This window comes from Saccharibacter sp. EH611, from assembly GCF_009834765.1.
In the GTDB taxonomy this organism is placed as follows: domain Bacteria; phylum Pseudomonadota; class Alphaproteobacteria; order Acetobacterales; family Acetobacteraceae; genus Saccharibacter.
In genome coordinates, this window is record NZ_WVHP01000022.1 from 172,357 (window position 1) to 230,027 (window position 57,671).

40 protein-coding genes (1 of these 40 running past the window's edge) are annotated in these 57,671 nt (G+C 53.0%); 18 read left to right on the forward strand and 22 right to left on the reverse strand.

The annotated features are described in order from the left end of the window. The 10 genes from GS535_RS08015 to GS535_RS08060 form a co-directional block, all read left to right on the forward strand. Nucleotides 1-183 carry the 3' end of a creatininase family protein gene (locus tag GS535_RS08015; RefSeq protein ID WP_160799190.1) on the forward strand. It extends 726 nt beyond the left edge of the window, so the window shows 183 of its 909 coding nt (coding positions 727-909); the start codon falls outside the window, past its left edge; its stop codon occupies nucleotides 181-183. Continuing rightward, entirely contained in the window at nucleotides 180-1,385 is a 1,206-nt protein-coding gene (locus tag GS535_RS08020; protein ID WP_160791871.1) for a YncE family protein, read from the forward strand. The genes GS535_RS08015 and GS535_RS08020 overlap by 4 nt, the downstream gene beginning before the upstream one ends. Before the next feature lie 129 nt (nucleotides 1,386-1,514). After that, on the forward strand, nucleotides 1,515-3,653 hold the full coding sequence (locus GS535_RS08025) for a protein-disulfide reductase DsbD (RefSeq protein ID WP_255428542.1): 2,139 nt from the start codon (nucleotides 1,515-1,517) through the stop codon (nucleotides 3,651-3,653). A 26-nt stretch (nucleotides 3,654-3,679) separates the two neighbouring features. Continuing rightward, nucleotides 3,680-4,636, forward strand: coding sequence for a glycosyltransferase family 4 protein (locus GS535_RS08030; protein WP_160791872.1), 957 nt, complete (start codon nucleotides 3,680-3,682; stop codon nucleotides 4,634-4,636). Between the two features lie 140 nt (nucleotides 4,637-4,776). Further along, complete coding sequence (locus GS535_RS11300) at nucleotides 4,777-6,261, forward strand: class I adenylate-forming enzyme family protein (RefSeq protein WP_160791873.1); 1,485 nt, start codon at nucleotides 4,777-4,779, stop codon at nucleotides 6,259-6,261. 52 nt (nucleotides 6,262-6,313) lie between these two features. Next, nucleotides 6,314-12,745: a type I polyketide synthase gene (locus GS535_RS08040; protein WP_160791874.1), complete on the forward strand. Its 6,432-nt coding sequence runs from the start codon at nucleotides 6,314-6,316 to the stop codon at nucleotides 12,743-12,745. Further along, complete coding sequence (locus GS535_RS08045; protein WP_160791875.1) at nucleotides 12,745-14,550, forward strand: AMP-binding protein; 1,806 nt, start codon at nucleotides 12,745-12,747, stop codon at nucleotides 14,548-14,550. Before GS535_RS08040 ends, GS535_RS08045 begins: the two co-directional genes overlap by 1 nt. A gap of 61 nt (nucleotides 14,551-14,611) precedes the next feature. Next, entirely contained in the window at nucleotides 14,612-15,781 is a 1,170-nt protein-coding gene (locus GS535_RS08050) for an autotransporter strand-loop-strand O-heptosyltransferase (protein WP_160791876.1), read from the forward strand. Further along, the gene (locus GS535_RS08055) at nucleotides 15,774-17,246 is read left to right on the forward strand and encodes an autotransporter strand-loop-strand O-heptosyltransferase (protein WP_160791877.1); all 1,473 of its coding nucleotides are present in this window, start codon (nucleotides 15,774-15,776) and stop codon (nucleotides 17,244-17,246) included. The genes GS535_RS08050 and GS535_RS08055 overlap by 8 nt, the downstream gene beginning before the upstream one ends. A gap of 135 nt (nucleotides 17,247-17,381) precedes the next feature. Next, entirely contained in the window at nucleotides 17,382-18,332 is a 951-nt protein-coding gene (locus GS535_RS08060) for a rhodanese-related sulfurtransferase (protein WP_202401596.1), read from the forward strand. Nucleotides 18,333-18,522: 190 nt separating this feature from the next. On the opposite strand, the gene GS535_RS08065 is transcribed toward GS535_RS08060, so the two are convergent. From GS535_RS08065 to uvrA, 4 genes are all read right to left on the reverse strand, one after another. Beyond that, nucleotides 18,523-20,556, reverse strand: coding sequence for a TonB-dependent siderophore receptor (locus GS535_RS08065; protein ID WP_202401597.1), 2,034 nt, complete (start codon nucleotides 20,554-20,556; stop codon nucleotides 18,523-18,525). 249 nt (nucleotides 20,557-20,805) lie between these two features. Beyond that, on the reverse strand, nucleotides 20,806-21,234 hold the full coding sequence (locus GS535_RS08070) for a DUF2946 family protein (RefSeq protein WP_160791879.1): 429 nt from the start codon (nucleotides 21,232-21,234) through the stop codon (nucleotides 20,806-20,808). 9 nt (nucleotides 21,235-21,243) lie between these two features. Further along, entirely contained in the window at nucleotides 21,244-21,585 is a 342-nt protein-coding gene (locus tag GS535_RS08075; protein ID WP_160799191.1) for a multidrug efflux SMR transporter, read from the reverse strand. Then, on the reverse strand, nucleotides 21,582-24,578 hold the full coding sequence (gene uvrA, locus GS535_RS08080; protein WP_160791880.1) for an excinuclease ABC subunit UvrA: 2,997 nt from the start codon (nucleotides 24,576-24,578) through the stop codon (nucleotides 21,582-21,584). The genes GS535_RS08075 and uvrA overlap by 4 nt, the downstream gene beginning before the upstream one ends. A gap of 80 nt (nucleotides 24,579-24,658) precedes the next feature. Between uvrA and ssb the strand changes: the two genes are divergently transcribed. Both ssb and GS535_RS08090 read left to right on the forward strand, forming a co-directional pair. After that, nucleotides 24,659-25,183, forward strand: coding sequence for a single-stranded DNA-binding protein (gene ssb / locus GS535_RS08085; protein ID WP_160791881.1), 525 nt, complete (start codon nucleotides 24,659-24,661; stop codon nucleotides 25,181-25,183). An 18-nt stretch (nucleotides 25,184-25,201) separates the two neighbouring features. Continuing rightward, a complete protein-coding gene (locus tag GS535_RS08090; protein WP_160791882.1) occupies nucleotides 25,202-25,831 on the forward strand; it encodes a hypothetical protein in 630 nt (209 codons plus the stop codon). 252 nt (nucleotides 25,832-26,083) lie between these two features. On the opposite strand, the gene GS535_RS08095 is transcribed toward GS535_RS08090, so the two are convergent. Continuing rightward, a complete protein-coding gene (locus tag GS535_RS08095) occupies nucleotides 26,084-26,788 on the reverse strand; it encodes a pirin family protein (protein WP_160791883.1) in 705 nt (234 codons plus the stop codon). Between the two features lie 106 nt (nucleotides 26,789-26,894). On the opposite strand from GS535_RS08095, the gene GS535_RS08100 reads away from it, so the two are divergent. Then, on the forward strand, nucleotides 26,895-27,818 hold the full coding sequence (locus GS535_RS08100; RefSeq protein ID WP_370518150.1) for a LysR substrate-binding domain-containing protein: 924 nt from the start codon (nucleotides 26,895-26,897) through the stop codon (nucleotides 27,816-27,818). Here the strand turns inward: GS535_RS08100 and GS535_RS08105 are convergent. After that, nucleotides 27,815-28,492, reverse strand: a complete 678-nt coding sequence (locus tag GS535_RS08105) for a DUF421 domain-containing protein (RefSeq protein ID WP_237442247.1) — start codon at nucleotides 28,490-28,492, stop codon at nucleotides 27,815-27,817. The two genes, GS535_RS08100 and GS535_RS08105, sit on opposite strands and share 4 nt — an antisense overlap. A 308-nt stretch (nucleotides 28,493-28,800) precedes the next feature. On the opposite strand from GS535_RS08105, the gene GS535_RS08110 reads away from it, so the two are divergent. Both GS535_RS08110 and GS535_RS08115 read left to right on the forward strand, forming a co-directional pair. Then, complete coding sequence (locus GS535_RS08110; protein WP_160791964.1) at nucleotides 28,801-29,466, forward strand: HAD family phosphatase; 666 nt, start codon at nucleotides 28,801-28,803, stop codon at nucleotides 29,464-29,466. A 100-nt stretch (nucleotides 29,467-29,566) separates the two neighbouring features. Beyond that, entirely contained in the window at nucleotides 29,567-31,030 is a 1,464-nt protein-coding gene (locus GS535_RS08115; RefSeq protein ID WP_160791884.1) for a mannitol dehydrogenase family protein, read from the forward strand. 68 nt (nucleotides 31,031-31,098) lie between these two features. On the opposite strand, the gene GS535_RS08120 is transcribed toward GS535_RS08115, so the two are convergent. Further along, nucleotides 31,099-32,418 carry an esterase family protein gene (locus GS535_RS08120; RefSeq protein WP_160791885.1) on the reverse strand — a complete coding sequence of 440 codons (1,320 nt, stop codon included), beginning with the start codon at nucleotides 32,416-32,418 and terminating at the stop codon, nucleotides 31,099-31,101. Nucleotides 32,419-32,560: 142 nt separating this feature from the next. Between GS535_RS08120 and GS535_RS08125 the strand changes: the two genes are divergently transcribed. From GS535_RS08125 to GS535_RS08135, 3 genes are all read left to right on the forward strand, one after another. Further along, nucleotides 32,561-33,157 carry a TetR/AcrR family transcriptional regulator gene (locus GS535_RS08125; RefSeq protein ID WP_160791886.1) on the forward strand — a complete coding sequence of 199 codons (597 nt, stop codon included), beginning with the start codon at nucleotides 32,561-32,563 and terminating at the stop codon, nucleotides 33,155-33,157. Nucleotides 33,158-33,242: 85 nt separating this feature from the next. Beyond that, a complete protein-coding gene (locus GS535_RS08130; RefSeq protein ID WP_160791887.1) occupies nucleotides 33,243-34,400 on the forward strand; it encodes an iron-containing alcohol dehydrogenase in 1,158 nt (385 codons plus the stop codon). 78 nt (nucleotides 34,401-34,478) lie between these two features. Further along, nucleotides 34,479-35,867 carry an NAD-dependent succinate-semialdehyde dehydrogenase gene (locus tag GS535_RS08135; protein WP_160791888.1) on the forward strand — a complete coding sequence of 463 codons (1,389 nt, stop codon included), beginning with the start codon at nucleotides 34,479-34,481 and terminating at the stop codon, nucleotides 35,865-35,867. A gap of 78 nt (nucleotides 35,868-35,945) precedes the next feature. On the opposite strand, the gene GS535_RS08140 is transcribed toward GS535_RS08135, so the two are convergent. The 15 genes from GS535_RS08140 to GS535_RS08210 all read right to left on the reverse strand — a co-directional run bounded on the left by GS535_RS08140 (nucleotide 35,946) and on the right by GS535_RS08210 (nucleotide 57,640). Next, on the reverse strand, nucleotides 35,946-38,336 hold the full coding sequence (locus GS535_RS08140) for a TonB-dependent receptor (protein WP_160791889.1): 2,391 nt from the start codon (nucleotides 38,334-38,336) through the stop codon (nucleotides 35,946-35,948). 167 nt (nucleotides 38,337-38,503) lie between these two features. Then, the gene (locus GS535_RS08145) at nucleotides 38,504-39,943 is read right to left on the reverse strand and encodes a glycosyltransferase family 39 protein (protein WP_160791890.1); all 1,440 of its coding nucleotides are present in this window, start codon (nucleotides 39,941-39,943) and stop codon (nucleotides 38,504-38,506) included. 34 nt (nucleotides 39,944-39,977) lie between these two features. Further along, nucleotides 39,978-40,469 carry a GNAT family N-acetyltransferase gene (locus GS535_RS08150; protein ID WP_160791891.1) on the reverse strand — a complete coding sequence of 164 codons (492 nt, stop codon included), beginning with the start codon at nucleotides 40,467-40,469 and terminating at the stop codon, nucleotides 39,978-39,980. Nucleotides 40,470-40,590: 121 nt separating this feature from the next. Beyond that, on the reverse strand, nucleotides 40,591-42,216 hold the full coding sequence (locus GS535_RS08155; RefSeq protein ID WP_160791892.1) for an efflux transporter outer membrane subunit: 1,626 nt from the start codon (nucleotides 42,214-42,216) through the stop codon (nucleotides 40,591-40,593). 3 nt (nucleotides 42,217-42,219) lie between these two features. Next, complete coding sequence (locus GS535_RS08160; protein ID WP_160791893.1) at nucleotides 42,220-43,419, reverse strand: efflux RND transporter periplasmic adaptor subunit; 1,200 nt, start codon at nucleotides 43,417-43,419, stop codon at nucleotides 42,220-42,222. Beyond that, nucleotides 43,419-46,592, reverse strand: coding sequence for an efflux RND transporter permease subunit (locus GS535_RS08165; RefSeq protein ID WP_160791894.1), 3,174 nt, complete (start codon nucleotides 46,590-46,592; stop codon nucleotides 43,419-43,421). Before GS535_RS08165 ends, GS535_RS08160 begins: the two co-directional genes overlap by 1 nt. A 159-nt stretch (nucleotides 46,593-46,751) precedes the next feature. Then, nucleotides 46,752-48,056 carry a cytochrome c gene (locus GS535_RS08170; protein ID WP_160791965.1) on the reverse strand — a complete coding sequence of 435 codons (1,305 nt, stop codon included), beginning with the start codon at nucleotides 48,054-48,056 and terminating at the stop codon, nucleotides 46,752-46,754. Next, complete coding sequence (locus GS535_RS08175) at nucleotides 48,056-49,852, reverse strand: GMC family oxidoreductase (RefSeq protein WP_160791966.1); 1,797 nt, start codon at nucleotides 49,850-49,852, stop codon at nucleotides 48,056-48,058. Before GS535_RS08175 ends, GS535_RS08170 begins: the two co-directional genes overlap by 1 nt. 1 nt (nucleotide 49,853) lies before the next feature. Further along, complete coding sequence (locus GS535_RS08180; protein ID WP_237442248.1) at nucleotides 49,854-50,582, reverse strand: gluconate 2-dehydrogenase subunit 3 family protein; 729 nt, start codon at nucleotides 50,580-50,582, stop codon at nucleotides 49,854-49,856. A 127-nt stretch (nucleotides 50,583-50,709) separates the two neighbouring features. Then, nucleotides 50,710-51,486 (reverse strand): hypothetical protein, encoded by a 777-nt coding sequence (locus GS535_RS08185; RefSeq protein WP_160791895.1) that lies wholly within the window; start codon nucleotides 51,484-51,486, stop codon nucleotides 50,710-50,712. After that, entirely contained in the window at nucleotides 51,483-52,649 is a 1,167-nt protein-coding gene (locus GS535_RS11040) for a hypothetical protein (protein WP_202401579.1), read from the reverse strand. Before GS535_RS11040 ends, GS535_RS08185 begins: the two co-directional genes overlap by 4 nt. Beyond that, complete coding sequence (locus tag GS535_RS08195) at nucleotides 52,646-53,602, reverse strand: Hsp33 family molecular chaperone HslO (RefSeq protein WP_237442249.1); 957 nt, start codon at nucleotides 53,600-53,602, stop codon at nucleotides 52,646-52,648. Before GS535_RS08195 ends, GS535_RS11040 begins: the two co-directional genes overlap by 4 nt. A 113-nt stretch (nucleotides 53,603-53,715) precedes the next feature. Then, complete coding sequence (gene argF / locus GS535_RS08200) at nucleotides 53,716-54,669, reverse strand: ornithine carbamoyltransferase (protein ID WP_160791896.1); 954 nt, start codon at nucleotides 54,667-54,669, stop codon at nucleotides 53,716-53,718. Then, the gene (locus tag GS535_RS08205) at nucleotides 54,666-55,856 is read right to left on the reverse strand and encodes an aspartate aminotransferase family protein (RefSeq protein ID WP_160791897.1); all 1,191 of its coding nucleotides are present in this window, start codon (nucleotides 55,854-55,856) and stop codon (nucleotides 54,666-54,668) included. Before GS535_RS08205 ends, argF begins: the two co-directional genes overlap by 4 nt. Nucleotides 55,857-56,041: 185 nt before the next feature. After that, nucleotides 56,042-57,640: a D-aminopeptidase gene (locus GS535_RS08210; protein WP_160791898.1), complete on the reverse strand. Its 1,599-nt coding sequence runs from the start codon at nucleotides 57,638-57,640 to the stop codon at nucleotides 56,042-56,044. Nucleotides 57,641-57,671 lie beyond the last annotated feature (31 nt).

Here is a 57,671-nt window from a genome sequence, read left to right on the forward strand (position 1 = left end):
GCGGTTGACCCCTCCCTTGTGCGGCAAGAGGCGTTACGCCACGCTGCACAACCACATTCTGCCGATGGGGTTTATGGTGGCGACCCGCGGCAGGCAACGGCTGAGCTTGGTCGGCTTGGGACTGATCTGCAAGTGCAGGCCGCTGTTGAGGCCATCTCTTCATTTAACAGGAGTCATCTATGAGGCTGAAAACGTCTCTTCTTGCAGCCTGCGCGCTGTTTGGCGTGGGGCATGCTCAAGCACAACAAAGCACGGCTCCCACCGTGGCAGGTCAGGTGCCTGCCACCGCACAACCGGCCGCGACGACCGTGCAGACAATCCCCGGAATGCCCCCGGTGATTGATCCAGCCAATATTTATAGTGAAGCCAGCGGGCCTGACAAAATGTCTCCAGCCGTTGCTGGGCAGTTGAACCGTGTTTATGTGCCCAATTTACGTGGCAATAGTGTTTCCGTCATCGATCCAAGCACATTTAAGGTGGTGGATACGTTCCCGGTTGGGCGTTCCCCTCAGCATGTCGTGCCATCATGGGACTTGAAAACGCTGTGGACGACCAATAACAGCGAAGAGCGTACGGATGGATCGCTCACGCCGATCGACCCGATGACGGGTAAGCCGGGTAAGGCGGTTCCCGTGGATGACCCCTACAATATGTATTTCACCCCCGATGGGCAGAATGCCATTGTGGTGGCAGAAGCGCATCATCGGCTCGATTTCCGCGACCCACATACCATGGCGCTCAAAGGCTCTGTGGAAGCGCCTCGTTGCGCCGGGATCAACCATGCGGCCTTCTCTGCGGATGGGCGTTATGCGCTCTTTACCTGTGAGTTTGGTCGGTATCTCGCCAAGGTTGATACGGTCAATCGTCAGCTTTTAGGGATGTTGAAGCTCTCTAAAGGGGGGATGCCACAAGATGTGCTGGCGGCTCCGAATGGGCATAAATTCTATGTTGCCGATATGCATGCTGATGGCGTGTTTATCATTGACGGCGACCAGTTTAAGGAAACAGGCTTTATCCCAACGGGACTTGGGACGCATGGGCTTTATCCAAGCCGTGATGCGAAGCTGCTTTATGTCGCTAACCGTGGTTCTCACATGATTCATGGCCCACGTCATAGCAAAGGTAGCGTGGCCGTTGTGGATATGGCGACGGACAAAGTCCTCAAAACATGGCCGATCCCCGGTGGTGGAAGCCCAGATATGGGCAATGTCAGTGCGGATGGTTCCATGCTGTGGCTTTCTGGGCGTTTTGATGACGAAGTGTACGCGATCAATACGCAAACAGGGGCGGTTAAGAAAATTCGTGTTGGGTATGAACCCCATGGTCTGACGGTTTGGCCACAACCGGGCCGGTATAGCATTGGTCATACGGGGATTATGCACTAATCTTTCTGTTAGTTTTGTCATGCGTTTTGGAATGCCCGTTCATCATTTTGATGAGCGGGCATTTTTGTCTGTGGTGAAGTTTTGTATGCTGTTTTGTAACGTAATATTAAGCGACAGAATGGAATCTTTATGGGGATGCCGCGTTTTATCATCGTGATGATGGCATTAGTGGCCATTGTACTAGGGGGTGAGCATGGTAACGCGGCAGAAAGTACCGCTCATATCACCGCTCATAGTCGTGCGAGTTTAATCACAGACCATGACACAATCGGCCCTGATGGGACGATCAAGGTTGGGCTTCATCTGCAACTGCAGCCGGGTTGGCATACCTACTGGGTTAACCCCGGAGATGCGGGCGATGCGCCGCATATGAGTGTTGAGGCGAGTGGGGGCGCTCGAGGGGAAAGCCATCTTTTCCAATGGCCGGTGCCAGAGCGGATTAATGAAGGCGGCTTGATGGCCTATGCCTATACAGGTTCTGTGGTGCTGTCTCAGACGCTTCATGTGGTTGGTTCTTCCGGGTCTTCTGTTACCCTAAAGGCAACGGCGGACTGGTTGGTGTGCGCGGATGTCTGTGTGCCAGAAAATGGGGAGTTTACCCTCACTCTTCCGCGTAGTGCCTCAGCTTCTAATGAGGAAAGCGCAGAAGCGTCACTCTTTCATGCGGCTGAAGCGTCTTTGCCTCAAACGTCTCCTTTCCAAACGACGCTCCTTCCTGATGGGGTTCTCCAAATGGAAGGCGCCGGGCTTTCTCCAGAGATGGTCAAAGATGCGTGGTTTCTGCCTCTTCAAGGGGGGATGATCCGTCAAACAGCTCCGCAAAATTTGACCGTCACAAAGGGCCGTGTGTCGTTGAGCTTGTTGCCGGACGCCAGCCAGCGTGCCCCATTATGGCAAGTCCCGCTTTCAGGTGTGGTGGTGCTGGAGGATAAAGCGGGGGAGCGCTCCGCGATGCAGGTTCTTGCCCAGCCTGTCACGCCTGTTGCGTCTCCAATGCCGCCGCCGTTCACGGCACCGGGGATTGCAAAAGTGCTGCTTTTTGCTCTTCTGGGAGGGGTGATCTTAAATTTGATGCCCTGCGTGTTCCCGGTATTAGCGATGAAAGCGCTCTCTCTAGCGCGTATGGGCGGCGCTGGACGGCGTGAGCAGGTTGAGAGTGCTGTTTTCTATGCGTGCGGTGTGGTGGTGAGCTTTGGTGCTCTTGGTGCTGTCATGATCGCGTTGCGTTCTGTGGGGTCGGTTGCGGGATGGGGCTTTCAGTTCCAGTCATCTGGTTTTGTGGTGGCGGTATGTTGGCTTCTTTTCGTTCTTGCGCTCAATTTGCTGGGCGTCTTCCAAGTGACGACAGGGAAATTAGCGGGAACATTAGACCAGATGGGCCGCACACAAGGGCGCAGTGGTGATGTTCTCACAGGGTTCCTAGCTGTTTTGGTCGCGACACCCTGCACAGCTCCTTTTATGGGGGTAGCCATTGCCGGAGCGCTCGCCGGGCCTGTTCTGCTCGGTATGGCTGTGTTTCTTGCGATGGGGCTTGGCTTGGCGGCCCCTTATGTGCTGATCGCAACGGTGCCGGGTCTCGCATCACGCTTGCCGCGGCCGGGTGCGTGGATGGAAGTGCTCAAACAGTTTCTTGCGTTCCCTCTCTTAGCAAGCTGCGTATGGTTGCTGTGGGTGGTGAGTGTCCAGCATGGGTCGAGCTTTGTGCTCGTGACAGCCGGAGGAGCGGTGCTTCTGGCGTTGGGCTGTTGGCTTTACGGGCTTGGGCAGCGTCGTGCCATGCGCGATGGCGGCGCGTTTGAGACGAGTATGGCGTATGGTTTGGCCGTGCTGTGTGGCATATTAAGCTGCGTCGGGTTGGGCATGGCGCTGTCATCTGACCAGACGGGGCCTTCACCGGAGATAGCCCGGAAGCAGAGCGGTGCTGTAGAGCCTTTTTCAGAAAGCCGGCTCGCGGCCTTACGCGCTGAAGGCACACCTGTTTTGGTGGATATGACAGCGTCTTGGTGCATTACCTGTATGGTGAATGAGCGCGTTGCCCTTGAGGCGCCGTCTGTGCGGGCTTTGTTTGATCAGCACCATATCGTGACATTACGTGGGGACTGGACGAATCGTGACGAGGCCATTTCGGCTTATCTGAAAAAACATGGGCGCGACGGCGTGCCGTTTTATCTTTATTACCCACCGCACCAGGACGGTACGATGTTGCCTCAAATCTTAACGCCCCATGGGGTGATCAACACGATTACGGGTTCTGTCGATCATCCGTAAAGAATACAAAAAGGGGGGGGTGTTCAATGGGACGGATTGTCTTTCTTAATTGCTTTCCGAAAGATCAGTTCTCAGGAGGCATTAAAACCACCTATCATCATGCAGCGCGCCTAAAAGCGCAGGGGTTTGATGTGCATGTCTTGCAGCCTGAAGGGCCGCCGACGCGCCTTAAAGAGACGAATGCGCAAGAGTTAGTGTGTCAGGATGTGGCTTTAGATGGTGGTGATGTTGCGGTTTTTCCAGAAACATTGAGCGGATGGTTTGGTGATGTGATCCGCGCGCCTTTACCCGCTAAGAAGGTTATTTTCTGCCAAAATCCCTATTACTTTTTTTGGTACTGTCATTCTAAAGAAGAGCTCGAGCAATGGGGGGTTGAGCGCATTATTGTACCAAGCCAATGGGCGAAGCGAAGCGTGCAGTCTGTTTTGGGGATTGATGCTGTTGATGTGGTGCAACCCTCTATTGACCCAGCACTTTTTGCGGCAGGCGAAAAGAAGCCCCGCATCGTTTCAGCAGGATGGAAATGGGATGGAGAGAACCATCTGCCACCTTATGACCGGCTCATTCGTAAGATGTTGCGGCGGAAATATCCTGCTCTCACCTCTGTCCCTTGGTTTGCTTTGGGAGATGTTTCTGAGCAGGTTGTGGCGGATACGATGGGGCAATCAACGGTTTGTCTGTCTCTTGGGCGCTTGGAGGCGCTGGGCATGACAGCCTTAGAAGCGATGTCAGCAGAATGCTGCGTTGTGGGCTTTCATGGGAGCGGCGGCGAGGACTATGCGACCGCCCATAATGGATTTTGGCATTCTCCAGAAGACCTTGAGGGGGTGGTTGATTCACTAGCCTTGGCCCTTGAGATGACTGAAAACGGGGGGATAGTGTGGCAAAAAATGCGACAGCATGGTGTGGCCACAGCACGCCGTTATCATCCAGACGTGACAGAAAAAGCTCTCTATAAAGTCTATAGTGCTCTCTTTTCTTGAAGAAAGTTGATAGACTTCCTTAATGAGAAGAAGGACTTACGCGAAAGCGAGGGACGAGATGTGCGAGATAACGGGCCGATAGGGTGATTTTATCAGTGCATTTAATGTTTAGAGAAACAGCTATTATGTGAGGAGAAGGCGTGCTCGATCGTTTCGTGCTCCATAACGCCCGTCGTTGTGGGGATGTCGTGGCATTAGGTGGACTTGTCCGCCAGTGCCGGTTTGACCAGCTTGAAGCGTCGGTTAGTCGTTTAGCACGTGCTTTAGAGGGGTTGCGGGAGCTCGCGCCGCGGTTGGTTGCGGTGCAATGTGTCGATAGTTGGCGCCATTGGATGCTCCTTCTTGTGCTGAGTCGTCTTGGTGTGGCGTCTGTTTCTCTTCCCGATGCTGATGTGCCTCAGGAAATGCTGGCTGTTTTGTCGCCTGACCTGATTATTCTTCATAATGGGGATCTTCCCGCTCAAGAAGGGCGTCTCTCTCTTGATGATGGCTGGTTTCGTGCTGTGCTTGATGGCGTGGACGATGACCATTCTGAGGATTATTACCCGCCCGTCCCTGTGGCGTCGGATGCGTTATGCCGCGTTGCCGTCGCGATGGGAACAGATCGTGATATGCATGTTCTTGGCTTTAGTTACGCTGATGTTGAGGCCTCTTTGTTGCGGCTGGTTTATCAGGACATGGGCGAGGCCTTGGCTCTTATGGCCTCTGATGGGCAAAAGCCACATTTGCTATGCACCATTAGCCCTGTGTCGATGAGTGGCTTTCTCATGGTGGGGGCTGCACTGGTGGCGGGCACGACGGTGCGTATCGCGAGTGAGCAAACCATGGGGGCAGAGGTTGCGCAGGGACATGCGTTGTTTGTCGTGCTGACCCCTGTGCATTTAGACTATCTATTACGGTCTTTACCGCCGGGGATGAAGCGCGCCTCTCACCTACATTTAACGGTTGTGGGAGCAGCTTTGTCGCCGTTGTTATTGGAGCGTACACAAAGTCGTCTCACTCCTCATATCTCCGTAGCGTACGGGATTGATGAGTGCGGTGTGCTCTCTAGCATAGATGCTACGAAGCGAGAGGGGCCCCAAAGTGTTGGGCGTGTGCTCCCTTGGGCCGGGGTGCAAATTGTTGACGCAGAGGAGAACCCTCTACCCGAAGGGGAGAAAGGGGTGATTCGTGTACGTGCGACGGGGGCTGTTACGGAGTATCTGAATGAACCGGATGTGACGCAAAAGCGTTTTCGTGACGGATGGTTTTATCCGGGCGATCGCGGATTTATCTCAACGATTGGGGAGCTCCATCTTTGTGGTCGGGTGGATGATCTCGTTGCCATTGGTGGTGGGAAGTTTGACCTTCACCTGATTGACCAGATGGTCAAAGAAGAAAGCGTTGTGCAAGATGCGGCTTCTTTTGTGCGGTGGGGTAAGGATGGCCAGCAGGCCCTCTATTGCGCTCTGATCACCACAGGGGAGCTTGATGGAGAAGCATTGTCAAAGAGATTGCGTCAGCGCTATAGCGCCCTTCCTCCCGTTACGGTCATTTGGGTACGTGAGCTGCCTTATACAGAAGTTGGGCAGGTGGATCGGGAGCGGCTCGCACAGTCGCTTTCCGTTCATTTAGAACGCCAATAAATGGATTTAGATACGTTATAAAACACGGTATTGACGTCAAGAAAGGTCGGTCATGGGTCAGAAGCGTTACGGTGATATTGCCATTATCGGCATGGGATGCGAGCTTCCCGCTGGGTTAAGCACGCCTGATGCTTTGTGGACTTTTCTTGAAGAGCAACGGGATGCAGCGGTTGAAATTCCTAAAGATCGCTGGAGCTTGGCGCATTTTTATGACCCTGTTGAGCAAACGCCGGGCAAAACGTCTATGCGGTGGGGGAATTTCCTCGATCAAGCATCCTATCATTTTGAACCGCTTTTCTTTGGCATTTCCCCGCGTGAAGGCACGGTGATGGACTTTCAACAGCGTTTGCTGTTGGGGGTGACATGGCACATGCTGGAAGATGCGTCTTTAGTTCCGTCAGACCTTAATGGTAGCCGGACTGGGGTGTTTATTGGCGGCTTTACGCAAGACCATTTGGTTCATTGTGGCAGTCCGTTTATGCGGACGCAAATCCGCGATCAGTTTGCCGCTGTCTCCGCTCCGATGACGATGCTGGCTGCACGTATTGCGCATGTTTATGGCTTTGAAGGGCCGACTTTGGCCATGGATACGGCCTGTTCGTCCTCTTTAGTCGCGCTGCATCAGGCCTGTAATAGCTTACGTCTTCATGAATGCGACCTCGCCCTTGCGGGAGGGGTGAATTTTATGTCGTCCCCGCAAACGGCCATGCTCATGACCAAAGGGCACTTTTTAGCCAAGGACGGGCGTTCCAAGACGTTTGATGCCTCTGCCGATGGCTATGGCCGTGGTGAAGGCTGTGTGATGCTGGCGCTCAAACGCCTTGATGATGCGCTGCGTGATGGCGATGATGTGCGTGGTGTCATCTGCGGTTCAGGGGTGAACCAGGATGGCCGCACTCCGGTGATGACCATGCCGGATGCTGATGCACAAGAGAAGCTGATTCGTGACGTGCTGTCCCGCGCTGATGTATCTCCTCAAGAGGTGGCGTATGTGGAAGCACACGGGACGGGCACCCCTGTAGGAGATCCGATTGAGACCAAGGCGATTTCCCGCGCTGTGGCGCAGTATCAGCCCGCAGACCGCTCCCTTGTTGTCGGGGCCGTGAAGGCAAATTTGGGCCATACAGAAGCGGTTGCGGGGGCGTTGGGTGTTCTTAAAGCGGCTTTATGTTTGCAGCATCGCCGTGTGCCAGCTCAAGCAAATTTGACGGAACTGAACCCGGCTATCCCTTTTGATGAGTATCGGCTGTCTATCCCGCAGCATCAGTCTGTTTCGTTGCCAGAAGAAGGGCCGCTCTATGCTGTGGTGAATTCTTTTGGGTATGGCGGGACGAATGCTGTGGCCTTGCTGCGCGCGCCAACAGAGGCAGAGCGTACGTCTGCAGCGCGTAAGGTGGGGCCCAAAAACAGACTGAAGGGCGTGCGGCCTGCTGGCTTTATGAAGCGGATTCCACTGCTTATTTCTGCCTTTTCCCAAAAGTCGCTTCAAGCGATGGCGGGACGTTATGCTGATCTGTTGGAAGATAAACCGCAGATTGACTGGGAGGCCTTGTGCTTCTCGGCTGTGCGGTATCGCGGGCGTTTCCTCCATCGTGGGCTTGTGTTGCCGCGTGTGGGGGAAGATGCGCGTCAAGAGGCCTTACAGGCGCTTCGCGCTTTAGAAGCAGGCAAGAAACATCCCGCTTTAGTTGCAGAAGACGCTGTGACGGATCAGCCAGTCAGCCCAGCTTTTGTGTTCTCCGGAATGGGTACGCAATGGTGGGGGATGGGGCGCTTTATCCTGAACAAAGCTCCAGCGGCGGTGAAAGCACTGGCGCAAGACTGCGATGCGTTGTTTGCGCAAAAAGCGGGCTGGTCTATCCTTGGAGAGTTGCGCAAGCCTGAAAAACAGTCCCGTATTCATGATACACGGATTGCTCAACCGGCGATCTTCTTAGTTCAGATTTGCCTTGCTCAACTTTTCGTGCAGCATGGTGTTCGCCCTGGCTCTGTTGTTGGGCATAGTGTGGGGGAAGTCGCAGCGGCTTATGTGAGCGGTGCACTCAGCCTGAAGGATGCGATTGAGGTTGTTTATTATCGCAGTCAGCTGCAGGCGCGCTTAGAAGACCGTGGGACGATGTTGGCTGTGGGGTTGAGTGAAGACGATCTTCAAACAGCTCTTACCCCTTATGCAGAGACGGTGTCGATTGCCGCGGTGAATGCACCAAAATCCTGCACACTCGCTGGTGAGCGTGCAGCGCTCGAGAAGCTGGCTTCTGCGTGGGAAGAGGAAGGCGTGTTTGTTCGTTTCCTCAAGGTGGACGTGCCGTATCATAGCCCGCAAATGGCCGAGATTGAGCAGGACATGCTCCGTGCTTTGGCTGATCTGGACGACCAAGCGCCAACCACCCCGCTCTATTCCACCGTTACAGGAAAGCGTTGGGAGGAGGGAGCACGCCATGATGCGACCTACTGGTATCACAATGCGCGTCAGCCCGTGCGGTTTGCTGATGTGGTTCAGCACATGCTGGAAGACGAACAGACTGTTTTCCTTGAGTTAGGTTCTCAGCCTGTTTTGGGAGCATTCATTAAACAGGTGGCGGCGGAGAGCCGCCATAATGTCGCGATTATCCCGACCTTGCGGCGTAATAAAGAGGTTGCTGATACCTTAACGCAAGCGCTGGTGCGATTGTCTTTGGCTGGGGCGGAGCCAGACTGGCGCTATATTATGCGCCCCGGGCGTGTTGATCTGCCTCTTTATTCCTGGTGTGTTGAAGAGAATCTCTGGCTTGAGACAGAAGCGGCCCGACGAGACCGGTTGGATTTGTATGTACATCCCGTATTGGGCACGCCTTCTTTACTGACGGATCATCCCTCCTGGCGGGCGGACATGACGACGGTTCTTATGCCGTGGTTGCCTGACCATCGCATTGATGGTGTGACGCTCTTTCCTGCTGCGGGTTATATTGAGGCTGCCCTAGCGGCTCATCACCAGCTTGAGTCCAAAGAGCCTGCCGTGCTGGAAGACCTGAGCCTTGATGCCCCTCTTGTGCTGCAAGAAGGCCAAGCCCCTGTCGTGATGTGGTCGTTTGACCCAGCGTCGCGTGAGCTTACATTCTCTAGTGAAACGGTCGCGTGGAATGGTGATTGGCAGCAGCATGGGCGCGTTACCGTTCTACAGGCCGCGCCTTGGGGGCAAGCAGCTGTTCATATCCCATCGCTTTACAAAGAGACTACCGCTTTTGAGGGGAAGGCGGTGTATGATGAGTTCGTACAGCATGGGCTAGAATATGGCCCATCTTTCCGTACATTAACCCGGCTTCATCGTGGGGAAGGGTTTGCTGTTGGGGAAGTTGCGCTCAACGAGAAAGAGGCCCAAGCTGTAGATGATTATTGGCTGCATCCAGCTCTGTTAGATGGAGCGATGCACACGATGATTGGTGCCTTCCCACTTGATGGGGACATGGGTGTGTTTGTGCCCACACAGCTGCATCGGCTGAGTTATTGGGGCGTAAAAACATCAAAACTGGTCGTCAAAGTGACGCCAACCTTACGAACTGAGGAAAAAGTAGAGGCTGACTTGCGCCTTTATACCCCTGAGGGTGCGCCCGTTGCGGAGCTCTTGGGGTTAACATGCCGTCGTTTGGCACGGGCAGGGCATGATGAAGCGAGCCGTGTGGGGCGTTACCTCTACTCACCGAGTTGGGTGGCGACAGACCAGCAAATGCTGATGAGTGAACCGATGAGCGTCGCTCTTTTGGGCGATGGGAACAGACTAGCGTCGCGTTTGGAGACGTATCTCCAAGAGAATGGTGTTGAGGTGTCAGCCTATCCAGAGATGCAGCTTGATGACCTTCAGCCTTTGTTAGGCAATAGTAAGGCCTTGTCTGAGGTGCGGTCTGTTGTGTGGATGCTGCCGGCTGAGATGTCGGAGGATGATGTTCTTCCGCTTATCGATACAGCGCGTCAGCTGGTGAATATGATCCCTGTACAGGTTCAAGAAGGGCGTCTTCCATTCGTGGTGGTCACGCGTGGGGCTTATTACCTTGACGGGCAGGAGCAGCCTGTTGAACCAGCACAGCGCGCGTTAGCTGGGTTTTTCCGTGCGGTTCAAAGTGAACGGACAGACCTTGGCGTTCGTTGCGTGGACGTTCCCGCTGACGTCCCAGAAACGATGATGGAAGAGCTCGCCGCTGAAGTCGTGTTAGAAGATACGTCGGAGGATACGGTTGCGTTGCGGCCTGAACAACGGGCTGTGCAGCGTCTGATGACACCGGCTCTGAACCCAGAGCCCGACCCTGTGTCCCTGGAAAGCCTTGAAGGGGGCGGCACAGATAGGCTGGGTATTCGTCTGACCTCTGGACGTTCTGGTGTGTTGGAAGGGCTGACGTGGCAGGCTTATGAAGTGCCTAAGCCTGGGAAGGGTCAAATCACGCTCCGTACCATTTCAGCGAGTTTGAACTTTAAAGACGTGCTTAAAGCGATGTCTTTACTGCCAGAAAGCGTCGTGGAAGGCACATATAACGGTCATCATTTGGGGATGGAGGCTGTTTCTGAAGTTGTGGCCGTTGGCGATGATGTCGAGGGTTACCAGGTCGGTGATCGCGTGCTCGTCGTGTATCCTGACAGCTTTGCATCGCATCGTGTGGTGGATGCGGATGTGAGTATGATGGTTCTTAGAGATGAGGCGTTGGATTATTCACCACATTCGCTGGCTGGTGTGCCTCTTGTTTTCGTCACGGCGTATTATTGTTTGGTCCGTTTGGCGCGTTTGGCTAAGGGTGAAACAGTCCTCATTCATGCGGGAGCAGGTGGGGTTGGTCAGGCTGCGATTCAGATTGCGCATTATCTTGGAGCAACGGTTTACGCGACGGCAGGGAGCCCAGAAAAACGCGCCTATTTGCGTGAGCAGGGCTGCGCTGGTGTATGGGATTCGCGCACATTAGAATTTGTTGATGGTGTGCGTGAGGTGACCGGCGGACGTGGGGTTGATGTCGTACTGAACTCGCTCCCGGGTGAAGCGATGACCCATAGTCTTTCGTTGTTGACGCGGTTGGGGCGGTTTGTCGAGATCGGTAAGCGCGATATTGTTGAACATCGTCGGTTGGATCTTACCCCCTTCAACGAGAACTTGTCTTTCTTCTCGTTTGATATGGATCGTTTGATGCCTGATCCACGATTGAACGAGATGTTAGGGGAGGTTCTGGCTTTAGCCCGTCAGCATAAGTTGCATTTCATTGATACGACGGTTTATCCGGCTGCAGAAGCGGCTGAGGCATTCCGTTTTCTCGCCTCCTCCAAACATATCGGGAAAGTGATCCTTTCTTTTGAAGATATGAGTAACGTGAAAGCGCGTCCTCCTAAGAAGCCGCTTCCCCGGGTGCGTTCAGATGCTTCTTATCTTGTGACAGGTGGCTTCGGAGGTTTGGGTTTAAAAACTGCTGAGGAACTTGTGCGTCAAGGCGCAGGTGCGGTGCATTTGATTGGTCGCAACCTCCCGAGTACGTCTGAGGCGAAAGAGGCCCTCAAAGCCCTGAGTGACGCCGCAAAATCGGTCGGCTGTGCCGTGGTGCCTCACAAGACAGACGTTACAGAGCCAAAGAAGATAAACGACCTCATCGCGTCTTTGCGGACGGCGGAAAAACCGTTGCGTGGCGTGTTCCATACGGCTGGTGTCGTTGATGACGTGATGCTTCCTAATCTGACGGTTGAGAATGTGGCCGGTGTTTTGAAGCCGAAGGTACAAGGGAGTTCCGTGCTGGATAAGGCCTGCCGCGGCATGGCGTTGGATTATTTTGTGCTTTATTCATCCTTTACGACGGAAATTGGTAATTTGGGGCAAAGCGCTTATATCGCCGCGAACTCTTATCTTAACGCTCTTGCTGAGCGCCGTCGTCAGCGTGGAGAGGTTGCGCTTGCGGTTGGATGGGGAGCGATTGGTGATGTCGGTATGCTCCAGCGGAATAATTCAGCCGTACGTTTCTTTGATACGGTGGGTGTGACGCCAATGAGTGCCAAGCAATCGCTCGAGATGCTTCCAGATGTGCTTAAGACGGGCCGCCCCTATGTTTCTGTTGTGGATATTGACCTCTTCAAAGCGTTTAATTCGCTCAATTGGTTAGATCATTTGGCACGTTTTGCGACGGTGCGGCAGGAGATCCGTAAAGACGGGTTATCGGATACACTGCAAGCGTTGTTTGCCATGCCCGAAGCGGAACGTCTGGGCTACGTGCTTGTGAAGCTTAAAGAGAAGCTTGGTTCTGTCTTACAGATTGATCCCGAAAGTATCAGCGACAATGCACGCCTTTCTGAGCTCGGGATTGATTCGCTGGCGGGTGTTGAGTTGCAAATGGCCATTCGTTCTGAGTTTGGTGTGGACGTGTCGCTGGTATTATTGGCGCGGAATGAAACGATTATTGAGATGTCGCGCTCTTTGTTACGTCAGGCATCACAGGTGAAGAACGGGCAAACCGCCCTTCCTAAAACGGAGGAAGAGACACCCTGATGGCGGTTCTGGATGATTATCAGTACAGCTATTGTGAGGATGGTCGGCTGCTTTTGGACTGGCACGTCTCAACGCTTGATGAGCTGTTGAGTTTCCGGGCTCTTGAGCGGCCTGACCAAAAGCAGTTCGCTGTTTTGGGCGATGGCGAGAACGTTACGGCGGAGATGACGTTCAAAGAAGCTCATGATTGGGCTTGTTTGGTTGCGGGATTGTTGACGCGCTTTGTGCCTGAACGGTCACGGGTGTTGCTGTGCTTTGATAATGGCATGGAGGCGATCGCGGGCTTCTTTGGTTGCGCCTACGCCAATATGGTGCCGGTTTCTGGTGTGTATCCGTCCTCTGTTGGTAGTCGAGACCGGCTGTTCGATATTTTGGATGATTCCCAAGCCGTTGCGGTGATTGGATTGCGGCAAACCTTGATGGATTTTCGTCGTCACGCAGAAGGACGGGGGAAAGGCGTGAAATGGATCCCTATTGAAGGGGCGCAAAAGGCAACACCGCTGCATCGTCATCATGCAACTGGGATGGATGATGTCGCCCTTGTGCAATATACGTCTGGCTCTGTTGGGCGGCCACGCGGGGTGTGTATTACCCATCGCAATTTAGGCGCTAACCTATCGCGTTTGTTAGAGCGTACGGGATTTTACGATGGTGGCTTAGGGTTGAGCTGGTTGCCCCTATCTCATGATATGGGCTTGATGATTGGCCTGTTGATTGGTGTTGTGGTCGGTGGGCCCTGTTGGCTGATGTTGCCTCAGCATTTCATTGAGAAGCCGCAGCGCTGGGTGGAGGCGATTGATCGTTACCGTGTTGGTTTCTCAGCAGGGCCCAACTTTGCTTATGAGCTCTGTGCTCATCATGTGTCTGATGAACAGGCGCGACGGCTTGATTTATCCTGTTGGCGACGTTCTGTCATCGGTGCGGAGATGATCGAAGAAGATTCCGTTGCGACGTTTTTTAAACGGTTTGAGCCGTCAAACCTCGCAAAGACGGTGCTGCGCCCTGGCTATGGGATGGCGGAAACAACCTTGATGATTGCCAGCGGGGGGCGACAAGGGCATGAGGTCGTTTCTTTCGGTCGTTTTTCACGTTCCGCGCTTGCTTGCAAACATGTTGAGGTACCACAGCATGAGGATGATGTTCGCGTGTTGGCGAGCTGTGGCAAGGTGATTGAAGACCACGCTATTCTTGTGGTTGATCCTGAAAGTGAAAATGTCCTCCCTGAGGGATTTGTCGGTGAGCTGTGGCTAAGCGGGCCTTCTATTACCCCTGGTTACCTTAACCGTGATGATGAAAACCGAGAGCGTTTTGGTTTTATCCATGATGGGAAACGTTTTTTCCGTAGTCGTGACATGGGGTTCTTCCATCAGGGTGAGCTTTATGTCACGGGACGGATGGAGAATCAGATCATGTTTGAAGGGCGGGTGTTTGATCCCGATGATTTAGCGCATGTGGTTCGTGTCGCTTGCCCAGTTTTTAAAGGGCGGAGTCTTGCTGTTTTCCGCCAGAATGATGATTTATGTGTTCTCGGAGAGATTGCCGCCTCTGTGTCTTGTGCTCAGCGAGAGGCCTTGGCATGGACAATGGGACGAGCCCTTGCGCGGGTATGCCCGGTTGTAAAGTCTATGCGGATTGTCTTGGTACGACCGGGGGGGATTTGCCGCACACCAAGTGGTAAGATACGTCTCTCAGCAACGCGCATAGCGTTGGAGGAAGGAGGCCTTCCTGTGCTAGATGACCGGCAGTTTGGAGAAGAGAGGCTTAAAACGGTTGAAGTCATCAATCGGCCTGAAATGCGGCTGTAGGACGAGTATTGGCTTGGAGATAGGTAAGAACCATGAATGTGAAAGCGCGTAGGCGGGGCTGATGAGTGACGTAGTAATTCTGACACAAGAAGGGCCGGAAGGCATCCGCTATGACTTTGTGGATGGTTGCCGTGTATGGGTGCCAGAAGGCGGTCATTGGCGTATCCGCTTGCGTGATAGAGCGGCTGATACGGTGGTGTATCAGCATGAGTTTACGTCAACAGGCATGGTTCAAAGCTCGAAGCGCTATTATATTCCATTCGAGATCAAAGTATGGAAAGACGATAAGCTCGTTTTCACCCATAATTGTGACCTTAAAGAGCGTGATGTGCTCATCACGATGCATTTGGGCGGATTAGGGGATCATCTTGCATGGATGGGGCATGCCGTTGCTTTTGCTCAGCAGCATCAATGCCGCCTTACGTGCCGTGTGCAAGAAGCGCTTATTCCGCTTTTTGAGAAGACATATCCCGATATTCACTTTGTTGCAGATGTCGATGATGAGGCGATGAAGCGTTATTATGCGCATTATCGCGTTTTAGTGTTTTTTGACGATAAAGAGCATAATTTCCAACCCATTGATTATCGTCAATCTGGCTTGATCCATATGGGGGCTGATACGTTGGGGCTCCCTTATGCGGAGCGCCGACCGCGTGTTATGATTGATCCAGGTGGACGCCCTATAAAAGAGCGCTATGTGTGTATTGGTTCGCAAGCGTCAGGATTGAGTAAATATTGGAACAATCCTGTGGGCTGGTATCAGGTGGTGCGTTTTTTGAAAGAGCACGGCTATCGTGTGATCTGCATTGACCGGTCTCGGGTTGGTGGAACGGAAGAAGCGCTGCGCATGATCCCTCATGGTGTGGAGGATGAAACCGGCGATCGGCCTTTGAGTGAGCGGGCACGTTGGCTCAAACATGCTGATTTCTTTGTTGGCTTATCATCCGGATTGTCATGGCTCGCATGGGCGGTAGAAACACCTGTGGTGATGATTAGCGGTTATACACAGCCTTATAATGAGTTTTACACGCCGTACCGGATTATTAACCGTCATGTCTGCAATAGTTGTGGAAATGATGTGACGAAGCGTCTCCATCCAGAGGATCCACTCTTTTGTCCGTACCATAAGGGAACAGACCGTATTTTTGAATGTACCCAAGCTATTTCTGCACAGCATGTAATGTCTGTTATTGAGACGATCCCAGGGTTTGGAGTGCAGCGTGATGACTGATAAAAATGATAAAAGCCGCATTCTTAATGATATTGTGACCCTTAAAGGGCCATCTTCAGCGCCAGAGAAGCGTTCGTTAGTGTCGGGCTTTGAACCGTCATCATCAGCGTCTTCTTCGTCTTCTCGTCCGTCATCATCGGTTTATCTGGATGGGCGCTCTCCTTCTGCTCAACCATCGTCCTCGGCATCGTCGCACACGTCTTCTGACGATAAAAAGGCTGGGGCTGGGATCATGAAGGGAATGCCCTTTCCCGATCCGGTTTTGGTGCCGACCCAAGAGGGGGCACATGGGCTCCGGTTTGATTTTAATATCGGCATTCGGGCGATTTTGCCGCCAGGGAAATGGACAATCCGTTTTCGAGACCTTGATACCTATACCGTTCTTTATCAAACGGAGGGTGATGCTCTTCAGGTCTTATCGCGCAAACGGCATTTTATTAATGCACGGATTGAGCTGGAAAAAGACGGCGAAATCGTTTGGGCCCATGATTATGACGCAGCGGGGAAAGATGTGGCTGTCGTTATGCCGGGGGGAACGTTAGGGGATTCTCTAGGCTGGTTCCCTTACGCGGTGCGTTTTGCGAAGAAGCATCAATGTCGCCTGACAGTGATGTTATCAGAACCGTTAAAGAAGCTGTTAGAGCCTGTCTATCCAGATATTCGGTTTGTCTTAGCGGATGAATTTGACGCTATTCGGGAGACCCTCTACGCGACCTATTATTTGGGTCTTTTCTTTGATGATGAGGAAAATAGTTGGCAACCGGCTGATTTCCGCTATGTTGGGCTTCATCGAACGGCTGGTTATATTTTAGGTGTTGATCCAACAGAAGAGCCGCCACGTGTTGATATTGAGGATGAGGACACACGCCCGATAGAAGAGCCTTATGTGGTGGTCGCTGTGCAAGCCTCCTGTGGCTGTAAAATGTGGAACAATCCGACAGGATGGATGGACACCGTCCAGCATCTTAAAGCAAAAGGCTATCGGGTTATTTGCATTGACCGTGACCCCGCTGTTGCCAGTTCGATCCATTGGAACGTGATTCCTAATGGGGTCGAGGACGAAACAGGCAATCGTCCCCTAAAGGAACGCGCACGTTGGCTTAAACATGCGGATTTCTTTGTTGGTTTGTCGTCAGGTCTTTCTTGGTTGGCGTGGTCTGTGGGAACGCCAGTCGTGTTGATTAGTGGCTTTACTCATCCAAGCAATGAATTTCACACGCCGTATCGTGTCTTCTCAACGCACGGATGTAATAGTTGTTGGCATGATGTGCGCACGCCCTTCAAACATAATGATTACATGTTTTGCCCGCGCCATAAGGGCACGCCACGTTTCTTTGAGTGTACCCGTATTATTAGTGCGGACTACGTAAACGCGACGATTGACCGTGTTTGCCAGGATTATGCTGTGCCGAAATTGGGAAAAAAGCGTAAGAATAAGAAACGTGCTCGGTCTAAAAAAGCGTGATGGTTCTTTCATGGAGAGTTTTGCTCTATCCATAGCCGCATTCTCCCCATGAAGGAGAGACTGTGATAAAGAAGAACACAGTAAAAAGGTGGCCTTTGGACATGTGAGAGAGGCCATAACTTGGGAGATACCATGATGTCTGAAACTGATCTGCCCATTTGCGTTGCGGCCTTGTATCATTTCACACGATTTAGCGACCATGAAGCGCTGCGCGAGCCATTGTTACAGTGCTGTCGGGAGGCAGGCATTAAAGGGAGCCTTCTTTTGGCTGCAGAAGGGATTAACGGCACGATTGCGGGGTCCGATGAGGGGATTGACCGTGTTCTTGCCTATATTAACCAGTTGCCTGGCTGTGAGGGGTTTGTTTTCAAAAAATCCCGTGCGAAAGACATGCCGTTCCTGCGCATGAAGGTGAAGCTCAAGCGTGAAATTGTCACGATGGGCCAACCCAATATCGACCCGTTGTCCTGTGTCGGGCGCTATGTAAAACCTCAAGATTGGAATGCGTTAATCTCTGACCCGGATACGGTCGTGATGGATACGCGTAATGATTACGAAGTCGCCATCGGTACGTTCCGCGGCGCGGTGGATCCAGACTTGAAAACATTCCGTGAATTTCCCCAATGGTTTCGGAATTGGCGGCGTGAGATTGAAGCGCAAGGACGCACGCCTAAGGTAGCGATGTTCTGCACAGGAGGGATTCGCTGCGAGAAATCGACCGCTTTTGCGCGTGAGGAAGGGATTGATGAGGTGTACCATCTTCAGGGTGGTATTTTGAAATATCTTGAGGAAATCCCAGAAGAAGAAAGCCTATGGGACGGAGAGTGCTTCGTCTTTGACCAACGCGTTTCGGTGGGGCATGGGCTGAAATTGGGCCATTATGACCTCTGCCACGCCTGCCGTTGCCCCATTGATGACGAGGATAAAGCCTCTCCTCAGTATGAAGAGGGGGTGAGCTGCCCTCATTGTTATGGGAAGCGCACGGACGCCCAGCGTCAGCGCTATCGGGAGCGGCAACGCCAAGCTAAGCTAGCTGAAAAACGTGGCAAGGCCCATCTTGGGGAAAAGGCAGAAACCCAAGTCTAAAGCTGCCGCTTGAGGCACGAGAAGAAACGGCCATGCAGTGTGAATGCTGCATGGCCGTTTGTATGTGGGGCTCGTTTATAAGGCTGTGTATCTCGGCCGCACAAGGTGTCTTGGAGGTGGGGTGAGTGATGCCCAGCGGGTATTGATGACTACGCCCCACTGACATCACGTCTCTTGTTCCGTATGGCGTTTAGAAATTTTCACGCAAGGTCAGATTGACCGAGCGCCCCATTCCCAGCACCGGGGAGGGCAGCGCGCCATTTGATGGCAGCGATGACAATTCCCGCCCACTGAGGGGCAGGAAATAGCGCTGGTTCAGCAGGTTCTCCAAGCTCAGATCAAGGCGGACAAAACGCCAATGATAACCCATGCCGAGCCCCAGCAGGGCGTAACCCGGTGTTTTGGGCTCATTACGGACCCAGTCTACCGTGTGTTTGGCTTTCACAAGGGTGAGCTCGACACGTCCCGACCAAGGGCCACGCGTTTCATGCAGGCTGATGGTCCCGTTGAGGGGCATCTGCTGATACAGGCCGGAATGGGTGACATTATCTTGCCCACGCACCCAGTTGAGCGTTGTGCTGAGATGGCCCATTCCCCAACGATGGCTGTCCCATAGAAGCGTATGAGCAGCGGCATTAATGCCGTAGCTCTGAGCGTTATGGTTCGCGAATTGAAGTAGGTTAAACCCGTGTGAGAGTCCTTTAAGACGCACCACATTAATATAATGCTGCGTATAGGTGTAAAAAGGCTGGATCATCACGTCCCATACTGCGCGCTGGGTGTCATGGACATGCACGGTAAAGCTGGCGGTGTTCGCAATTTCAGGGCGGAGATTGAGTGAACCGACATAGCCGTTCCCATCGCCAAACCAGCCAATCATTTTGGCGGTCATCCCGCCTTGGCTCCAGCCATAGCGTTCATAAAGGTTGGGGGAGCGTGTTTTACGTCCGTAGCCACCTTCTAGGCTGATCTGGTCGGTTGGGTTCCAACGTGCGAGGGCGGTGATGTCGAGGTTGCTGTCTGTGCGGCCACGATGGGCGGCATTGAAGGCATGGGCATTTTTGGCGTCGCCCATGCTCATCATACCCATACCCCCCATCATACCCGACATGCCCATCATGCCGCTCATTCCTCCCCAACTATAGGGGCTAACCGGGCCTGTATTCATCATAATGACATCACTGCGGGCCCCGAGTTCGGTGGAAAAACGGGGTGTCCATTGTGCATTCCACTGGAAGAAATGCCCCAGATGATTGCGAGAGCCCCCATTGAGATTATGGAAGGTACCGGGGCCCATCATCATGCTGTCCATAACGGGGGGCCACCAATCATTGAGCCCGTTATGCTCGAACTCACTGCCCACTTTGAGACGATGCCGGTTGGTAAGGGGGATGGTGGCGGTGATGGCATACCCAGCCATACGCCCGTCACTATTCATGGGCATACCGGTGGTGGCGCTGTGCCCGCCTTTATCGGCGAGCATATTCATCGCGTGGGTGGTGCGTTTCCAGAACCCACGCGTTTCAAGCTCTCCCCAATGGAAATGGCCGGTATATTTGCCATTTACGAAGGTTGAACGGTTATTGGTCTCATCCATATAGCTATTGGGAAACCCCTCATAAGGCACATCTTGCTGGCCAAAGGTGAGGCTAAATTGATGGTTGCGGTGCTTAAAGCCGGCCGTTACGGCGTGATTATAGCTGAGATAACGGGTGGAGAGGACGCGCCCGCCACGGCCGCCTGCGCTATAATCGCTGGCATGGTTATAGGAGGCTTCATAACGCAGGCTGAAACTGTCATTAGCGACGGTGAGAGAGCCCGAAGCCCCTGAGCCCCCACCATTACTGCGCCAGTCCTGCCGTCCATTTCCTGTGACGAGGATATTCCCCTTTTGAGCAAATTGCGGGGCCTTGCGTTCAACGGAAATGGTTCCGCCTGTGCTATCACCACCCATACTGACTGAAGTAATGCCTGCAATGGCGCTACTGGTCGCAACGGCATCTGGGTCAATTTGCGAAAAGGCGGGGTTCATATGGTTCGGGCAGTCAGAGCCCAGCCGCATGCCGTCAACGAAGGTTGCAACACGGTCATCGGCCATGCCGTTGAGCACGGGGAGAGAGGCTGTGCCCCCCGTCGCGTAAGAGCTAAATCCGGGCGTGTCTTTGAAGAGCGAGAGTGTGTCAGCACTTTGTTGGAAAGAGTGCCGACTGCCCACAACCGTCATTTTTTCCGTTGGGGCAGGAGAGGCGGATGGCGGAGAAGGCACAGGCGTGGTTTGAGCGGAGGCAGCGTAAAAAGGCGCGCAGGTGAGTACCGTACAAACGAGCAGAGAGGCCGGGAACATAGGGGTTCGCGGCCTATACGCAGAGCAGCGCGTAAAGGGAGCAGTAGAGGACACGAGATGTTATCCTGAAAGAGGTCACGACAAAACGCCCTCATCGCCAAGAGAGGCGTGGGCGTTACGAGAACAGATTCAGGCAGGCAGTGGCGGCGCGCGGCTTGGGGGGCGGTCGCGTGTGAGGCGTGGCGGCGCTTGCGATGGCGGGGTGCAGCGCCATAAAGCCCGCATGAGGGCACTCGTCCCTAAGAAGAATGCCAGCGCATTGAGCGCAAAGAGGATATGCCCCAAGAGCGGGCATAATGGGCAGTCCCCATCATGCTGATGGTGGGAGGCTGGATGGTGATGATGGTGTGCTGGCGCGCAGTGCGGTGCCTCTATGGAGGCCGATGGAGGGGCAATATCAATGGAGGTCAGGCGGTAGAGCGTTGCGCGTGGGCTTTCGCCGCTATACGCGAAGGATTGAAGCCCGAGTTGCCCCACGAGAGCAAGGAGCAGGACGATGACCAGCCCCCATCGTCGTTTGGAGTGAGGGGGCAAGAAGGGGCGTTCTATCAGTGCCATAAGTGCGGATCAGCCTTTAACCCCACCAAACAGGCTTGCCAGAATGGTGCCAAGCACAATCAGGGCGATCCCTCCATAGGCGGGGGGGGGAAAGGACTGTCGAAAGACGACCACGCCGATTGCCACAATGCACACACTGCCAAAGCCACACCAAACGGCATAAGCGATGCCAAGGGGGATATGGCGTAGTGCACAAGACAGGCAGTAAAATGCCCCAGCATACAACGCGAGAGAGCCGATGGTGGGCAGTATCCTGCGGAAGCCATCGCTGAGGTTCAGCAGGCTTGTTGCGCCTACTTCCAGCACGATGGCGACAAAGAGAAAGGCCCAAGAAAGGGTGGCTGCACTCATGAATGTTTGTCTTTCTTTCCGCTCTTTTTCGCGGTGGTTTTTTTCTTAGTCTTTTTAGGTTTGTCTTTAGAGCCCTTGGGGCGTTCTGCTTCGCTTGCAAGCGAAGGACGGGCAAGCATATCGGCGAGGAACTGGCCTGTGTAGCTGTTCTTACAGGCCGCGATCTCTTCAGGGGTGCCTGTGGCGATAATCTGCCCACCGCCAGCTCCTCCTTCAGGGCCGACATCAATCACCCAATCAGCTGTTTTGATGAGGTCGAGATTATGCTCAATCACCAACACGGTGTTGCCTTGATCAACGAGGGCATGCAGCACTTCGAGGAGCTTCTTAACGTCTTCGGTATGAAGCCCCGTGGTGGGTTCATCCAGAATATAGAGCGTGCGGCCTGTTGCACGCCGGGCGAGCTCTTTAGCGAGCTTCACACGCTGGGCTTCCCCGCCGGAAAGAGTTGTGGCTTGCTGGCCGAGGGCGACATAGCCCAGCCCAACACGTTGGAGAATAGACAGGCGTTCAGCAATACGCGGCACCGCTTGGAAGAAAGGAAGGGCTTCATCCACCGTCATGGCTAGTACATCGGCGATGGATTTCCCCCGGAAGGTAATGTCCAATGTCTCACGGTTATAGCGTGCGCCTTTGCAGGTGTCGCAGGTGACGAAAACATCGGGGAGGAAGTGCATCTCAATTTTCAGCACGCCATCCCCTTGGCAAGCCTCGCACCGTCCGCCCTTCACATTGAAGCTGAAGCGTCCCGGCTTATAACCACGTGCTTTGGCTTCAGGCAGTTCAGAAAACCAATCTCGGATCGGGGCGAAGAGATCGGTATAGGTCGCAGGGTTAGAGCGAGGGGTGCGTCCAATGGGGGACTGGTCGATTTCGATAATTTTATCGAGCTGATCGACCCCTTCAAGGCGGCTATAAGGCAGTGGCACGGCGCCCGTTTTCATCACCTGACGCGAGAGTGCTTTATAGAATGTGTCGGTAATGAGGGTTGATTTCCCACTCCCTGACACTCCCGTCACAGCGGTAAACGTGCCCAGCGGCACTTTGACGGAGACATTCTTCAGATTATGGCCGCGTGCGCCTTTCACGCCGACCCATCGTTTGCTGCTGCGTCGCTGAGCCGGGACGGGAATGCCACGCTTACCGGCGAGCCATGCGCCGGTAATACTGTTAGGATTTCGCGCGACGTCTTCAGGGGTGCCATACGCCATGACATGGCCGCCTTGTGTGCCGGCACCTGGGCCCATATCCACCAGATAGTCCGCTTGGCGGATAGCGTCTTCATCATGCTCGACCACTAGCACCGTGTTCCCGAGATTACGCAGCCGCTCTAGCATCGCGAGTAGACGGGCATTATCGCGCTGATGCAACCCAATAGAGGGCTCATCAAGCACGTAGAGCACGCCGGTCAGGCCCGACCCAATTTGGGAAGCGAGGCGAATGCGCTGGCTCTCCCCACCCGAGAGCGTGCCGGAGCTGCGTGAGAGGGTGAGATAGTCGAGGCCGACGCGGTCGAGAAAATGCAGGCGCTCGACAATTTCACGCAAAATACGGCGGGCGATTTCTGCCTTTTGTGGCGTGAGCTTTTCTTCTACGCCGCTAAACCATGCAAGAGCTTCTGTAATCGTAAGATCAGACGCCTGAGCAATGGTGGCATCATTGACTTTGACGCAGAGCGCTTCAGGGCGCAAACGAGCCCCGTGGCACGCGGGGCATGGCATAGCCGACTGATAACGGCCCAAGGCTTCGCGGACATAAACGCTATGGCTTTGGGCAAGGCGGCGTTGAAGATGGCTGATGACCCCTTCAAAGGGACGGTTGACCGTATGGGTGCGGTTGTTTTCGTCTAAATAGGGGATTTTGACCGGCTCGGCACTGCCATTGAGGAGAAAGTCATGGGTGCTGCTTTTGAGTTTTTCCCACGGCGTATCGAGGTCTTCCCCACAATGGCGAGCAAGGGCGGCGAGGGTTTGTTCAAAAAGAGGGTCTTGCTCGTCACGCCACGGGGCAATCGCACCATCACGGAGCGTGCGGCTCTCATCGGGGATGATGAGGTTGGGGTCAAAATGCGTCTCTGTCCCAAGCCCGTCACAGGTCGGGCACGCGCCCATAGGGGCGTTGAAGGAGAAGAGGCGCGGTTCAATCGTCTCTAAAATAAAGCCCGACACAGGGCAGGAATAGCGGGATGAAAAGGCCGCTTTGAGAGGTTTGCGTTCTTCCCCAGAGCGCAGCACTTCTTCAACAGAGGCGAGGCCGTCGGAGAGGGTGAGCGCTGTTTCAAAACTATCGGCAAGACGTGTTTCGATGCCTTCTTTCAGCACGATACGATCCACGACTACATCGACATTGTGGCGGGTTTTGCGGTTAATCTTCGGTGTGTCGGTAATGTCGTACAATGTGCCGTCGATGCGCACACGGGCAAAGCCACGTCGTGTCAGCTCTGCCAGTTCTTTTGCGCAATCCCCTTTACGGTCGCGAATAACAGGGGCCAGCAGCATCAGCCGTGTGCCAGAAGGCATGGCCATGACACGATCGACCATTTGGCTCACACTTTGGGCTTCAATCGGCAGACCGGTCGCGGGGGAGTAGGGTGTTCCGGCGCGTGCCCAAAGCAAACGCATATAGTCGTGAATTTCAGTAATCGTCCCGACCGTTGAACGCGGATTTTTGGACGTTGTTTTCTGTTCGATGGAAATTGCTGGGGACAGACCTTCAATCGAATCGACATCCGGCTTGCCCATGAGTTCGAGAAACTGACGCGCATAGGCTGACAGGCTCTCGACATAACGGCGCTGGCCTTCCGCATAAATCGTGTCGAACGCGAGGGACGATTTCCCCGAGCCAGAAAGCCCCGTAATGACGGTAAGCTGGTCGCGTGGAATCGTCACATTCACCTGCTGAAGGTTGTGGGTGCGGGCGCCACGAACCCGGATAGCGTTTGGATTAAGGGTATCAGGAGAGTGTTTCACGCGATTATGTCCACCGTTCAGCATAACGACGGTAGATCATACGCGCTGAGAGCGCTAGGATCACCCCGATAATGCAATCTTTTTGAAAAATGGAAGCAAAGCGGATGGCAGGAAGCGTCAATAAGGTCATTTTGGTGGGGAATTTGGGCCGTGATCCAGAGGTGCGCAACACGCAGTCAGGGGCAAAAATTGTCAATCTGACGGTGGCCACCAGTGATACATGGACAGACCGTGCCACAGGTGAACGTCGTGAGCGCACTGAATGGCATCGTGTCGTTATTTTTAATGAGCGCACAGCTGATGTGGCCGAACGTTTTCTTCGTAAAGGCCGCAAGATCTATCTTGAAGGTGAACTTCAGACCCGTAAATGGACCGACCAGCAGGGGATGGAACGGTACACGACAGAGGTCGTGATTAGCCGTTTCCGTGGCGATCTGGTGCTACTTGATAGCCAACGCAGCGGTGGCGACAGCTTTGGCGGTGGCCCGTCTCAGGGAGGCTATAACGATCAGCAAGCTCCTGCCCGCAATAATACTGGGGGTTCTAGCGCGCCGCAGCGTTCATCTGGTGGTGGCGGTGGTTGGGATGCCCCGGCCGATAACAGCCTTGATGACGAAATTCCGTTCTGATGTGAGGCATTATTAACGATGCCTGTATTGATGCGTCAGGCAAGGCTGGTGGTTGGCCTTGCTTTGATGGCGGCGTTGGCGGCTTGTGCTACAGCGCCGCCAACCCATCCTAATGATCTGTGCGCCATCTATCACGAAAAACGGGGCTGGTATCATGCGGCGATGCGGCAGGAAGCCAAGTGGAATATTCCGTCTTCTGTGCCGATGGCGATCATGCACCAAGAATCCAGCTTTCGGAGCAATGTCCATACACGACGGACGCATATTTTCTGGGTGATCCCGTGGGGCTATATCACGACGGCCTATGGCTATGCGCAGGCCAAGACCGATGTATGGCATGATTATGAGCGTCGCGCTGGTGTGAGTGGAAGCCGCGATAATTTTGCGGATGCGCTCAATTTTATGAATTGGTACATCACCAACACACGGCAGATTGATCACGTCCCCGTAACCGATGCGACCCGCCAATATCTCGCCTATCATGATGGTTGGGGCGGCTATCGTCGTCGTACCTATGCGTCCAAGGCGTGGCTCATTAATGTCGCTGATAAAGTGGGGACGCGGGCACGTCTGTATCAGCATCAGTTTGACCGCTGTAAAGACGACTTAAAAGATGGATTCTGGGAGCGTTTTTGGAGTTGGCTCTAAGAGCTTTACTGCGTGAAAAAGAATAGAGGCTCTTTTGCGGGGGTATGGGCTGCGATGGATGACTTTCCCGCCTATTGAGCGTCCATTGTTGCGACTTATGTCCTTTCGCTGAGCATGAAGCGAAGGAGAAGGCGGCTCTCTCGTTCGTATGGTGCCAGAAGAAGGTGGTTATTTCTTCTTCTGGCTGTCCGCTCGTAGCGTAGCCGTTGCTACGTCGATCTAAGGCTTAACAGTTTTCCCATTTAAACATGGTCAGCTGGCTGTCTCGACCATGACAAGTTCAGCATCATCGTGAGCCGTGATGGTCAGTGTTTCTTCATTTTCAATGGCCACACCATCGCGTGTGTTGGCGCGGTGGCCGTTGACATCAATGGTGCCTGTGGACGGCACAAGATAGGCCTTGTGCTGTGGGTTAAGGCTGTAGGTCAGGCTTTGTCCAGCGCGAAGGGTGCTGCCTAAGACGCGGCCGGGCGTATGAATGGGCAGAGCCGTGTCTTTATCTTCTGGGAAACCAGAAGCGAGCGCGACAAACTGCCCTTCACGACTTTTTTTAGGGAAAGGCCGTTGTCCCCAAGAAGGCTTATGACCTTGCTGGTCGGGGATCATCCAAATCTGGAAGATGAGCGTGTCTTCGTCCTCAAGGTTATATTCGCTATGGGCAATGCCTGTGCCGGCAGACATGACTTGCACGTCTCCAGCCTCTGTGCGGCCTTCATTGCCGACCGTATCGCGATGGGTAATCGCCCCTTTGCGCACGTAGGTGACAATTTCCATGTCGGCATGAGGATGGGTAGGAAAGCCTGTCTGTGGAGCGATGAGGTCGTCATTCCAAACACGGAGCCGTCCCCAATGCAGGCGTGCAGGATCGTAATAATTGGCAAAAGAGAAATGATGGTGGGCATTAAGCCAACCATGGTTAGCGTGGCCTAACGACGTAAACGGGCGGATCTCAATCATTGGGGGTCTCCCTCACATTATAGGAAAAGATGTTGAAGAAGACGTAGTGCCAGAAGCGTTGCTGTGCCATATCCAGAAGTGAACCTTAGTTTTTCAGGAATGTACTGTGACGTTACTGCCTGATTTTGAAGCTTGGGCCATTATGGCGCAGGTGGCTGAAGACCGCTCTTTTACGCGTGCTGCAGAGCATCTCTCTGTGTCTCGTCCTACGGTGTCGCGTGCTGTGGCACGGTTGGAGGAGACGCTTAATATTGCGCTTTTTCAACGCACATCGCGTCAGCTTTCTCTTACAGCCGCGGGAGAGGCCGTGCTTGAGCATGCACGGCGCGTGCTCAGTGAAGGGCGCGCAGCGGAAGCGGCGTTGCAGGAAACGGCAGGCCCGCCACATGGGCGCATTCGCATCTCGATGCCTGTGACCTTTGGCATCCAGCATGTGGCACCCTTTCTGCCACTTTTTATGAAGCAATATCCTGAGATAACGCTCGATATAGACTTCAGTGATCGCGCCGTGGATGTGGTCGCCGATGGGTATGATGTAGCACTGCGTGTTTCGGCTATGGCGGATTCGTCTTTGCGGGCGCGGCGTATTGCCACCATTCCATGCTGCCTTGTGGCAAGCCCAGAGTGGATTGCGCAGTATGGGGAGAACGTACACACGCCGCGGGATATAGAGGCCTATATGAGTGTGCTGTATGGGGCCGGGAACGTGAGGCCATCGCGGCTTACCCTCTATCGTGGGGAAGAGGAGGCCGTCACGATCACACCTCGTAACTTACGCCTTGTCAGTAATAATGCAGAGGCTTTCTTGCCGCTGTTGGAGAGTGGCGGTGGTGTGGGGGTGATGCCCTCTTTTATGATCCACCACGCCCTAGAGCAGAAGCGCCTTGGAATTATTCTTCCCCAATGGCAGGCATCGCCGACGGCATTGCATATTTTAACACCACCAAATGCGCGACGGCCAATGCGCGTCTCGGTGTTTGTGGAATGGTTGGCGCGGCAGATGAAGAAAAACTGCCTTACGAAGATCTAATGCTTGTTGAGGGCTGCACGCGTTGGGCGAATAGTGCCATCTTTGCAGATATATTTAAAATGCCCTTTGTGAAACTCACCAAGAAAGACGTCATCAACGTCTTCAATCCCGTGGGCTTTCATGTCGTTAATCAGATCGTCCCGGCTGTGCTCGGTATCTTCAAGGTCGTCTTCACGGATGACGCCTTGATAGCAGACGATGACGGAGGGCAGTTTGTCTTTATCGCAGATGGCGGTTACGGAGCCATTAGGCTCGATCTGCGCAAACTGAATTTCATCAAATGAATAAATGCCCTGAAGATTGATTTGTGAAGAAATATTAATCATGTCGATTTTATTATTTTTATTAAGGATATTTTCCATAATAAAACGACCGTTTTTGATGATCGGAATCTGGCGGCCAATGGTCACATTGCGGAAGAGATTGAATTTTCGGCAGAAGACGTTTAGCGTAAGGAGGATGGAAATACCGATAAGGAGTGCGAGCACATATTTATAAAATGGGATTGCCGTGGTGTAGATGACGCCGCCGACGAGCCCGCCCAAGATGAAATTGCCCACAAGATCAATGGCATTCATTTGGGAAAATTGGCTGCGTCCTGAGACATTGAGGTAGGTGATAATGAAGGCAAAGCCTGTTACAAGCTTGATCACCATCCAGACGTAGAACATCATCGTCATTTTCTCCATCAATGAATGGAGAGCCTACTATCGGTTGGTCGATAAAGCCCCCGATCCATTTTTTTGCCGTACTCCGCCTATATCTTGCGGGGTTCTCAATGAGCTCCAAGGTATAGGAAACGTTGTGAAGATTTCAAGAACGACGCTCTTTTGTCTTCTTGATAGGCTTCCCAAAAGACGTAAAAAACACATCTAGCTGCCTCAGATAAAGGTAAGAAGGAGAGCGTACTATGAGTGAACACGTTAACTTCCCAATCCCTGCAGATGCGCCGCTTGCTGTTCAGCCTAAGGGTGAACTTCGTATGGTGCTTTTCGACTGCGATGGCGTTTTGGTGGGTGGTGAGCATTTTTCAACCGCTCTTATGTCCGAAGATGCCCGTAGTCATGGGTGGGATATCTCCGATGAAGAAGGTAATAAGCTTTTCGGTGGTGGTGAACTCGCAAAAATTGGCGAAATGATCGCTGAGAAGACGGGTGACAAGCTCCCTGCTGACTGGGATATGATCATGCAAAAGCGCATCGTTGATATGATGCGTTCCAAAGCGCCTGCTATTGACGGGGCCGAGCGCATGGTGCGTGCAGTGAAAGAAGAGCTTAAGCTGCCAGTCCGCGTGGGGTCGAACTCCTCTATGGCGGAGATGGAAGCGAAATTCTCCTGCACAGGGCTTGATAAGCTTTTACCTGTGGATCGTATTCATTCAGGCCGTGATCTGAATATGCCGAAGCCACGCCCAGATATTTATCTGTATGGGGCCAAGCAAGAGGGCATCCCACCAGAGAACTGCATCGTTATTGAAGATTCCGATGCAGGTGTGGAAGCAGCACGTCGTGCGGGTATGGCCTGTGTGCTGCTGCGTGACCTTGATAAGCCTGCGCCGTCATGGCCGGGTCTGTTCCGTATTCAACATCTTGATGAGCTTGTGCCCTTGCTCAAGAAGATTATTGCCGCTCAACAGGCAGCGCATTAATGTCAGTGCTGTTTCCGGTGCTCTCTTAAACAGGGGGAGAGCACCGGTGGTGTTGGCTATTCCCTATATCTCGCCTGTCTGACTGTTATGAGGTGATGCTGTGCTGACTTACGACACTCTTACGTCTCTTCCTGCTGATGTTGCAGGGCCATCCTATGCGCTTGATGCCGTTACGCCGGGGATCATCCATTTCGGTGTGGGAAACTTCTTTCGTGCGCATTTAGCGTATTATATTGATCGTGCTTTAGCATTACCAGATTCCCAACAATGGGGAATTGTTGGCGTTGGGCTACGTGCTGGGGAGAAGTCTGAGAAGAAAGCGAAAAATTTCTTGGCACAGCATGGGCTGTACTCTCTGACAGAAACAGCAACAGATGGGACACGCCGGACCCGCGTTATGGGTGCGTTACGTGACTATCTTCTGGCACCGCATGAGCCGGAAAAGGTGTTGGATCTTCTTGCTGCTCCAACCACGAAGATCGCTTCTCTGACCATTACAGAGGGTGGGTATAATATTGATGAGACAACGGGTCAGTTCCGCCTGTCTTTCCCACCTGTGAAAGAGGATTTAGCAGACCCAACGCATCCTAAAACGGTGTTTGGTTTTATTGTTGAAGGGCTGCGTCGTCGTCGTGATGCTGGTCATGGTGGGTTGACGATCCTGTCCTGTGATAATTTGCGTCAAAATGGTGAAGTATCGCGTAAGGCATTCTTGGGTTATGCGCGTGCTGTTGATAGCGAGCTGGCGGCTTGGATTGAACAGAACGTCACGTTCCCCAATGCGATGGTTGATCGTATTACGCCAAGCGTCTCTGTTGAAACGGCAGCGACGCTCAACCAGCAAAGCGGCCTTGATGATCTTGAGCCTTTGTTGGCGGAAGATTTCACGCAATGGGTGGTGGAAGATAAATTTGCAGCAGGGCGCCCCGCTCTGGAAAAAGTCGGCGTGCAGTTTTCTGATGCCGTGGCGGATTATGAACATGCGAAGATCCGTATGCTCAACGCGTCTCATTTGATTATCAGTGCAGCGGGAATGTTGCAGAACGTGCCGTTGGTTGATCAGGTGCTGGCTGAACCAAAGGTGCGTCAGTTTGTGGATGAGGTGCTTGATCGTGACGTGATCCCGACCTTGCATGCCCCTGAAGGGGTTGATCTGCGTGAGTATAAGCAGACCATCCTTAATCGCTTTGCTAATCCGGCGTTAGCGGATCAAGTGGCGCGCATTGCGGCTGATTCGACCTCTAAAGCACAAGTGTTCTGGACGGAAACGGTGCGGAGCGTGCTGAGCCGCGACCATGACCATACGCGTGTTGCCTATTTCCTTGCTTTACAGCTGGAGCTCATGCGGGGTCGTCGTGAAGATGGTCAGTCTTTTGACTTACCAGAGCCTGTCTTGACGGACGAGCAACGCAACATTGCGCGTTCGGACGATTATCGGGCTTCGTTGGCTCTTCCGGGCTTTGACAGCTGGCGTGACCTGCTCACAGAAAAAGTGGAGGATGATATTGTTGCCTTCCGTCAAGAGATCCGTGAGAAGGGTGTGCTGAAAAGCTTGCCGCTCTAAGGGATTGCGCTTTTTATAGCTGTGGAAAAGGGGCTCTTTAGGGAGCCCCTTTTTGTGAGAAGTGGTCTTCAGTGATGGCTAGGTGCCCAAAGCCATTCTAGGGCTTCTGGTAAGGTTTGTTCGATTGTAGGGCCATCCACATGGTTGGCGTTGCGTGAGAGAACGAACTGATAGTCGTAGTGTTTATTGTGAAAAACGCGCGCCATATTTTCCCCAGCGAGTACCCAATCATGCATCCCATCGGGAAGGGCACGGACGGGGTAGAAGAGGTCTTGATCGCCCATTTCATACCATACGCGCAGCGGTTTCCGGTCGGTGTTAGGGGCTAAAGCCGCACCGCTTTGCGGTGGCTGTGCGTGAGGAGCGCCAGCCCAAGGGGAGTGAAGCTGCCATGCGCCACCGGGAAGGGATGGGTCATGAGGCCATTGTTGATTGACGAGCGTTGGCGAGTAAGCAAGCACGCGATGGTAGAGGTTAGGGCGGAACCAGGCCATCGCGAAAGCGGCCGCTCCGCTGGAGCTGAAGCCCATGGTGGCGCGGTCATCGGGGTTATGGCTGAGGGCGATATGGCCGTGTTTTTCGACGCGTGGAAGCACCTCATGCTCAACCCAGTCGGCATAAGCGCCCGAGAACGTATCATATTCGCGTCCACGCTCACTGCCTTGCGCATCGCCTCCGCCGGAGCCAACGCCAATAATGACCATGGGAGGGAGGCGATGTTGGCTGATGAGCACATCAACCAAAGCGAAAAGATCGCGTCCCGGATAGATCCCATTTTCCCCACCATCACCAAAGATCAGAAACGGAACCGGTTTCCCACGAGGAAGATTGTGAGGGATGTATAGATCGACGGGACGTGTCCAGTCTGTCGAACCTGTATGGGGGAGGATGAGGTGAGACGGGTCGCCCGGTTGGCTGTAAGGCTCACTTCCGCTTCCTTGTGGGCAAGCGAGTGGGTCTGTGCGGGTGATACCGGGGCTATAGCCGTGACTTTCTTGTGAGGAAAGCGTGAAGGAAACAATGCGCCCATGGGGTGTGGTTTGGGCCGTATCCCAAATGTGTGGTGGCGTATGGGTGGGCCCTAAAACAAAATTGCCGATGCGATTTGCCGGGGGAAGTTGCTCATCGGGAAGGTCGGTTGCTTTGGGATAGAGCGGATTATGGGGGTCACGTTGGGGCATCATGGGCGTGGCAACATTGAGCCCGGTTGTATCAATAAAAAATGGAGCCTGTGGGGAGGTTGTATTGGGGGTAGGGGGCGTGAGTGTTTGCAGGGGCAGACAATCAGGAGCAGGAGAATCGGCTAAAGCACGAGACGGCAGAGGCCCCAACCATGCGGCCGCTCCAAGGGAGAGGAGAGCAAGAGGCATTGAAAAAGAGAGGTTCATAATGATCCATTTAACACGGTATGAAAGCGGGCACGCTAACGAATTGCGTGGATTAATGCACGGAAAGGCCGCTTTTTCTTTTTTGAGACGACCGGTCTAATTTTTACTAGACAATCGGTCTAGAACAGGTTAGACAATCCTCATGAGCCAGACAGAAAGACATCTTCAGGTAAAGCAAGCGATCTTACGATCAGCACGTCCCCTTATTGGGGCACGCGGGTTTTCGGCCGTTGGATTGTCGCAAATCTTAGAAGCAGCCGCGATTCCTAAAGGGTCTTTCTATCATTATTTCTCGTCGAAAGAGCATTTCGGTGAAGCATTGCTGGAGATGTATGTTGAAGAATATTTGCAGCATGTGGAGGCGCTTTTCCGTCGAGAAGGGGGGAATGGCTATGCAAAGATGCTGACCTATTGCCAATGGTGGCAGGAAACTCATGTTAACGGCCAGATTGGAAATAAATGCCTGATTGTGAAGCTTGCTGCTGAGGTTTCTGACCTTTCTGAACGGATGCGGGCAATTCTAGAAGTCGGAACGTCAGAGGTGATCAAGCGGCTAGAGACTGTGATCTCTGAAGGGCAGAACGATGGCTCCATTACACAAACGACATCCGCCTTTGTATTGGCGGCTACGATGTATCAGATGTGGCTTGGAGCGACGTTGATGATGAAGATGACCCATACGTCACAGCCCTTTGACGTGGCGTTGAGCGCGACGCAGAGCTTGTTGCAGCGTTCATAGAAATCGAGATGAAGACGCCGGTAGAGGGTTCTTGTGGAAGAGACTTTAAGACGACCGGTCTATTAAAGGAATAAAGAGGGAAAGAATGCTGAACTTTGAATTTTACAATCCGACGAAGATTCTCTTCGGGCGAGGCATGATTGCTAAGCTTGATGAGCAACTCTCTCCACATGCTAAAGTCTTGGTGCTTTATGGTGGCGCCAGTGCTGAAAAGAGCGGAACTTTGCCAGAAGTTAGGCAGGCTTTGGGGCAGCGCAACGTCAAAGAATTTGGCGGGATCGAAGCAAACCCGACCTATGAAACGCTCATGAAAGCCGTTGAGGTTGTGCGTTCTGAGGGGATCGACTTTCTGCTCGCTGTAGGCGGTGGTTCTGTCATGGATGGCACGAAATTTGTGTCTGCCGCTGCAAAATATGACGGGGAGCCATGGGATATCCTGACGAGCCAAGGCGAGGCTGTGCAAGAGGTTGTTCCTTTGGGAACGGTCGTGACCTTGCCGGCTACCGGTTCTGAAATGAACTCCATTAGTGTGATTTCTCGTCAGTCCACAGGTGATAAGCTTCTTTTTGCAAACCCTAAGGTTTTCCCACGCTTTTCGATTTTGGATCCAACACGTACGTACAGCTTGCCAATGCGTCAGGTGGTCAATGGGGTGGCGGATTCGTTCGTTCATGTCATGGAACAGTATATGACGTACCCAGCCCAAGGCATGGTGCAGGATCGTTATGCTGAAGGGCTTTTGTCCAGCATCTTGGAAATTGGCGGTAAAATCGTCGATGCTCCAGAAGATTATGATGTGCGGGCTAATATGATGTGGGTGGCCACACAGGCGCTCAATGGCCTTGTCGGTGCGGGTGTGCCTGAGGATTGGACGACGCACATGATCGGCCATGAGTTGACGGCGAAGTATCATATCGACCATGCACGCACACTCGCGGTCGTCTTCCCGGCTCTGCTGAAGGTGCGTCGTGACAGCAAGCGTGAAAAGCTGTTGCAATATGCGTCACGGGTTCTTCACCTGACAGAAGGCACCGATGATGAGCGCATTGATGCGGTGATTGCTCAGACAGAATCCTTCTTTGAAAGCCTTGGTATGCCAACGCGCTTGTCTGGTTATGACATTGGGCAAGATGGGATTACCGCCATTGTTGGGCAGCTTGAGCAGCACGGCATGACGGCTCTGGGTGAGCATAAAGACATTACGTTAGAAATCAGCCGTCAGATCCTAGAAACCGCTGCTTAATCATCACATATCTTATGTCTGTGGCAGAGGCGGGATCTGCCACAGCTCCTTTTTCTTGAAAGGCTCATGAGGTCACTTATGGCTTACGCAACAACCAACCCGTTTACCAATGAAGTCATCAAAACATTTCCTGAAGCAACAGATCAGGACGTGCAAAACGCACTGAGAGATGGCTATAGCGCTTACGAAAATTGGCGTGAGACCTCTTTTGCACAGCGCTCTGAGCTGATGAGCAAAGCGGGTGCAATTTTGCGTCGTGATATTGATAAATATGCGCGTCTTGCCACGTTGGAGATGGGTAAGCTTTTTGCTGAAGCGAAGGCGGAAGTCATTCTATCTGCTGAAATTTTGGAATATTACGCCAAACATGCTGAGGCTCTGCTCAAGGATGAGCCTCTTGAGGTTGCGAAGCCTGAAGATGGCAAGGCGACAATGGTGCATGAGCCACAAGGCATTGTGCTGGCGATTGAACCGTGGAACTTCCCCTTTTATCAGGTGGTTCGCATTGTCGCGCCTCAGCTGTCCGCTGGGAATGCGGTTATTTTGAAGCATGCAAGTAATCTGCCGCAATGCGCTGCGATTATGGAAGAGCTGATGCTGGAAGCTGGGGCTCCTAAAGGCTTGTTCCAAAATCTCTACACCGCGCGCCCTCATACCGAGATGATCTTGAGCGATGCCCGCGTATGCGGTGTTGCCCTGACAGGCTCTGAAGGGGCTGGTGCGATTGTGGCTGGCATTGCTGGTAAGTCACTCAAAAAAGCAACGATGGAGCTTGGCGGTGCCGATGCCTTTATCGTGCTCGATGATGCTGACCTTGAAAAAGCGGTGCAATGGGCTGTGTTCGGGCGTCATTGGAACGCAGGCCAAGTCTGCGTATCGGCTAAGCGTATGATCGTTGCTGATGCGCTCTATGATCGCTTTGTCGAGCTGTATAAAGAAGGCGTTGCGGCCCTTAAAGCGGGTGATCCGATGGATCCTGCCACGACGTTGGCGCCGCTTTCCTCTCAAGGGGCAGCCGATGACTTAGCTGAGCAGGTGCGTAAAGCTCAAGAGGAAGGTGCTAAGGTCGAGGTTATTGGCGCACCTGTCCCCAAAGAAGGTGCTTTCTTCCAGCCTGTTCTGCTGACGAATTTAGAAAACTCAGAAGCCCGGCATTGGGAGTTCTTCGGCCCTGTCACACAGCTTTATCGTGCAAAGGACGAAGATGATGCGATCCGTATCGCCAATGACTCACCCTTTGGTCTAGGTGGTTCTGTCTTTACACGAGACGAGCAGCGCGGCGTGCGCGTGGCCTCTAAGATTCGCACTGGGATGGTGTATGTAAACCGTCCTGTTGTCCCAACAGCAGATCTGCCTTTTGGTGGGGTCGCACGTTCCGGTTTTGGGCGTGAGCTTGTTGGCTTGGGTATTAAGGAGTTCGTTAATCAGAAGCTGATTAATGTCGTTTCTAGCGATGTGACTCCTTAATCCTATCTCCTGTGGTGGAACTCAGTGATAGGATCGGGCCTTCCCACGAGAGTGGGGAGGCCCTTTTTCTATGGGGGATTAGAATTCAGCCCGAACAGAGCCAAAAAATTGCCGTGGGTTTCCCAAAAGGATCGACTGATTGTTCAGGGCTGCTCCGCCTGCATTATTCATTGTGAAGCCATTTTGGCCCATGGTGGACGCGTATTTGACGTTGGCGAGGTTATAAATATTGAACGAGAAGACGAGGCGATGAACAGACACCGCTTTTAATGCTCCCAGACTGACATCATGGAGCGTGTAAGAAAGCCCAAGATCGCTCATCCAATACGAGGGGAGCTTGAAGTCCCCTGTATAAGAAAAGCTGCGGCGCCCGTAATATTGGGCATCCACAAAGGCCTGCCAATGATGCCATTCATAGGCGAGGCGCGCTTTATACATAAAGCGAGGATAAGCGACGACCTGTTGACCACGTGTCGCGTAGGTGGTGGAATCACTACGGATGTTTTGATCATATGTCGAATGGCTATAGCTGATGCTGTTAAACAGTGAGAGTCCTTCAATCGGAGAGACGGTCACGGAAGCATCCACACCATTCATCGTTACACCGCCCACATTCTGCACTGTTGTGGTGTTGTTGGTGAGCAGCGCACCGGCCCCTGTATTGGCTAAGATTTGCTGGAGGCGGTTATTAAAGTTGGTGCGGTAAAGATACAAACTCCCCTGTAATTGTGGGGAGGTATAGCGATAGCCGCCTGCGAATGTCCACGCGGTTTCTGGCTTGAGGGTGTTGCGGGTGGCGTTATAGGCCGCTTGTGACACAGCAAAGGGGGAATTGCTGGAGTTATAGCCTGACTGCGGATAGGCGTGCACATTCTCTGAAATATCAACAAACAGCTCATGACGGTGGAGAAAATGCCAATCAAGACTGATATGGGGGAGAAACGCTTTAGCTGTGGTCAGGCTCTCTCCAGTCGCCAAGCTGGGGAAACGTAGAGACCAGTTCGTTGCATGACCGACCCGTGTCGTGTTGAGGAGCGACTTAAACCCGGCATGGATCTCCAGTGAAGGGAGCGGATGGTAGGTATCTCCTACAAAGGCGGTAAAGCTGTTGGTATTGTACTCTTGCCCCCAAAGCGTGCGGCTTGGAACATTTTTAAAGCTGCCAAAAGGATTTAGCGGTGCGCCTTGTCCGGGGAGAGGTTGCTGATAAGCATATTCGTACGAGGTGTAATGATTGTTTTCATACCATAGCCCCGCTGAAAGGGCATGATGGGCGATGTGATAATTGAGCGAGGTTATACCACCAAAACGTTCAAGAGCGGGTTTACGCACTTGCTCGAAAATACGGCTTCCGTTGAGCTGTATGGTATCATCCTGTGCAGGGCATGGTGAGGCAGAGGCATCGCGGCATGCATAAGGGTTGGCATAGGTGCCGTGGCCTGTTTCTTCATGACCGTAAAAGGTTGTCTTCCAGCGCAGTTTATTGGTTAGGGCAAGGTCAGCGGTGATGCCTCCAAAGAGGTCGCTCGAAGAGGCGGTGCTGTCATAATATGAAACGTCTTTGGGGTCGTTAATCCCTTTATAAGATGAGGGGAATATTCCTTGTGAGGCGTTATACGCATTGCTCCATGCGTTTGGTGTGCCATAAAAATTATCGAGTTTTGTTCCGTTATTTTTAAGCCAATTAGGGGTGTAGTCTTGGTAGTTGACCATTTGCAGGGCATCCCAATCAAAGAATGCACTAATTTGGCTGTGTTGATTGATGGGTTGAACAAGTTTGGCGTTGACCTGTTGAACAAATTGATCCCCACCGCCTTTCCATTTTTCCCCTTGGTTGCGCATATAAGAGACGAAAAATTTCGTCCCCGTATCATTAAGGTGCCCTGAATCAACACGGAAGAAAGAGTGGAACAGAGCGTTGCTGCCAAAGGTCTGGGAAACAGTTCCGCCCGTTTTCTCTTTTGGATTGGCTGAAATATAGTTGATGGAGCCGCCAAGATTGTTGGTGCTTGGTGTGCTTTCAGCCCCAGCACTTTGGGTGACATCAAGCCGCTCCACATTTTCAGAAGAAATGGCTTGCAAGGCGCTTAACCCATTATAGTTACGGAATGTCGGCTCCCCCAGTGGGATGCCATCAAGGGTCGTACCGATATCGTTTTGTGTAAAACCATGTATGTAAAGCTGGTTTGAATAGGTATCGAGCCCTTGAGGATCATCCGATTGAAATTGCACTCCGGGAAGTTGCGCGAGGGTTTTGAGAGGGTTGGTTCCGGGTACTTGTTGCTCCATCAATTTATGAGACAAGACCTCTTGCGTGCCACGGCGGACAGGGTGTGCACGGACGGAGAGGGTCTCATGGCCTGCTAGGATGGCAGCGTGATGGTGTGGTGTGTCTGCACAGGCAGATGATGCTATTACGAGGGATATGCTTGATAAGCTGAGCCATGTGAGAGGAAAGTGAGAGCGCATAGTGAATCAAACTTTCATATATCAACTATATTACATAGTAAATTAATTAAACTACAAATTTTTATTGGGATAAACTGTTTAAGAGAGATATAAGACATAAAAAAATGAGTGTGCTGTTAACAACACACTCATTTTAAGACTGTAATAAAATCAAGGGTATAATAAATTTATGGCTTTTTTAGTCGATAAAGAATAATCTGATCCTCTTTTTTATAAGGCTTGCTTATATATACGGGAGTATATTTCTGAGAGATCTCTTTTTTAAAGAGTTCTGTGTTTTGTACACTTATATTGGGGTCAGAATTATGAGAAATAGTATCTATGATATAAAGTGGATTTTGAGAAAAGACGCGTTTTAATTCAAATGCTTGATTAACACCAATCGCGTTTCTTTCATGTGTAGCATTTAAGTGACCGGGGAAAAGAAAAGGTGTTATGTGACAGTAAGGGCGTACATCTTGCAGAGAAGAGGGGCCATTATACTCAAAAGAACATCCTGGTTTCTGTGTGATAATATGATGGATATCATACATCACTTCAGTTCTTTCTTTATGACTGGAATGATAAATGACCTTTTCGCCGATGAAAATGCCGATAAGTGTTGATAGCGAGAGATATATTTTTCCAATACGTGATGTCCATAATGGTGCAAAGGCAATAAAAAATGGAACAAAGAGGGGAAGAACGTAATGTTTGAAGTAGTCTCCAACAATAAAAACACCAAACCATGATGAGAGAGACCATAAAAGAATAAAATATTCTTTCTTATCCCGTTTTCTTTCAAAAATAATATGCAAAACAAGTGGAGTAATCAGGAAGGCTGAGATAGAAGCCATATATATTTCATTGGGCCGTGCTTCTATTTTTTCTCTCAGGAAAATAGATTCAACATTTGCAAACCACCATTGATGACCGTACCCTAGTGAAACATAAAAGAGAAAAACAATAAGTGTAGGCAGAAGAGCCGTGCCGACCCATAGTGGAATAGACTTAGCGAAGTCAGATATACGCCCTGTATGGCGGTATAACGCATAGATAAGGTAGAGGCCGGCAAAAATCCCTTCAAAAACAACCGTATATTTTATCTGAATGGCAATTCCAAAAAGAGCCATTACGTTAATACCAACAGTATTTATAGTTTTTTTGTCAAAATTATCGATATTTCTTATCATCAAATAGAGAGCATAGGCGATAAGAGCATTATAAAAGATGGGTGTTTGCCCTCCACCACCATGGGCAACATTAATCCAGCCGAGATAAAGAAAGCCAGCGATGAAAGCGCCACCAAGAGGGGCAATGATGCGTGCGGAGCGCATAATAAAAATGGCCGTTAAAGCGGCACTGAGTGTTGCACCAATTTGATAAGCCCAGAAGCGCCACTCACCAAAAAGATGGAAGACGGTATAAAGGAGAAAAATACCGATCGGTTTGCGATCCCACACATCAACAAAAGGCAGATCGCCTGAGAGAATACGCCCCCCAACAAAAAGATAAAATTCTTCATCAGAAGCAAAAAAGGGCGTTCCAAAAGCTGTAGCGCGCAGGGCAAAGGCGGCAAAGAAAAGGAGGATATATAGGAGAAATGGGCGGTTTGATACAGAAATCATGAGAGAGGGGAATAGTGGTGCATAAAGCCTCTTGTTACAGGGTGAGTTGTAGGAAGGTGAGATCAAGCCAGCGACCAAATTTTTCGCCCACCTCGGGCATATGGCCTGTTTGTATGAACCCTAATTTTTTATGGAGCTGAATAGAGGCCGTATTACGCGACTCAATCGCGGCAACCATGACATGCTTATGGTTCGAATGCGCTTGATCAATGAGGGCCTCGAGAAGTTTGCGACCAACACCGTGTCCACGTTTCGTTTTTTCAACATAAACGGAATGTTCTACCGTGTGCCGGAACCCGTCAAAATTGCGCCATGGCCCAAAAGTGGCGTAACCCATGACAGTTTGGTCTTGGTCAACGGCAACCAGAACAGGGATTTTTGCTTTCTGATGAGCATACAACCAATCTAATCGGTTTTGAACCGTAACGGGTTTGTCATTCCAGATGGCGGTCGTTGTGAGCACGGCATCATTATAGATGGCTGTAATCGCATCAATATCATGAGGCAAGGCGGGGCGTATGATCATGGCTACATCCAATGCCGCTGTGGAAATGACAAAATATGACCGTGGGATTGCTGTAGCATGTCTTAAGAAGAAAGGCACTCATGACACAGAGAGGAATGTGCCATGAGTGTGAAAGCGCGCTTTAGTGAAATGCGCCGGTTGGTAGAGGGCGTAAAGCAGCGTTTGTGCCGCGCCCGTCAATATCAGGCGCTGGAGTGGTGAGGTTTTCAGAATTTTCAGGATGTTCTGAGCTATGTATATCTCCAACGCTGCGTGCGTGGTGGAGGCCTCCATATTGGAATGCACCAACAGAGTTGGTTTCTCCCATTGTTGGTAGGGCCGTGACGTTCCATCCGCCACCAAGGCTACGGACTAAACTGATATCGGCTTGGTAAAGGCGTGTTGCGACCTCAACCTGCGTAATGCGTGAACGTAGCGTATTTTCCTGACTGAAGATGGCATCAAGATAGGTACCGACACCGCCCTGATAGAGAGTCATGGTCATGTTTTGAGAGGCGAGGTTGGCCTCAACGGCTTTTTCAAGCGCTTGGTTTTCGGCATTGAGACGGTTCGTGCGTGACAGGCCGTCTTCCACTTCTCGGAAGGCGGAGAGAACAGTCGCGCGGTAGCTGTCGCGCATTTCACGGTAAGACGACCATGTGCGCTGGAGCTCGGCCCGCCGGATGCCGCCATCAAAGAGAGGCAAGTTCATGCGTGCGCCATAAGTCCAAAGTGAATTGGCAAGGTTGGCCAGTTTAAACCCGTTTGCTTCAAACCCACCATCAGCATTGAGGGAGAAGTGGGGGTAGAAAGCCGCGCGTGCAATCCCGATGGCCCGGTTTGCTTCGGCCATACGACGTTCGGAACTTGCAATATCAGGGCGTCGTTGGAGCAACCCGGATGGAATCCCGGTTGGGATGGAGGGTTGCTTAAAGTCGAGCGCCTGAACAGGGGCGATCTGGAAGCTTGAGGGTGCCGAATTGGTCAGAACCGCGAGAGCATGTTCCGTGACTTGGCGTGCTGCTTGAATGTCATACAGCGCTGCTTGTGTGCTGTAGAGCTGTGCTTGAGCACGCGCAAGATCGAGCCTAGGCGCTGCTTTATTTTGCAGTTGGTTTTGGGTGATGCGCAACGCGCGCTGATAATAGGCGATGGATTGTTGGTAAATCGCAATTTGCGCATCATAGCCGCGGAGCTGGATATAGTCATAGGCCAACTCTGCTTGCAGGCTTAGCCGGGCCATGGCGAATTGAGCGGCACTATCTTGAGCCGCTTGGCGATTAATCCGTACGCGGTTGCGGATAGACGACCAAAGGTCGGGCTCCCATGTGGCTAGGCCTCCATATTCTTCCTGCGTTTGTACCAACGTGGCACCATTACGGAAGAGACGGTCAGAGGATTGTTTATTATCTGACCCACCTGCTTCTAAACTGAGATGAGGCAGAAGATCAGCGCGGGCACGGGCGACGAGAGAACGCGCTTGGAGAAAGCGCTCTCCTGCAGCCTGAAGGTCACCATTCTCAGCAGTGGCGCGGTCTTCAAGTTTGTCGAGGAGCGGGTCGTGGAAAAGAGTCCACCAATTGGTTGGTAGCGTCGCGTCTGCTGGTGCGGCTGGCGCGAAAGGCGCTTGCCCATGCCAGCTATCAGGCACCACGAAATGAGGGGGCTTATAGGCGGGGGCCAAGTCGCAAGCCCCCAGCCCAATCATGGCCAGCAAAGAGACGCCTTTAAGAGCCGTGCGATGGCCAAAAAATGATGTCAATGCCATGAATTAGTCCTCGTCACCGGATTCTTGCCAGCCGCTTTCGTTATACCCACGCGCTGGCGTGACCACATGAACCACGTCATTTTCTAATAAATCGGCAGGCGGGTTGTTGATGATATGGTCTGTTGCGTTCAACCCAGCGTCAATTTCTGTGGAGCTATCAGCCATGCGACCAATTTGAACATTGTGGTAATGAGCATGGTTGTGGTCATCCACGACGACGACCTGCATGCCTTTCTCTTGGAAAACCAATGTGCCTGTTGGCACGTCAAGCTGATTGGCCGCTGTATTATGAGCCTTCAAGGACACAGAGGCGAATGTCCCGGGCCAGAGCTTTTGCTGATCATTGTCCATCGTGAACTCAGCAACGGCTGTTCGGGTATTGAGGTCATATCCACGAGATGTGGTGAGATAGGTGGCCTTAAAACTTTGCCCGGCATATTGCGGCACACTGACCTCGGCTTGCAGCCCATCTTGTAAGATGTAAGAGAAAATTTCTGGCACAGAGATGAACAAACGCAGCTTATGGGTATCTGCTACCGTAAAGAGCTCGGACGCAGAGCCAGTAGCATTCAGCTCACCACCGCCGTTATTGACGTAGTCCCCAACACTGATAGAGCGGGATGTGACGACCCCATCAAAAGGGGCAACGATGGTTTTAAATTTCTCCAGCGCCTCAAAATGATCCACATTGCGTTGAGCGGCTTGCATTTTAGCTTCGGCAGCTTGTTCATTGGCTTCAGCAACGGAGACAGACTGGCCAGACACGGACTGTGACCGTCCCATTGCCCGCCAGCGGTTCGCGGTGACAACGGCAAGATGGTATTTTGCGGTGACAGCGTCTAAGTCCGCCTTCGCTTGGGCATATTGGGCGTCCAGAGCAGGGGCGTTAATTTCTGCCAGAACATCGCCTTTATGGACGGTGGCCCCGTAATCTTTATACCACATCGTCACATAACCAGAGACCTGCGGATAGATCGGGGCGCGATACCACGCGTCAATCGTGCCGGGCAGTGTGAGCTCGACTTTTGATTTGGCATGATGAGGCATGACGACAGCGACATTAGGGACAGCGTTTTCTTCAGCCACGGTGTGAAGCGTGGCAGCGTGATGAATTTTCCCCACCACGAGGCTGCCAATATAGAGGCCAAGGACGCAGACACCCGCGCCGATAAGAACGTTACGTGTGCGAGCCGTGATAGCCATTAGACAGTCTCCTGATGACGCGCAGAACGGTTATGGATGATGGCGTAAACGCAAGGGACAAAAAGAAGAGTAGACAGAGTTGCCATGAGTAGCCCCCCAATGACCGCGCGCCCGAGGGGAGCGTTGGTGGAGTTTGAGATAGCCATTGGAACCATCCCTACGACCATGGCAAGCGCCGTCATGAGCACGGGGCGGATACGGCCATGCCCCGCTTCAATCGCGGCTTTGAGAGCATTGCCGTGGATTTCCCGACGTTCACTCGCAAACGAGACCACCAAGATGGAGTTTGCTGTAGCTGTACCCATGCACATGATGGCTCCTGTGAGGGCCGGCACAGATAGCTGCGTGCCTGTGAGGAAGAGAGACCATGCAATGCCCGCCAACGCGCCTGGGAGGGCGGTAATAATGATGAAGGGATCCAGCCAAGATTGGAAGTTCACCACGATCAGCAAATAGATCAGAAAAACAGAGACCAGCAGGCCTAAAATGAGCTGTGAATACGCGCTATACATGGTGACGGCTGCCCCATGAATTTCGGTTGCAGCGGTCTTGGGGAGAAGCTGCTTCGTATCCTTGATGACTTGCTGAACATTTTTGAGAACAGAGCCGAGGTCTGATCCTTCTGTGGACACATACACGTCAATCTCTGGCATGGAATTGAAGTGAGAGACCTCCCCTGGTGTTCCAGTGGGAACGATCGTGCTGATGCTTCCAAGGAGCTGATCCCCTTTCCCTGTTGGGTTCCCGTCGCCTTTATCGACCGGAACGGTCAGCAGGTCATTCAGATGAGTGAGCTGATCTTGGGAGACATAGGTATTGAGCGGGAAGGTGACGTTATTAGCCGGATCGAGCCAGAATTGCGGGTCAACCGTGCTGGAGCCCGATAGGGTCATCAGTTGGTTATTGGCCAAGTCTGCCTCGGTCAGGCCTGTTGCCTGGCTGAAGGTTCGGTTGCCCTTAATCATAAGGGTCGGGGTCTTCATGGTTTGCTGAATAACGACATCAGCGGCACCGGGGATATGACGCAAACGGCCAACGATATGGCGTGCATACGCATAGTTATCGCCAATGTCGGGCCCGTTAATTTGAATATCAATCGGTGCTGGTGAGCCGAAGTTTAAGATCTTCGCTGTGAGGTCTGCCGGCTGGAAGGTAAAGACCGTACCGGGGAACTGTGCGGAAAGATCTTTGCGTAAAATAGAGCGGTAATCCCAGACCGGTGAGGCTTCGTTTTTAAGCGCAATCGTAAGGTCGCAATCTTGCGTACCGATAGAAGGCGTTGGGATGAAGGCTTGGTTATGGGGCCCTTCAGGCAGGCCGCAGTTGCTCACCACTTCTTCCACCTGACCGGGCAAATCATGCCGGATGCGGTCGGTTGTTAGTGCGGCAATACGCCCAGCGACTTCAATACGTGTGCCAAGTGGCGTGCGCATGTGCATTTGCAGTGCGCCGGATTTTACTTCTGGGAAGAAGTCGCGTCCAGCAGCGAGGTAAAGCCCAAGAGAGAGCACGGAGAGCCCTAAGAAGACGCCAACGAATAGGCCACGTGCGGCCACGCAACGGCTCAGAAAGTCATTATAGCTGTTGCGGAAGGCTTCAAACTTTTCTTCGAACCCTTTTTGGAACCGGATAAAGAAGCCCATGATCCCACGTTTGGGATGGGCAGCCGCATGACCATGCTCTTCAGTATTATGAGCAGAGAGCAGGTATTTTGCCATCGTTGGGACGAGTGTCCGAGACAAAATAAAGGAGGCTATCATGGCGAAGATAATGGCTTCTGCCATCGGGCGGAACAAGAAGCCCGCAACCCCATCAAGCTCAAAGAGTGGAAGCCAGACAATGCAGATGCAGGAGGTTGAGACGAACGTCGCAACAACGATCTGATTGGCCGCATCAATGATGGCGGTCTCAAGGTCTTTGCCCATTTCCAGATGGGTGTCGATATTTTCGATCATGACCGTCGCATCATCCACCAAGATCCCAACGGCGAGAGCGAGCCCTCCCAAGGTCATCACATTGATGGATTGTCCTGCCCAGCCGAGCCCAATGACAGAGCATAGAATAGAGAGTGGGATAGCGGTGGCGATAATAACTGTGGAGCGCCACGACCCCAGGAAGAGCAGCACGACAATGCCTGTGAGTAAGGCCGCTGTGCCCATTTCACGCACCACATCATGGATGGCATCTTTCACGAAGGTGGAGGCATCGGAAAGAATGCTCACCTTGACGTCGCTAGGCAAGACAGCGCGCAGGCGTGGCAGGGTTTGCTTTACCCCGGCGACCACATCCAGCGTAGAGGCGTCACCACTTTTCATGACGACAACTTCCACCCCTTGCCGGCCTTTAACGAGCACGAGGTTGGTTTGTGGATGTCCGCCACGATACACATCAGCAACATCATGGACGTAAATAACCGCATTACCAACGCGCTTAACGGGAATATCACCCAGTGCTTTCATTGATTTCGGTGTGGCGTTTGTTTGCACCATCCAGTCCACAGAATCGATCTTTTGATCCCCTGCTGGGAGCACAATATTTTGGTTGTGCATAGCATTTTGCACATCCATCGCTGAAAGATGATGGGCGCGAAGCTGCTGCTGGTTGAGGGTGACCATGACGAAGCTGTCCATCCCACCATAAGGATGGGGCACCACAGAGCCGCTGACCGTTACAAGGAGTGGTCGCACACGAATCATTGCCAGTTTGTACAAGTCTGACGGTGTTTGCTTATCAGAGGTAATCTGAAGCGAAATCACCGGAACAGACGATGCATCAAGACGCATGATCATGGGTGCAGGGATATTGACCGGGAGCTGTTTGATCACCGTTTGGGAAATAGCGGTGACTTCGGCCTCAGCCTCCCCGATCTCAGAGCCCGGTTGGAAGAAGATCGTGACGATCCCGCGACCATAATAGGAGTTGGACTCCATATGTTCGATGCCCTCGACGGTGGAGGTCACCATAAGCTCGTAGTTATAGATAATACGGCCGGCAAACTCTTCAGGGAGCATGCCCCCATAGGTCCAAACGACGGCAACGACCGGAATCTTGATATTTGGGAACACGTCTGTCGGGGTTTTAAAGACAGACATGATACCGAACATCAGGATAAGGATCGACAAGACCACGAAGGTCAGTGGTCGCCTTAGTGCGGTAATGACAATGGCATTCATGGTGGTGCGTGTTCCTGTAGTGCTACAGTCTTAGAAACAGTTTTCCCAACCTAGAGAATTATTTTCAGAAAGCGTATTAAATCATCATTCATATATTAAATATCATTTATTTAAAATATTTTTAATGACACTATTTTTAGTATTAATCATGTAAAAATACTATTTTCCACTACGAATATTTTTAACATCTTCTTTTTGTACCCCAGATTCATTATTGCCCCAAGCATGACGAATAAAACGTGTAATATCGGCGATATCTTGATCGCTTAATGTCTTCTTAAACCCCGGCATGGAGAAAGAAGACGGTGCCGTTGATAGGCTTGGCATGGTATCACCCTCTTTGATGATATGGATGAGCGATGTTGGGTCTTTGCTCAGCACGACAGGGTTCCCTGCAAGAGGAGGGAAAACAGTGCCATAACCGCGACCATCGGTGCGGTGGCAGGCCGCGCATCGGTCAATATAAAGCTGGGCGCCACGCTCTGAGAGGTCAGCGCGCTGTAGGGCATCGCGGCTTGATGGGTCATACTGCCATTCTTTTTCATGCAGAGTGGCAGGCGTGAGGGTTTGTAGAAAACGGGCGATCGCGTGGAGGTCGCTGTCGCTGTAGGCATGTGTGCTGTGTTCAATCACAGGGGTCATACTGCCAAAACTGACCCCTGTGGGCGCACGACCGGTTTTAAGAAAAGCGACAATATCGTCTTCGTGCCACCGCCCCAGGCCTGTGCGATTTTCTTGGCGTAAGGAGGGGACAACCCATTGCTCCAGAACACCACCACCTGAGAGAAAAGAGGAGCCGCCCTGCGCTGTTTGCGTTTTTTCGGCCATAGTGAGGCCGCGTGGCGTATGGCAGGCACCGCAATGCCCAGCTCCCTCGACGAGATAAGCACCGCGTGCCAGCACTGGGTCGGTAAATTCCGCGGCTGTGCGTTGCTGGGCTTTTGTGACGTTTGGTGCAAAAAACCAGCGCCAGAAAGTCAGGGGCCAGCGCATAGATAACGGCCATGTCAGGCGGTTGGGCGGGGGAGAGACGGGCTGCGGGGCGACGCCATGATGGAAATACACATAAAGGGCGTGAATATCGCTGTCACTGAGCCGAGCATAAGACGGATAGGGCATGGCCGGGTAAAGCGTGCGGCCATCTTTGCGGATCCCTTGCCGTATGGCGCGGGCAAAGTCTGCCTCTGTATAGGTGCCGATCCCATGAATGGGGTCGGGTGTAATATTGGTCGCGTAAATCGTGCCGATCGGCAGAGCAAAGGGCACGCCTCCGCTATAAGCAGGGCGTCCCGGGGCGCTATGGCATGCCATGCAATCCCCTAAAATGGCTTGATAATGGCCTTGCTCCATTAAAGAAGCGGGGACTTCATGGGCAATGGACGGGGTGTCTTCGGCGTGTGCGGGTGAAAAGGCGAGCCAACCAATAAGCGTATAAAAGCTGAGGAAAGAAAGATACCGTTGCATCATGACGGCACCAAGGGGCCGGGGGATTTGAGGTAGGTTGTGCGAATATGATGGGCAGACCAATAGGCCAAGGCAGCCAGCAGTCCCGTAGGATTATAACCGAGCCCGTGGGGAAAGGCATTGGCCCCAATCACGAAGACATTGGGCACGTCCCAGCTTTGCAGATACCGGTTGAGTGCGCTGGTGCGGGGGTTGCTTCCCATAATCGCACCGCCGCCTAAATGGGTGGTTTGATAAAGGCGGCTATCGAAGGGTTGGTTATAGTCCAGCATGTTCAGCTCGGTGCGCGTGGCTCCCATGGCACGGGCGATCGGTTTGAGCTGATCGACGACATAACGATTCATGCGGACATCGTTATCTTTCCACGTAAAGGTCATGCGTAGGAGCGGTTGATCATAGGCATTCGTCCAAGTGGGGTCGAGGTCGAGATACACATCGCGGTAAGTCATATTGCTGCCATGGGCATCAACACTGAGGGAGTGTTTATAGGTCTCGATCATATCGCTTTTATACTGCGCTCCCCAACGTGGACGACCTTTCCCGCCTCCAGCAGAGGCGGCTGCAATCGGCTTAACGCCGGCTTGATTGACCCAAAGCGGGGAGCCACCAATAAAACCATGTGGGCCGCGGTCAAAGTCGGGCTGGTTAAAGTCATCAATGGCCACACCAGCACCGCCCGCCCCGACGAACTGGTTGGTATAGCGGTTTTTGGGGAGCCAAAAGCGCGAGGTTGTAATGGTCTGATAAAAGAAGTTACGGCCAATCGTACCGGTGTTTGTGTGTGGATCGTAAGGAGTGCCGATGCCCGACAGCAGCATGAGATGCACGTTATAGAGTTGGAAGGCCCCGAGGATCACAAGATCGGCTGAGATAGTTTTTTCATGGTGATCGTTCAGGTCAACATAGACCGCCCCGGTGGCGCGTTTTTTGCTTTGATCCAGCGTAATACGGAGCACTTGTGCTTGTGGAACAAGGGTAAAGCCCGGGTCGCGGCGCAATGCGGGGAGGATATTGATGTTGGGAGAGGCTTTAGAATAAAGAAAGCAGTCATACCCGCTGCAATAGCCGCAGAAGTTACAAGGGCCCATCTGGCACCCATAGGGGTTGGTGTAAGGGCGGGAGGCATTGGCGGCAGGCATACTGTAGGGATGATAGCCGAGCTCTTGCGTTGCTGCGCGAAATTGTGCGGCTGAGAAAGTGTCTTCCATAGGAGGAAGAGGGAAGGGAGACGAACGGTTGGGGGCGAAGACATTGCCGTTTCCCGTTGGCTTTCCTTGCACCATATGGGCTTCCCCTGAGGTGCCGAAGACTTTCTCTGCTTTATCAAAGAACGGCTCAAGTTCGTCATAGGTGACGTCGAAATCTTGCAGCGTCATATCGTCAGGAATGAACTTTTTCCCATATCGTTCAATCGTGGCACTTCGCAGACGTAAATCATCCGGCATGACGCGAAAATGGCAGCCAGACCAATGAAGCCCTGCCCCACCCACACCTTCCCCGGGGAGGAATGCGGCAAGCTGGCGATAAGGTAGTGCTGTTTGGTCGATCCTATTGCGGATGGTTAAAGAGTTGCGGGAAAGCTTTTGAAACAGGCGCTTGCGCACACTGCCGCGAAGCTCATCAATGGAGTTCGGGTAAGCGCCGGTTTCGGCCGTATGGCGATCCTCTCCGCGTTCTAAAATGGTGACGGAAAGCCCCGCTTCGGTCAGCTCTTTAGCCATGATGCATCCAGCCCATCCCGCGCCGACAATGAGGACATCGCTATGGCGTGGGGCTGTTGTGGAGGAAGCGTTCATATTACTCACGCACCGTCATAGACAGAGAAGGAGAGATGGAGACAGGGCCAAAGGGATAGGGGGCACCATTTTGGTTAATCCAATCCATAAAATCAGCCCGTGCTCCGGGAAAACCCATCATGATCCAACCTTTCATATCACGGTTGCCCCCATAGATCGGGTCGGAGAAGGCCCCTTCTAACGTATTGCTGCGGAGTTGTTCAAAAAACGTTGGGCCCGGAATGTCTTCTAACGCTAGCGCGCCCGTTTCTAAGTGTGACAGCACCAGCTGTTGTGTGTCTTGAGGAAGCTGATGAAAGGGGGCGTGATAATGGCGTAGGCACTGTTGGGTGAGGCTATAGATCCCATTCCGGTAAAGCTGTCGTGGCGTGTAGGGCAGCTGATAACCCAGCTCTGGCGGCCCAGAGACGAAAGGTGGTTTGCGATACCATAACTCCCCATGGCCGTAAGGGGTCTGCATTTGCTGGTCAATAAAGTGCGCAACGCCCAGCTCTTGTGCGCCGGGCCCGTTTTCATCATGGGGGAGAATGCATTCGCTGGCACGCTCAATAAAGCGGAATTCGTCAGAGGTGAAAAAACGCGGCAGATCTGGCGAGCGTGTTGGGGGGGCGGTGCGTGCGGTTGCTGTGTTTCGCCAAAAAGGGGCCGAGGCTAGGGCGGTAGCACCTTTGATGAATTGGCGTCGTGCCAAAGAGGGCCTTGAGGGGATCGTGGCGTGGTGATGCGTCATGAGAGAACAGCCCGCCCTAGCAAAAATGACAAAAGACACGCCATCATAGGAAAGGAAAGACCATATTGGCAACGGGCGCGCCCGTGCTCGCAACGCTCTTTCCTTTCGACACTACACACTACATGTTTTAGCGCTGCGGTAGGTGGAGCTCCCCTCCATGAGAGGTATGAGCCGGCAGGCTTTGTGTTGCTGCCTTGCCCGGTGCAGGAAGAGCGTTATTTGGGCTAGATGGCGGTGTGAGCGTGCTGCCCGAGATAGAGCCCATTTGTGAGGCGTCGAGGTCTTGGCTTTGGACTTTCGCATTGAGTGGGGTGCCTGTGGCATCGGTCAACCACTCAGAGCAATGTTTGCGAAGCTGATATTCTAGCTCAACATTCATATCATCCATCAAAGCCTGATTAAGGGTATATAGGTTGCTCTGATGAGATGTTTTGTTTGAAAAGCTACGGGTTTGATGCACGGTCGCGACGATTTTCCCATGATGTTGCTGGGCGGGGTCATCCAGTGTGAGCTGCACGGAGAATGTGCCGCTTAGTTGGCGCCAGCCATGTTCTTTCGTGATGTCGGCCTTCAGAACGGTAAAGTGCGCATTCCCTGTCACGCCTGTTGTTTTAAGGCGGTCTTGGGCCATACGCTCTAAGTTCGTTACCGGTGAGGTTGGGCTTTGTGCGGCGATATCGTGCTTATCAAATGTGACGCGATTGCTGATGTCAATTTGCCCAACATTCAGGTGGAAAATTGGCAAATAGCTATAGCTTGGTGTGGGGAATGTTTCTTCTGGTTGGTCGCCACTGCATCCGGTAACAGCCAAGGAAAGACTAAGGCCGGCGGCGCACAGTGCTGTTGTGCTGAACGTTTTGATGGATTGAGCAAAACGGGGAGAAAGGAGGTGAAAGCGTTTCATGTCCGGCGGCCTTTCTTTTTGCGGTTTTTGCGGCGTGATGAGGGTTGTGGAACGGGTGAAGACGGGTTAGCGCTTGGCTCTGGCTCTGGCTCTGGCTCTGGCTCTGGCTCTGGCTCTGGCTCTGGCTCTGGCTCTGGCTCTGGCTCTGGCTCTGGCTCTGGGGAAGGCGTGCGGATGGCAGGTGAGTTCGTAAACCAGCTTTCCCAAGCAGGAGAATGGGCGGCAAGGGGCTCTTGTGGTGGCGTGGTTGGTTCCTTCTCAGAACGAGCGAAGTCTTTCCAAATACCAGAAATTTGTCCCACGCCATAGTCTTCAAGCCGGAAGGAGGGCGCCTGACGGATTGTGTCGGGATGGTCAGGATGTTGAATAAACCAAACAAGAAGTCGTGTGGGCAGAAGGTTTGCTTCAATACCATCGCCTAGAATCAAGGGGCCTTTGGGATAATAAAAAAGTGGTTCTTCATGAGGGGAAGGACTGCGAGAGGAAGGAGCCGCCCAGAAGAGGTAGAACGTAAGCTCTTCAACGGGATCAAAAAAACGACAAGCCACGCCTGCTCCGTTTTTCATCACAAGCTGTGGCTTGAGCGGCAAGAGAGAGAAGGGTGATATTGCCGTTGGAGGCTGTTCTTCATGATAGCGGCAGCTCATAACCTGACGAATGCGCCCAGCGGAGAAAGGCGAAGGCTCTGATGAGCCATCGTCACTATCTGTGCTTTGCTCTTCTTGCGCGACGTCTTCAAGCAGTTCATGAGGAGAGATGATCAAGGTGCCTTGTGCGACATGATGGTACCATAAGCCGACGACCTCGGTGAGAGCGATAGTGGGCAAGTCTGCCAGACAGCGAAAAACAGGATCGTGCACCGGTAAAGGTTGATGCGGTGTGTTAACCAGTGATTGATCCAGCAAGGGGTACAGGATGGGGCCGAGGCACTCAATCAGCTCTGTTTGGCGGTCTGGCTTAAGGGCTAGGGTATGGCTGGCGAGATAGTTCCCCTCAGGAGTGACCCACCAGCATGCTTCGCGCCCTGTGTCACGCTGACGAAAGAGAACGACATTTAGCTGAGCTGGGGCCTCATAGCGGGCAATGGCCTCCCAGCCTGGGTAGAGGCGCTCAACCGGCTCATCGTTCATCGTCAGCTGTGCCAGAAGGACGCTGCTCATCATGTGTGGTGATCTTCCTTGGGGAGGTCATCACGGTTAAAGTCGAAACGGGTATTACAAAAACCACAATTCATTGAGATCACGCCATTTTGGGCCATCTCATCAAGTTCGTCATCACTAAAGCGCGTGAGGAAGCTGCGCATACGCTCTTTATCGCAGCGGCACCCAAAGGAAAGCGGGCGTGACGCCGCGCACTGCACACTCAGTGTGCCAAACAGGCGATTGATGAGCGTGACGGCGGAGAGCTCAGGGTTGAACAGCTCGTCCGCATTGAGCGTGTCTGCGAACGTGCAGGCCGTGTCCCACACATCTTCTTCGTCGGCTGTGGCTTGCGCGGCGATATTGTCGTTATGAGCGTCGCTGCTTTCTCCAGCGAGACGCTCTAAGACGAGGGCACCAGCCTGCCAGCCTTGGTCGCTTGGTCGTGCGAAGAGATGGATGGAGCATGGATGCTGCTCACTATCGGTGAAATAGCGCGTTGCCATGTCCGCTAGGGTCTTGCCTTCAAGGCTAGTAATGCCCTGATGGCGTTCTGTGTTAGGGCCTTGGTCGATGGTGAAGGCAAAGTAGCCGTCGCCAAAAAGGCCTTTCGCGGTATCGGGTAAGGGGCCGGTATGTTTCTCACTCATTTGCGCCATAAAGCGCAATTCGCCTTTGTCAGTACAATCGACAAGGAAGAGGGAAATCGGCCCATCCCCCTTAATTTGGAGTGATAAAGTGCCACTGAACTTCAAGGCCGTGGCCATCGCAGCGACCAGAGCTAAACCTTCCCCGCCAAGTGCTTTAACCGCATCTGGCAGCGTATCATGACGGGAGAGAATGTCCTGTGCGAGCGGGCCGAGGCGAATGAGACGACCACGCACAGGCGCACGGTCAAGATAGAAAGGCTGCACAGCGTGAGCGACGGTTAGGCCGGTGCTTGGGGAGGCATGTTTAGGGGAAGAAGCGTCAGTCATCACAAAGGTCATTTCTGTCTGGGTGAGGGCGACGATACTCTGCCTCCTCATGAGAAGGCAGAGTGCTGCGTCGTAAATATTCCCCTTATAGAGGGAGGGGAAGGGCGCCGGACTTAGAAAATTTCGTCATACCCGAAGCACCAGAGCAGCAAGCCTTTTTGGCTGTGCAGGCGATTCTCTGCTTCGTCAAAGACAACAGAGGCGTCACTCTCAAAGACACCTTCAGTGACTTCTTCGCCAACATGAGCGGGGAGGCAGTGCATGAAGAGGGCATCAGAGGCGGCATTTTCCATCAGCTCTTCAGTGATCTGATACGGACGGAAAGCGCGCTGACGCTCTTCAGCATCGTCATCGCCCATGCTGACCCATGTATCCGTGATGACGGCATCAGCGCCTTCAGCAGCTTCATGAGGATCACGCGTGGTGATGATATTGGCCCCATTGCTGCGTGCCCAGACGATAGCTTCCTCAGAAGGATCAAATTCATCGGGTGTTGCAAGGCGCAGGTTAAACCCTAACAGGGCGGAGGCCTCAATCAGTGAGGTTGCAACATTATTGCCATCACCGACCCACGCTAAGGTACGGCCTTCAATAGGCCCGCGATGCTCCTCAAACGTCATCACATCAGCGAGGATCTGGATCGGGTGAGAGACCGGGGTAAGCCCATTAATGACGGGAACGCTGCCCCAACGGGCAAGCTCACGCAGAGCCTCATCCTCCCCAGTGCGGAGCACGATGACATCTAAAAAGCGCGAGAGGACACGGGCCGTATCGGCAATGCTTTCTCCACGGCCCAGCTGCATGTCAGAAGGGGAAAGAACGCTCACATTCCCGCCCAGCTGCTTCATGCCGACTTCAAAAGACACACGTGTGCGCGTGGAGGGTCGGGCCATCATGAGGCCTAGGGCCCGACCAGAAAGGGGGCTGTCAGGATGAAGAGGGAAGCGGCGTCCATCTTGTTTGGCTTTGACCCGTGAAGCCATGTTGAGAATGGCGCGAATTTCGTCGCCTGTAAGGTCTTTAATGTCAAGAAAATGACGGGGGGTGGAAGAGTGGGGCGCGGTCACGCGTTCTTCTCCTGATTGTTGGTAAGGGCGTGGGCAGCACGTTGTAAGCGCGTGCAGGCCTCTTGGCAGTCCTCTTCTGTAGCGATCAAGGGTGGCATGAGACGCATCACATTATCACCTGCTGCAACGGCAAGGAGACCCTCACCAAGGGCTGCACTAACAAGGGAACCGACGGGGACACGACAATGTAGGCCACGCATAAGCCCAGCACCGCGCACCTCGTCGAAAATTTCGGGCATGTCAGCAACCAAAGCATCAAGCATGGTGCCAAAGGCGTGCCCAACGCGAGCAATTTGTTCCAACATACCGGGTGCAAGGAGCACATCGGTAACGGCAAGCCCAGCCGCACAGGCCAGTGGATTCCCACCATAGGTGGTGCCGTGCGTTCCGGGCGTGAGATGTTTGGCCAGTTCTTCACGGGCGAGAACCGCGCCAAGAGGGAAGCCGCCACCAATGCCTTTTGCTGCTGAGATAACATCAGGGGCAATCCCAGCATGTTCATGAGCAAAAAGTGTCCCAGTACGACCCATTCCAGACTGAACCTCATCAATTCCAAGGTAAAGCCCATATTCGTCGCAGAGGGCTCGCAACCCTTGCAGGAACTCTGGAGTGGCTGGACGGATCCCGCTCTCTCCTTGGATAGGCTCGACAAGAATACCAGCTGTTTGGGGGGTGATGGCTGCTTTAACGGCGTCAAGATCGTTAAACGGCACATGGTCAAACCCCTCCACCGTCGGGCCGAATCCCTCAAGATAGGCAGGGTTCCCTGTAGCGGAGATCATTGCCAAGGTGCGTCCGTGGAAGGCATGCTCAAAGCATATGATCCGGTTCCGTTCGGGATGGCCGTTTTGATACTGAGCACGGCGGATCAGTTTAACGAGCCCCTCATTGGCCTCTGCACCAGAATTGCAGAAAAGGACTGAATCTGCGGCAGAATGTGCAACGAGTCGGTCGGCAAGGGCTTGCGCTTGAGGCACGTGATAAAGGTTAGAGACATGCATGACCTGTCCGGCCTGCTCGGTAATGGCTTTCACGAGCTGGGGGTGTGAATGTCCCAGGGAGGTTACAGCAATACCAGCCCCGAAATCGAGATAGCGTCGTCCATCCGTTCCCGTAAGCCAGAGGCCTTCCCCATGCTCGAAAGCAAGGTCGAAGCGTTTATAGTTTGGCATAACGGTGGGGATCATGAGTGTGCGATCCTATCAGGGTGAAACAGACAATAACGAACGGGGAAGGCATCACTTCCTTCGATGGTTTTCCCAAAGCAGAAAGCCCCACTCCCCTTGGTGAAAAGAAAGAGCAGGGTGCAAACCCACCCCAACATAGTGCTCAAGGAGAGAGAAGACGTCAAACTTAACCTTAACATAAAGGGTTAAACGTCTCCAGATGGACGAGGAGAAAGACGCTCATAAACGAGGTTTCGTGCCAGCCAGCACCCAACGCGCACCTGCCGTACAGACCCTTGAGTGCGTTCAATGTTAAGCGTCCAATCACCGGGGGCGGTGTGGTCGAGGGCGCGTGGGCAGGGGAAGGTCCACAGATCTTCGCCAATTTCAGTGAGGCGCTCCATCCGCCCTTCCCCTAACAGGCCGCTGAACCCTCCATAGAGCAGTCCTCCCTGTTCGGTAATGGTGAGTTCAGAATTATCCAGCTCGCCACAACGATATTGTCCGACGATTTTATGGCGTTCTGGGGTGGGAGCTGTGCTGTGAGGTGTGAGCAGGCAATGCCGGTTTTCGGCAGGGCGTGTCATGACGATTCCCTCAGCTGTGCGTTCAAGCTGCACGCCTCCATTCCCGGCATTTGTTGCGGTAAGGAGGGGGATTTCCTCGGGCACCATGAGGTAACGCAGACGAAGGGTCGAGGCGTTTGCGTTTTCAATACGTGCCGAGAGCCCTGTTTCTTCATCCAGCCATACTCCGTTAAAGTCATGGGCGATGGCTGGTGCTGTATTGGACGGGGTGGAGCGTGGTGCCGTTAGGCCGAGAGCGTGATGGAAGAGGTCGCTCGCGGCGGCTTGGGCGGCGGACATATGGTTAAACAGCACGACAACAGAAAGGCGTTTTTCTGGGCAATAGAGGCGATGGGAGCGCCAGCCGCGCAGTGCACCACCATGCCCCGTGACTTCGTATCCAGCCAAGCGGCTGTGTTGGAGGCCGAAGCCGTAAGAGGTCGGTGTGCCATCGCGGAAAGTGACGGGGGCGCTGAGACGTTGATAGAGGCTGTTGGGGTCATTGCGTGTGGCATCAATAGAGCGTTCCCACGCGATCATATCATCAAGTGATGCGGCCATGCCGGCGTCCCCTGTCCAGTAGATACGATTTACGGCGGGGCGGAAGCCGCTTTCTGTCGTCCCTTCATAACCGGTCGTGCCATCAGGCAGAGCGCGGGTTTCGGGGGCGAGAAGGGCGGTGTGCATACGTGCGGGGGTGAAGATATGGTGCTTGAGGAGTGCTGCAAAGCTTTCGCCACTTTCTGCTTCCATCGCATTGGAAAGGAGGCGGAAATTCTGATTAACGTAAGAATAAGATGTGCCGGGTTCAAACTGAAGCGAGCGTGTGCCTGCCATCACACGGCGTGCATCGCCTTCGTTAAACTGGCCTTCAATAGCGGCTCCATGGAGCATCGCAACAGCCCAATAGTCCCGTAGGCCGGACTGATTATGGGCGAGGTGATGGATGGTCGGGTGCTGTGTTGCTAAATGAGGGAGCGCTTGCCGTACGAAGGGGGCGAGCTTTTCTGGGTCGCGATAACGATCCAACATCACAGCGCAGGTAAATTGTTTTGTGATAGAACAGATGCGGAAAAGAGAAGACGGCGTGAAGGGTATTCGGCGTTCAAGAGAGGCATAGCCCCAACTATGGCGCGCGATGATTTCTCCTTCACGAAGGATAGCAACAGCACCGCCGGGCCCGGGGTAGCGTTGGGCAATCTCTAAGAGGGCGGTATGAAGAGTGTCTGAAGAGGACATGGGTAAAAGCCGTCTCTGAAAAAAGGATATG

Bases quoted from the DNA above. Each gene is read 5' to 3' on its own strand.
- GS535_RS08020 (WP_160791871.1), top strand. From the start codon at position 180: ATGAGGCTGAAAACGTCTCTTCTTGCAGCCTGCGCGCTGTTTGGCGTG.
- GS535_RS08025 (WP_255428542.1), top strand. From the start codon at position 1,515: ATGGGGATGCCGCGTTTTATCATCGTGATGATGGCATTAGTGGCCATT.
- GS535_RS08030 (WP_160791872.1), top strand. From the start codon at position 3,680: ATGGGACGGATTGTCTTTCTTAATTGCTTTCCGAAAGATCAGTTCTCA.
- GS535_RS08040 (WP_160791874.1), top strand. From the start codon at position 6,314: ATGGGTCAGAAGCGTTACGGTGATATTGCCATTATCGGCATGGGATGC.
- GS535_RS08045 (WP_160791875.1), top strand. From the start codon at position 12,745: ATGGCGGTTCTGGATGATTATCAGTACAGCTATTGTGAGGATGGTCGG.
- GS535_RS08050 (WP_160791876.1), top strand. From the start codon at position 14,612: ATGAGTGACGTAGTAATTCTGACACAAGAAGGGCCGGAAGGCATCCGC.
- GS535_RS08055 (WP_160791877.1), top strand. From the start codon at position 15,774: ATGACTGATAAAAATGATAAAAGCCGCATTCTTAATGATATTGTGACC.
- GS535_RS08060 (WP_202401596.1), top strand. From the start codon at position 17,382: ATGTCTGAAACTGATCTGCCCATTTGCGTTGCGGCCTTGTATCATTTC.
- GS535_RS08065 (WP_202401597.1), bottom strand. From the start codon at position 20,556: ATGACGGTTGTGGGCAGTCGGCACTCTTTCCAACAAAGTGCTGACACA.
- GS535_RS08070 (WP_160791879.1), bottom strand. From the start codon at position 21,234: ATGGCACTGATAGAACGCCCCTTCTTGCCCCCTCACTCCAAACGACGA.
- GS535_RS08075 (WP_160799191.1), bottom strand. From the start codon at position 21,585: ATGAGTGCAGCCACCCTTTCTTGGGCCTTTCTCTTTGTCGCCATCGTG.
- uvrA (WP_160791880.1), bottom strand. From the start codon at position 24,578: ATGCTGAACGGTGGACATAATCGCGTGAAACACTCTCCTGATACCCTT.
- ssb (WP_160791881.1), top strand. From the start codon at position 24,659: ATGGCAGGAAGCGTCAATAAGGTCATTTTGGTGGGGAATTTGGGCCGT.
- GS535_RS08090 (WP_160791882.1), top strand. From the start codon at position 25,202: ATGCCTGTATTGATGCGTCAGGCAAGGCTGGTGGTTGGCCTTGCTTTG.
- GS535_RS08095 (WP_160791883.1), bottom strand. From the start codon at position 26,788: ATGATTGAGATCCGCCCGTTTACGTCGTTAGGCCACGCTAACCATGGT.
- GS535_RS08105 (WP_237442247.1), bottom strand. From the start codon at position 28,492: ATGATGTTCTACGTCTGGATGGTGATCAAGCTTGTAACAGGCTTTGCC.
- GS535_RS08110 (WP_160791964.1), top strand. From the start codon at position 28,801: ATGGTGCTTTTCGACTGCGATGGCGTTTTGGTGGGTGGTGAGCATTTT.
- GS535_RS08120 (WP_160791885.1), bottom strand. From the start codon at position 32,418: ATGAACCTCTCTTTTTCAATGCCTCTTGCTCTCCTCTCCCTTGGAGCG.
- GS535_RS08125 (WP_160791886.1), top strand. From the start codon at position 32,561: ATGAGCCAGACAGAAAGACATCTTCAGGTAAAGCAAGCGATCTTACGA.
- GS535_RS08130 (WP_160791887.1), top strand. From the start codon at position 33,243: ATGCTGAACTTTGAATTTTACAATCCGACGAAGATTCTCTTCGGGCGA.
- GS535_RS08135 (WP_160791888.1), top strand. From the start codon at position 34,479: ATGGCTTACGCAACAACCAACCCGTTTACCAATGAAGTCATCAAAACA.
- GS535_RS08140 (WP_160791889.1), bottom strand. From the start codon at position 38,336: ATGCGCTCTCACTTTCCTCTCACATGGCTCAGCTTATCAAGCATATCC.
- GS535_RS08145 (WP_160791890.1), bottom strand. From the start codon at position 39,943: ATGATTTCTGTATCAAACCGCCCATTTCTCCTATATATCCTCCTTTTC.
- GS535_RS08150 (WP_160791891.1), bottom strand. From the start codon at position 40,469: ATGATCATACGCCCCGCCTTGCCTCATGATATTGATGCGATTACAGCC.
- GS535_RS08155 (WP_160791892.1), bottom strand. From the start codon at position 42,216: ATGGCATTGACATCATTTTTTGGCCATCGCACGGCTCTTAAAGGCGTC.
- GS535_RS08160 (WP_160791893.1), bottom strand. From the start codon at position 43,419: ATGGCTATCACGGCTCGCACACGTAACGTTCTTATCGGCGCGGGTGTC.
- GS535_RS08165 (WP_160791894.1), bottom strand. From the start codon at position 46,592: ATGAATGCCATTGTCATTACCGCACTAAGGCGACCACTGACCTTCGTG.
- GS535_RS08170 (WP_160791965.1), bottom strand. From the start codon at position 48,056: ATGCAACGGTATCTTTCTTTCCTCAGCTTTTATACGCTTATTGGTTGG.
- GS535_RS08175 (WP_160791966.1), bottom strand. From the start codon at position 49,852: ATGAACGCTTCCTCCACAACAGCCCCACGCCATAGCGATGTCCTCATT.
- GS535_RS08180 (WP_237442248.1), bottom strand. From the start codon at position 50,582: ATGACGCATCACCACGCCACGATCCCCTCAAGGCCCTCTTTGGCACGA.
- GS535_RS08185 (WP_160791895.1), bottom strand. From the start codon at position 51,486: ATGAAACGCTTTCACCTCCTTTCTCCCCGTTTTGCTCAATCCATCAAA.
- GS535_RS11040 (WP_202401579.1), bottom strand. From the start codon at position 52,649: ATGATGAGCAGCGTCCTTCTGGCACAGCTGACGATGAACGATGAGCCG.
- GS535_RS08195 (WP_237442249.1), bottom strand. From the start codon at position 53,602: ATGACTGACGCTTCTTCCCCTAAACATGCCTCCCCAAGCACCGGCCTA.
- GS535_RS08205 (WP_160791897.1), bottom strand. From the start codon at position 55,856: ATGATCCCCACCGTTATGCCAAACTATAAACGCTTCGACCTTGCTTTC.
- GS535_RS08210 (WP_160791898.1), bottom strand. From the start codon at position 57,640: ATGTCCTCTTCAGACACTCTTCATACCGCCCTCTTAGAGATTGCCCAA.